General features: G+C 55.6%; 46 protein-coding genes and 2 pseudogenes (2 of these 48 running past the window's edge). 26 read left to right on the top strand and 22 right to left on the bottom strand.

Features of this window, described 5'->3' with window-relative positions; translation table 11 throughout:
• On the bottom strand, window positions 1–2072 hold the 5' portion of the coding sequence (locus tag CKROP_RS05310; protein ID WP_012731711.1) for a neocarzinostatin apoprotein domain-containing protein. Its footprint begins 370 nt before the window's first position; 2072 of the gene's 2442 nt are visible here — the first part of the coding sequence; its start codon is at window positions 2070–2072; its stop codon lies beyond the left edge, outside the window.
• Between the two features lie 635 nt (window positions 2073–2707).
• Here CKROP_RS05310 and galE point away from each other — a divergent pair.
• Window positions 2708–3700, top strand: coding sequence for a UDP-glucose 4-epimerase GalE (gene galE / locus CKROP_RS05315; protein ID WP_012731712.1), 993 nt, complete (start codon window positions 2708–2710; stop codon window positions 3698–3700).
• A 52-nt stretch (window positions 3701–3752) separates the two neighbouring features.
• On the opposite strand, the gene CKROP_RS05320 is transcribed toward galE, so the two are convergent.
• On the bottom strand, window positions 3753–5492 hold the full coding sequence (locus tag CKROP_RS05320; protein ID WP_012731713.1) for a hypothetical protein: 1740 nt from the start codon (window positions 5490–5492) through the stop codon (window positions 3753–3755).
• A gap of 347 nt (window positions 5493–5839) precedes the next feature.
• On the opposite strand from CKROP_RS05320, the gene CKROP_RS05325 reads away from it, so the two are divergent.
• Both CKROP_RS05325 and CKROP_RS05330 read left to right on the top strand, forming a co-directional pair.
• Window positions 5840–6925: a PAC2 family protein gene (locus CKROP_RS05325; RefSeq protein WP_012731714.1), complete on the top strand. Its 1086-nt coding sequence runs from the start codon at window positions 5840–5842 to the stop codon at window positions 6923–6925.
• 22 nt (window positions 6926–6947) lie between these two features.
• Window positions 6948–9500, top strand: a complete 2553-nt coding sequence (locus CKROP_RS05330; RefSeq protein WP_012731715.1) for a DEAD/DEAH box helicase — start codon at window positions 6948–6950, stop codon at window positions 9498–9500.
• Between the two features lie 41 nt (window positions 9501–9541).
• On the opposite strand, the gene CKROP_RS05335 is transcribed toward CKROP_RS05330, so the two are convergent.
• On the bottom strand, window positions 9542–10498 hold the full coding sequence (locus CKROP_RS05335; protein ID WP_012731716.1) for a hydrogen peroxide-inducible genes activator: 957 nt from the start codon (window positions 10496–10498) through the stop codon (window positions 9542–9544).
• 119 nt (window positions 10499–10617) lie between these two features.
• Between CKROP_RS05335 and CKROP_RS05340 the strand changes: the two genes are divergently transcribed.
• The 8 genes and pseudogenes from CKROP_RS05340 (at window position 10618) to hrpA (ending at window position 22590) form a co-directional block, all read left to right on the top strand.
• The gene (locus CKROP_RS05340; protein ID WP_012731717.1) at window positions 10618–11214 is read left to right on the top strand and encodes a peroxiredoxin; all 597 of its coding nucleotides are present in this window, start codon (window positions 10618–10620) and stop codon (window positions 11212–11214) included.
• 75 nt (window positions 11215–11289) lie between these two features.
• On the top strand, window positions 11290–11814 hold the full coding sequence (ahpD, locus tag CKROP_RS05345) for an alkylhydroperoxidase, AhpD family (RefSeq protein WP_012731718.1): 525 nt from the start codon (window positions 11290–11292) through the stop codon (window positions 11812–11814).
• Window positions 11815–12244: 430 nt separating this feature from the next.
• Window positions 12245–12829 (top strand): annotated as a pseudogene (locus tag CKROP_RS11105) (ATP-binding cassette domain-containing protein); the annotation flags it as partial.
• A complete protein-coding gene (locus CKROP_RS05350) occupies window positions 12820–13557 on the top strand; it encodes an ABC transporter ATP-binding protein (RefSeq protein ID WP_012731720.1) in 738 nt (245 codons plus the stop codon). The pseudogene CKROP_RS11105 and the gene CKROP_RS05350, both read left to right, overlap by 10 nt.
• A gap of 1 nt (window position 13558) precedes the next feature.
• Window positions 13559–14923 carry an MFS transporter gene (locus CKROP_RS05355; RefSeq protein WP_012731721.1) on the top strand — a complete coding sequence of 455 codons (1365 nt, stop codon included), beginning with the start codon at window positions 13559–13561 and terminating at the stop codon, window positions 14921–14923.
• Window positions 14920–16464, top strand: a complete 1545-nt coding sequence (locus CKROP_RS05360) for an ABC transporter substrate-binding protein (RefSeq protein ID WP_012731722.1) — start codon at window positions 14920–14922, stop codon at window positions 16462–16464. Before CKROP_RS05355 ends, CKROP_RS05360 begins: the two co-directional genes overlap by 4 nt.
• Window positions 16465–16528: 64 nt before the next feature.
• On the top strand, window positions 16529–18283 hold the full coding sequence (locus CKROP_RS05365) for an ABC transporter permease subunit (RefSeq protein WP_012731723.1): 1755 nt from the start codon (window positions 16529–16531) through the stop codon (window positions 18281–18283).
• A gap of 77 nt (window positions 18284–18360) precedes the next feature.
• Window positions 18361–22590, top strand: a complete 4230-nt coding sequence (gene hrpA, locus CKROP_RS05370) for an ATP-dependent RNA helicase HrpA (RefSeq protein ID WP_012731724.1) — start codon at window positions 18361–18363, stop codon at window positions 22588–22590.
• Window positions 22591–22620: 30 nt separating this feature from the next.
• On the opposite strand, the gene nrdR is transcribed toward hrpA, so the two are convergent.
• Entirely contained in the window at window positions 22621–23073 is a 453-nt protein-coding gene (gene nrdR, locus CKROP_RS05375; protein ID WP_012731725.1) for a transcriptional regulator NrdR, read from the bottom strand.
• Between the two features lie 790 nt (window positions 23074–23863).
• Here nrdR and lexA point away from each other — a divergent pair.
• On the top strand, window positions 23864–24598 hold the full coding sequence (lexA, locus tag CKROP_RS05380; RefSeq protein WP_012731727.1) for a transcriptional repressor LexA: 735 nt from the start codon (window positions 23864–23866) through the stop codon (window positions 24596–24598).
• A 121-nt stretch (window positions 24599–24719) separates the two neighbouring features.
• Here the strand turns inward: lexA and ptsP are convergent, their stop codons facing one another.
• Complete coding sequence (gene ptsP, locus CKROP_RS05385; protein ID WP_012731728.1) at window positions 24720–26402, bottom strand: phosphoenolpyruvate--protein phosphotransferase; 1683 nt, start codon at window positions 26400–26402, stop codon at window positions 24720–24722.
• A gap of 320 nt (window positions 26403–26722) precedes the next feature.
• Here ptsP and CKROP_RS05390 point away from each other — a divergent pair, with 320 nt between their 5' ends.
• The 4 genes from CKROP_RS05390 (at window position 26723) to CKROP_RS05405 (ending at window position 31550) form a co-directional block, all read left to right on the top strand.
• Window positions 26723–27502, top strand: a complete 780-nt coding sequence (locus CKROP_RS05390) for a DeoR/GlpR family DNA-binding transcription regulator (RefSeq protein WP_012731729.1) — start codon at window positions 26723–26725, stop codon at window positions 27500–27502.
• A 76-nt stretch (window positions 27503–27578) separates the two neighbouring features.
• Window positions 27579–28733 carry a 1-phosphofructokinase family hexose kinase gene (locus tag CKROP_RS05395; RefSeq protein ID WP_012731730.1) on the top strand — a complete coding sequence of 385 codons (1155 nt, stop codon included), beginning with the start codon at window positions 27579–27581 and terminating at the stop codon, window positions 28731–28733.
• Window positions 28730–30997 carry a PTS fructose transporter subunit IIABC gene (locus CKROP_RS05400; protein ID WP_012731731.1) on the top strand — a complete coding sequence of 756 codons (2268 nt, stop codon included), beginning with the start codon at window positions 28730–28732 and terminating at the stop codon, window positions 30995–30997. Before CKROP_RS05395 ends, CKROP_RS05400 begins: the two co-directional genes overlap by 4 nt.
• Before the next feature lie 283 nt (window positions 30998–31280).
• Window positions 31281–31550 (top strand): HPr family phosphocarrier protein, encoded by a 270-nt coding sequence (locus tag CKROP_RS05405; RefSeq protein WP_012731732.1) that lies wholly within the window; start codon window positions 31281–31283, stop codon window positions 31548–31550.
• 86 nt (window positions 31551–31636) lie between these two features.
• On the opposite strand, the gene CKROP_RS05410 is transcribed toward CKROP_RS05405, so the two are convergent.
• From CKROP_RS05410 to CKROP_RS05430, 5 genes are all read right to left on the bottom strand, one after another.
• Window positions 31637–32938 (bottom strand): uracil-xanthine permease family protein, encoded by a 1302-nt coding sequence (locus CKROP_RS05410; RefSeq protein ID WP_041628834.1) that lies wholly within the window; start codon window positions 32936–32938, stop codon window positions 31637–31639.
• A gap of 82 nt (window positions 32939–33020) precedes the next feature.
• The gene (gene hflX / locus CKROP_RS05415; protein WP_237698470.1) at window positions 33021–34427 is read right to left on the bottom strand and encodes a GTPase HflX; all 1407 of its coding nucleotides are present in this window, start codon (window positions 34425–34427) and stop codon (window positions 33021–33023) included.
• A 223-nt stretch (window positions 34428–34650) separates the two neighbouring features.
• Window positions 34651–35094, bottom strand: coding sequence for a FeoC-like transcriptional regulator (locus CKROP_RS05420; RefSeq protein WP_148209644.1), 444 nt, complete (start codon window positions 35092–35094; stop codon window positions 34651–34653).
• Window positions 35095–35116: 22 nt separating this feature from the next.
• Window positions 35117–37216, bottom strand: coding sequence for a ferrous iron transport protein B (feoB, locus tag CKROP_RS05425; RefSeq protein WP_148209734.1), 2100 nt, complete (start codon window positions 37214–37216; stop codon window positions 35117–35119).
• A gap of 177 nt (window positions 37217–37393) precedes the next feature.
• Window positions 37394–37678: a FeoA family protein gene (locus CKROP_RS05430; RefSeq protein WP_052292361.1), complete on the bottom strand. Its 285-nt coding sequence runs from the start codon at window positions 37676–37678 to the stop codon at window positions 37394–37396.
• A gap of 310 nt (window positions 37679–37988) precedes the next feature.
• Here CKROP_RS05430 and CKROP_RS05435 point away from each other — a divergent pair, with 310 nt between their 5' ends.
• Both CKROP_RS05435 and CKROP_RS05440 read left to right on the top strand, forming a co-directional pair.
• The gene (locus CKROP_RS05435; RefSeq protein WP_012731737.1) at window positions 37989–38804 is read left to right on the top strand and encodes a hypothetical protein; all 816 of its coding nucleotides are present in this window, start codon (window positions 37989–37991) and stop codon (window positions 38802–38804) included.
• A gap of 2 nt (window positions 38805–38806) precedes the next feature.
• The gene (locus tag CKROP_RS05440) at window positions 38807–39481 is read left to right on the top strand and encodes a hypothetical protein (RefSeq protein ID WP_041628835.1); all 675 of its coding nucleotides are present in this window, start codon (window positions 38807–38809) and stop codon (window positions 39479–39481) included.
• Here CKROP_RS05440 and dapF read toward each other — a convergent pair.
• Genes dapF through CKROP_RS10715 form a run of 3 tightly spaced genes read right to left on the bottom strand, consistent with a single transcriptional unit; the run spans window position 39445 to window position 42215 of the window.
• On the bottom strand, window positions 39445–40425 hold the full coding sequence (dapF, locus tag CKROP_RS05445) for a diaminopimelate epimerase (RefSeq protein WP_012731738.1): 981 nt from the start codon (window positions 40423–40425) through the stop codon (window positions 39445–39447). The two genes, CKROP_RS05440 and dapF, sit on opposite strands and share 37 nt — an antisense overlap.
• 9 nt (window positions 40426–40434) lie before the next feature.
• Window positions 40435–41394 (bottom strand): tRNA (adenosine(37)-N6)-dimethylallyltransferase MiaA, encoded by a 960-nt coding sequence (miaA, locus tag CKROP_RS05450; protein ID WP_052292362.1) that lies wholly within the window; start codon window positions 41392–41394, stop codon window positions 40435–40437.
• On the bottom strand, window positions 41370–42215 hold the full coding sequence (locus tag CKROP_RS10715) for a hypothetical protein (protein ID WP_012731740.1): 846 nt from the start codon (window positions 42213–42215) through the stop codon (window positions 41370–41372). Before CKROP_RS10715 ends, miaA begins: the two co-directional genes overlap by 25 nt.
• 113 nt (window positions 42216–42328) lie before the next feature.
• Between CKROP_RS10715 and CKROP_RS05460 the strand changes: the two genes are divergently transcribed.
• Complete coding sequence (locus tag CKROP_RS05460; protein ID WP_012731741.1) at window positions 42329–43651, top strand: DUF349 domain-containing protein; 1323 nt, start codon at window positions 42329–42331, stop codon at window positions 43649–43651.
• A 132-nt stretch (window positions 43652–43783) separates the two neighbouring features.
• On the opposite strand, the gene CKROP_RS05465 is transcribed toward CKROP_RS05460, so the two are convergent.
• Both CKROP_RS05465 and miaB read right to left on the bottom strand, forming a co-directional pair.
• Window positions 43784–44572 carry an Rv2732c family membrane protein gene (locus CKROP_RS05465; protein WP_012731742.1) on the bottom strand — a complete coding sequence of 263 codons (789 nt, stop codon included), beginning with the start codon at window positions 44570–44572 and terminating at the stop codon, window positions 43784–43786.
• A gap of 50 nt (window positions 44573–44622) precedes the next feature.
• A complete protein-coding gene (gene miaB / locus CKROP_RS05470; protein ID WP_041629359.1) occupies window positions 44623–46242 on the bottom strand; it encodes a tRNA (N6-isopentenyl adenosine(37)-C2)-methylthiotransferase MiaB in 1620 nt (539 codons plus the stop codon).
• 284 nt (window positions 46243–46526) lie between these two features.
• Here miaB and CKROP_RS05475 point away from each other — a divergent pair, with 284 nt between their 5' ends.
• The 4 genes and pseudogenes from CKROP_RS05475 (at window position 46527) to CKROP_RS05490 (ending at window position 49862) form a co-directional block, all read left to right on the top strand.
• Window positions 46527–47258, top strand: a complete 732-nt coding sequence (locus CKROP_RS05475) for an amino acid ABC transporter ATP-binding protein (RefSeq protein WP_041629360.1) — start codon at window positions 46527–46529, stop codon at window positions 47256–47258.
• Between the two features lie 15 nt (window positions 47259–47273).
• Window positions 47274–48227 (top strand): glutamate ABC transporter substrate-binding protein, encoded by a 954-nt coding sequence (locus CKROP_RS05480; protein ID WP_012731745.1) that lies wholly within the window; start codon window positions 47274–47276, stop codon window positions 48225–48227.
• A gap of 8 nt (window positions 48228–48235) precedes the next feature.
• Window positions 48236–48924, top strand: a pseudogene (locus tag CKROP_RS05485) (amino acid ABC transporter permease).
• Window positions 48924–49862 (top strand): amino acid ABC transporter permease, encoded by a 939-nt coding sequence (locus tag CKROP_RS05490; protein WP_012731746.1) that lies wholly within the window; start codon window positions 48924–48926, stop codon window positions 49860–49862. Before CKROP_RS05485 ends, CKROP_RS05490 begins: the two are co-directional and overlap by 1 nt.
• A gap of 30 nt (window positions 49863–49892) precedes the next feature.
• Here the strand turns inward: CKROP_RS05490 and CKROP_RS05495 are convergent, their stop codons facing one another.
• Window positions 49893–50516, bottom strand: coding sequence for a regulatory protein RecX (locus tag CKROP_RS05495; RefSeq protein WP_012731747.1), 624 nt, complete (start codon window positions 50514–50516; stop codon window positions 49893–49895).
• 23 nt (window positions 50517–50539) lie between these two features.
• The gene (recA, locus tag CKROP_RS05500; protein WP_012731748.1) at window positions 50540–51679 is read right to left on the bottom strand and encodes a recombinase RecA; all 1140 of its coding nucleotides are present in this window, start codon (window positions 51677–51679) and stop codon (window positions 50540–50542) included.
• A 481-nt stretch (window positions 51680–52160) separates the two neighbouring features.
• Between recA and CKROP_RS05505 the strand changes: the two genes are divergently transcribed.
• From CKROP_RS05505 to CKROP_RS05515, 3 genes are read left to right on the top strand one after another with little or no spacing between them, the layout of a single operon-like run.
• The gene (locus tag CKROP_RS05505; protein WP_237698471.1) at window positions 52161–52658 is read left to right on the top strand and encodes a biotin transporter BioY; all 498 of its coding nucleotides are present in this window, start codon (window positions 52161–52163) and stop codon (window positions 52656–52658) included.
• Window positions 52658–53386, top strand: coding sequence for an energy-coupling factor ABC transporter ATP-binding protein (locus CKROP_RS05510; RefSeq protein ID WP_012731750.1), 729 nt, complete (start codon window positions 52658–52660; stop codon window positions 53384–53386). The genes CKROP_RS05505 and CKROP_RS05510 overlap by 1 nt, the downstream gene beginning before the upstream one ends.
• A gap of 5 nt (window positions 53387–53391) precedes the next feature.
• Window positions 53392–54099 carry an energy-coupling factor transporter transmembrane component T family protein gene (locus tag CKROP_RS05515; protein WP_012731751.1) on the top strand — a complete coding sequence of 236 codons (708 nt, stop codon included), beginning with the start codon at window positions 53392–53394 and terminating at the stop codon, window positions 54097–54099.
• A 61-nt stretch (window positions 54100–54160) separates the two neighbouring features.
• On the opposite strand, the gene CKROP_RS05520 is transcribed toward CKROP_RS05515, so the two are convergent.
• The 5 genes from CKROP_RS05520 to CKROP_RS05540 form a co-directional block, all read right to left on the bottom strand.
• On the bottom strand, window positions 54161–55075 hold the full coding sequence (locus CKROP_RS05520) for a PspA/IM30 family protein (protein ID WP_041628836.1): 915 nt from the start codon (window positions 55073–55075) through the stop codon (window positions 54161–54163).
• A 102-nt stretch (window positions 55076–55177) separates the two neighbouring features.
• Window positions 55178–55588 carry a helix-turn-helix domain-containing protein gene (locus CKROP_RS05525; protein WP_081429484.1) on the bottom strand — a complete coding sequence of 137 codons (411 nt, stop codon included), beginning with the start codon at window positions 55586–55588 and terminating at the stop codon, window positions 55178–55180.
• 51 nt (window positions 55589–55639) lie between these two features.
• Window positions 55640–56248 carry a CinA family protein gene (locus CKROP_RS05530; protein ID WP_338078388.1) on the bottom strand — a complete coding sequence of 203 codons (609 nt, stop codon included), beginning with the start codon at window positions 56246–56248 and terminating at the stop codon, window positions 55640–55642.
• Window positions 56249–56298: 50 nt separating this feature from the next.
• Window positions 56299–56976 carry a CDP-diacylglycerol--glycerol-3-phosphate 3-phosphatidyltransferase gene (pgsA, locus tag CKROP_RS05535; RefSeq protein WP_012731755.1) on the bottom strand — a complete coding sequence of 226 codons (678 nt, stop codon included), beginning with the start codon at window positions 56974–56976 and terminating at the stop codon, window positions 56299–56301.
• Between the two features lie 84 nt (window positions 56977–57060).
• Window positions 57061–57671, bottom strand: partial view of a TerC/Alx family metal homeostasis membrane protein gene (locus CKROP_RS05540; protein WP_012731756.1) — the 3' portion only. Its footprint extends 412 nt past the window's final position; only the last 611 of its 1023 coding nucleotides appear in the window; its start codon lies beyond the right edge, outside the window — the gene reads right to left on this strand; its stop codon occupies window positions 57061–57063.

Consider the following 57671-nt stretch of genomic DNA (forward strand, 5'->3'; position numbering starts at 1 on the left):
CCGTGTGCTGCAAAGGTGAAGATAGCGCACTGGTTCTTAATGCAGTTACCACCATCAAAGATGGGCTCGATGTTCAGTGTGGTGCTAAAAGACCCGTTTGACGAAATTTGCTGTGGCCGCACCCAGTTGGTCGCTCCGAAGACAGAGGCATCCGTGAAGGAGAACTTCGACTTCTCGGCTACCCCAACATAAACGCCGTTGCCGCCAGTCTTGAAGCCTTGGCCGGTCACTGTGACAGGAGTTTTTCCGGTTGGCGAAATAGTGGTTCGCGATACCGAAACTCGCGCTCCGCTACGTGATTGACCAGACGTGCCGCTGGCACCAGAGGCTTGGCTGAGGCCATATCCACCACTCGAGCTGCCTGAACCCGAGCCACCGCTCCGGCTTACACCCGAGGCAACCGACTGTGCTGCTTGCTGTGCGCTGGATGCAGCAACTCCACCCGCAAAGCTAACCGGCGTGGCCGTGTCTTGGCTACGGTCGCTCGACCCATGTGCGGCAAAGGTGTACACCGCGCACGCGTTGGTCAGGCAATTCGCGCTTCCGAATGTGGCTGACACGGGAAGATCAACAGAGAATGATCCATCAGCATTGAGGTTGCCTTTTTGGTTGGAGACCCACACCGTGCCTGGACCGAAGACATCAGCATTGGTCGTACTGAATTGGTCCTGCTGCGCAATCCCGACATAGACGCCATTGCCGCTAGTCTTGAACCCTTGACCGCTAACCCGGATCGTGTCCCCACTCGGGTTAAGGTTCTGAGTCTTCGACAAGGTGACTACCGCACCACTCGAGGAATGTGCCCCGGTAGGTGCCGGTGCTGGCTGGGCAGGCGCTCCTCCCTGAGGAGCAGCAGAGCCCGAGTTTCCGTTGCTGGGCTGGCCGTTTCCACCCGGGTTCGCTGCGGGAGCGGCCTGGCCGTTGTCATTTCCGCCCGATCCTGCCCCGTCGCCGGAGGTAGCGGGGGGCGTCACAGCTCCGTCTTCCTTCTTGGCTACTCCACCTTTGAAGGAGACAGGCGTTGCTGTGTCCTGGCTCCTATCAGAAGATCCGTGTGCAGCAAGTGTAAAGATCGAGCAGTGGTTGTCTTTACAGTTCGCGCTACCGAAGGTCGAGCTGACGGGCAACTCGATGGAGAACGAACCATCTTCGTTCAGATTTCCCTTGCTCTTCGAGACCCACTTCGTATCGGGGCCGAAGGCGTCAGGATTAGTGGTGCTGAACTGGTCATCCTGGGCGATACCTACATAAATGCCAGGCCCATCCGTTTTAAACCCTTTACCTTCAACCCGAACAGTATCTCCGCTCGGATTGAGATCAGTGGTTTTATTTACTGTGACAGTTGCTCCACTGCTTGATGTGCTGCCCAGGGAGCCGGAGTTGTGCTGCGAATTGCCGCCATTATCCTGGCCAGAGTTGTTGTTGTCGCTGCCGCCATCTCCATAGTGGCCTCCCTCGGTGTCAACAGTGACCGGGCTTCCGTTACGGAAACTAATGGGTGTCCACGCGTCTTGGGAGCGGTCAAAGAGCTTCGGGAATGCGGTGAATGACGCAACATAGCACTGGGTTGTGGTGCAATCGACGTCCCTAAACTTGGTATCGACGGTCAAGTCAGTCGTGAAATTACCCTGGTCATCGGCTTTTACCTTGACCGCTTTGCCATAAGTCTTTGGATATCCGGACGCAGGCTTTTCAATTGTCTGAGTGACGTAAATAGATTCACCAGGCTTGTAGCCCTTACCCGTCGCTTTGAGGGTGTCCCCACCACTGATGTCTTTATCTTTATCCAAAGTCAGTGTCGGTGCTTGGGATTGTTCATCTCCCCCACCACTATTGAGAAATCGGCCAAGATCAGGCGATCCCGGGAATCCCAAGTCATTGATCGCGTCGCTCAACGAAGACAAATCAACTGCCGACGCAGCAGGGGCAGCAGCTGATCCTATCCCAATGAGAGACACCGTTGACAAGGAAGCAACGAGGGCACGAGCCGCGGTACGACCATGCGTTTTCTTACTCGTGTTGCGTGAGCCACTGGGTGTGTGGGTCTCGGAGTGATCTCCGGTGGGAAGCATGAACTCTCCAGGTAATCGAGGGAGCATTTCGAACTCGCCCGGCGCTGCGATCACGACGATGTCCCGTTAACCGATCCGGTGTAAGGGCGGGCGTCGTTAAGGAACGCTGGTGCATCAAGAGGTAGCGTTCCATGGCTATCACTTCCCATGCTCAGTCATGCAAATGACAGCCAAGGTTACGCATCTATCCTGATATGAAGGTAAAGCTTACTTGCTGCTAAGTCAATATTTTTCTGCCCTGTGCCTCCCCATTATTTCGCACTCGATCGGGCGGAAATGAAAATGATCACTTAACCACGCGATTAGTGGGGCACGTGTTAACAATGTGGCGTAAAAGGCTAGTTTTCGCGCCCCTTTCTCAGCCTTTTTAGGGGGTAAGTGTTTAAAGAGTTGTACTCCTCGTGTTGTGAGTAACATCAGCGACTTCTCAGTTTGTCGGAAGCATGTGCCATTCATACGAGGGCTAGACTGAGAACCCACACCACACGGCACCCGACGACGGCGATTGGCCCCGTTCCCCTGCAGTGAATGCACGCATGGACCTGACCAGTGGCACGTCGCGCGAACCTGGGTGTCCCGTAGATACAAATCAACAGGCCGAGAGTAACCACCACGTACGAAAGGTGAAAAACAGTATGAAGATTCTCGTAACAGGCGGCGCAGGATACGTTGGCGGCACCGTCGCCAAAGTGCTGCTTGAACAGGGCCATTCCGTCACCGTTATCGACGATCTCACGACGGGAAACACCGACCTTATTCCCGAGGGCGCAAACTTTGTCCGTGGAGATGTCCGCGATGTCGCCGCAGATGTCCTCGCTGACGAAAAGTTTGACGGCGTTGCACATTTCGCCGCCCGCTCGCTCGTCGGCGAATCTGTTGAGAGGCCTCAAGATTATTGGCACCACAATGTTGTGACCACATTGACGCTCCTGGACGCGATGCGCCATTCGCATGTAAACAACTTGGTTTTCTCGTCCACCGCGGCCACATATGGAGAGCCGGAGACAGTTCCCATTACTGAAGAGTTCCCCACGCGGCCGACGAACCCGTATGGTGCGACGAAGCTCGCTATCGATCACATGATCACGTCGTACGCCCACGCCTTCGGCTTGAGAGCAACATCGCTGCGCTACTTCAATGTCGCCGGGGCCTACCACGGTCAAGGCGAAAACCGCCCCGTCGAAACCCACATCATTCCCATCATTCTTCAAGTAGCTCTAGGCCACCGCGATGGAGTGAAGATTTTTGGCGACGACTGGCCGACGAAGGATGGCACGTGCGTCCGGGACTATATTCACGTCAAGGATCTTGCCGACGCTCACCTCCTGGCGCTTGAAACCAACAAGCCCGGTCAGCACAGGATGTACAATCTCGGGTCCGGCGACGGGTATTCGGTCCGTGAAGTCATCGAGATGTGTCGAAAAGTGACTGGCCATCCGATCCCGGCGGATATTGCTCCCCGACGAGCCGGTGACCCCGCGATTCTTATTGCGTCCAGCGACAAGGCTCGTCACGAACTCGGGTGGAACCCGACGCACACAGACCTCGAGACAATTGTGTCTACAGCGTGGGACTTCGCTCAATCGCTCGGAGATCGTGCACATTCTTTGCCCAAGGCGACGTCATAGAGAGCAGGCAGCTAGACGACGCCATACATAACGCGCACGCCATGCGGCCGCGTCACTCTCGTCTAGCCTTTGCATTGTCTTCGGCGGGACCGTGCCCCCACCGCTGTAAGCGCCGAGCTGCTTGTACGCCCTCGGACAGTGTTGATGCCCACGGCTCGAAGCGGAACTTACGGAATTCGTCGATGATGGCGTCGAAATCAGTCGCTCCGAGGAGCGTGCTTATCACTTTTCGTTCACTCGTGACATCGACACCTTGAGCGTCGAGGGCGTCGATGGTGGTCACGAGATCATCAAGCGATTCGACGCTCAACGCGGTCAACAGCGCGATACCAGAATCGGTTTTCTGCCCACGATGAAGAGCGAGGAGCGAATAAGGCAACGACGCTCCCTCGTCGAATTTCTGTTCCTGTAAAGCACGACGATAAGCAAGTCCTGCCAAGGATTCATGTTCATTCCGATCCATGATCCCCCACATACACAGGGCAAATGAACGCGACTGGGATGGGAAGGCTTGGGCTGCACTCAAGAAAACATCACGAAGGGTGTGGCGTAGTGGCGAATAGCGAAGACCATGGCTGATGTCTCGCAAACTGCCAGTATTGAGAGCTCGAATCCAACGTTGAGCCACAACGGGATCACTAAAGTCGGGTTGTTGTCCTTCTGATGATGCACTGGCAGCAATGTCGTCGGCTATCTCGCCGGTGAGCGTGATGAAATCTCGAAAGCTATCAAGGCGCAGTGACATCAGCGCACTACTGTCTAGACGCTCGTCGCTACCGAAAGCCGTGTTGAAACGACTTGCGGTCTCCCATGGACAAACGGTGTATTCGCCCCTGGGAGGTTCACTATCCATGTTCAGATCGCAGTCGACGTCGGCATCATCGGTGAAATGACTAATGAACTCGCGAATGTAGATATCGCTGAGCTGCGCCTCTTCAGCAATTTCATTACCCGCCTCGGGCGGAAAAGGCAGCACCGATTCGTCGGCGTCAAAAATGCTGGCCGCGTCGCTGTTCGGTAACGACGAATCCGTACTAGCACGGAGGTCAGAGAACCAGCTTTTCAAAGCTTCGCCATGGCCGACGCTTCCAGTGTCGAAATGGCCACCTGCGTCGAAAGACATGACGGCAAATGGCTGTCCTGCCCGGAGCGTGTCAACGCCAACGACTGCTGTGACCTCGATGCCTTTCGCCCACAAAGTCGACATAATCGTGTTGATGGCTCGGAGCGTGTCCGCAGATCCGTTTTCAGTGTGATCATCGATAGTCACCGTCGCGCTAAGACCATTGTCGCCGACGTGCTTTGTGACGTGGGCAGATGTGAATGTCGCGCCGGGCAGCTCGAGGTTCGCTGCTCCCGCGGTCGTCGCCCGTCGTCGATGATCGTCGTAGTGCATCCCGGTTTGGGCACCCTTCATCATCGACGCCACAAGATCGACAGCTCCAGGTTCGTCGATAATTAACCAACATGCTGACGAGAGAGGGATGTCAAGAGAGCCGAGCGCACGGTCGAAGCTATCTGCGTTATCAACTGGAGTGGCGAGTACACACACTCCGCTAGACATTCGTTCTGATGGACGTTCCGCCTGACCAGTGGATGTCTTGGGACCACCACAGTTTTCGCAGCAGGAGTCACCGATCAGGATCAGGTTTTTATTGGTTGAGTTCTCTCCGAGGATCCGTGGCAACGCTCCTAGAACCGCGCCGACGGTGTCAGAGGATGGGCGGGGACGGGCAAAAATGGAAAACACGTCGGACGTACCGGCGCTACACGAGGAATGGCAATCTGTCATGGCCGCTAGTTTGGCAATTAATGTCGCACCATCACCGCCGAGACGAGGGCAAAACTGCGCACGCTGTGGATAACTATTACCCTGTGGATAACTGGTAGAGCACCACCGGTCGCGACCTCACACAGAGCACTGGAAGATACCGTGCCCATCACTATTATTGTGAACTAGTGTCGATACGGGGTGATCGTGGCGGTACGTGGAGGTACACGGAAACAGGCACGACGGGGCTAAATTCGTGGAATACCACTACTTATCATGGTGTTGTGGGTAGTGTCGCGTTAATATCGATCCTTTTAAATAACGACCAATTAAACGACGAAATCAACAAATGATATCGAGGACTAATAATGACAATGGATAATGACGAAACGATGTACGAGCTTGAATATCCTGAGCCGGAAACACAATCCGACGCTAGTAACGGCCTATCGCTCGTCGTAGCGCTCCAGGGCTACGCTGACGCTGGCCAAGCTATTGATAACGCAGGGTCGCACATCAAAGCAGCCTTGGAACATGCACCATTAGCGACATTTAATAACGATCTCCTTATTGATTATCGCTCACGGCGGCCTGCCGTACATATCGTCGACAATGAGTTAGCGCCTGCCGAAAAGACAGAACTCTCTTTAGACGTTGTGCGTGATAATGCAGGAATTCCGTTCCTTCTTTTATCCGGGCCGGAACCCGATTTACGGTGGAGTGCGTTTACTGAGGCCGTCACCGACCTATCTAAACGTTTTAAGGTGACAAAAGCGGTGAGCCTTTATTCCGCTCCGATGCCGGTTCCCCATACCCGCCCTCTTATCGTGACCCAACACGGCTCGTACAAATCGGATCCGCTCCGGTATCCCCGCTTTGACGGGCGTATTACCGTACCGGGGTCTGCTCAGCTCGAGCTCGAAATGAAAATGGCCAAAGAAGGTATCGAGACGGCAGGGTTTACGGCTCATGTTCCGCACTACATTGCCGCCTCGGAATATCCCTCCGCGGTGGTCAAACTGCTCCGAGCTGTGGAAGAAACAGCAGGTGTTTCTATTCCCTTGCAAGCGTTGGAGCGGGAGTCAGAAAAAGTTGAGCGCGAACTCGAAGAGCAGGTTGAGGAGTCGGGTGAGATAGCTGCCGTCGTCCATGCTCTCGAAGCCCAGTATGACCAAGAAACCGCACGGTATAGGGAGCGTCATGACCGCGGACTACTCAGCTCTGATGGTGAAGTGCCCACTGGGGATGAAATCGGCGCAGAACTAGAAAAGTTCCTCGCGCAGGTGAACCGCGATAAAGATACTCAGGATATCGGTACTGGGGATGACGGTGTCGAGGATATTGGTGCCGAGTCGTGGGACGAGTCGGATAGTCCGCGTTCTGATGACGATGACGACAACAGTGGCGACCGTCGGCCACACTCCGATGGAGGCGATGACTCAGACGAAGACTAAACGAGACTATTAGGATAAAGCCGTGAACCTAGCTAGTTACCTTCCCGACCTTGCTGACGTCCCCGAATCCTTATACGACGAAGCAATATCTGATTCATTTCGAAGCTGGGTTCGCTCCCGAGGAATTACCCTCTTCCCTGCCCAAGAAGAAGCAATCCTCGGAACAGAAGCCGGTGATAATGTCATCGTCGCAACACCCACCGGTTCTGGGAAATCACTTGTCGCCTTATATGCGCACTTCTTCGCACTTGCGCATAACAGGCGAACATTCTATACAGCACCAATTAAAGCGCTGGTCAATGAAAAATTCTTTGCTCTGTGCGACGCCTTTGGTGCGAAAAATGTCGGGATGATGACAGGAGATGCCACTGTCAATGGCAAAGCTCCGATTATTTGTGCAACTGCCGAAATCGTAGCCAATATTGCTTTACGCGATGGTCCGGATGCTGAGATAGACCAGGTAGTGATGGATGAGTTCCATTACTATTCCGATCCTCAGCGAGGGTGGGCATGGCAAGTTCCACTTCTTGAACTTCCATCGACACAGTTTATTTTGATGTCTGCCACCTTGGGAGACACAACTTTCCTGCGCAAAGACTTAAGCGCCCGAACGGAACGGGATACAGATCTCGTTGATGGAACTGAACGGCCTGTTCCCCTATCGTTTTCTTACGTCTATACGCCTATTCATGAGACAATTGGGGAGCTTATTAAAGACGATAAGGCGCCCATTTACATTGTTCACTTCTCACAGCGGGAAGCGGCGGAACGTGCTCAAGCTCTCAAAGGGCATGTGAAAATTTCTGCAGAGACCAAGGAAAAGATTCGCGAAACAATCGGGGACTTTCGTTTTTCCTCGGCATTTGGGCGTCAATTATCCAGTCTCGTCCGTCAAGGCATTGGTGTTCATCACGCGGGAATGCTCCCGAAATACCGTCGTCTCGTCGAAAAGCTTGCCCAAGCTGGCTTACTAACAGTGATTTGTGGAACTGACACACTCGGTGTGGGTATTAACGTTCCTATCCGCACGGTGCTTTTTAGTGGGCTCGCGAAATACGATGGCCAGCGACACAGAGTTTTGCGTTCCAGGGAATTTCACCAGATTGCCGGGCGAGCTGGTCGCGCTGGTTTTGATACTGCCGGTTATGTCGTCATCGAAGCACCTGAACACGAAATTGAGAATTATCAGGCACGGCAGAAGGCCGGGAGTGATCCTAAAAAACTTAAGAAGCTGCGGAAGAAGTCAGCACCCGAAGGTCGCGCAACATGGGCCGAAAGCACCTATGAGCGCCTCATTAACGCTGAGCCAGAACAGATGACCAGCCAATTTGCGGTATCCAGTTCCATGTTGCTCAACGTTCTGTCCCGCCCGGGGAATGGCTTTGAGGCCATGAAACACCTACTGCGTGGTAATCACGAAAGCCGTGCGAAGCAAAACCGGCATATTCATATGGCTATTGATTTATTCAGGGGCCTTAAGCAAGCCGGAATAATCGAGCAATCTGACACACCCGACGATACTGGTCGTTATTGTCACGTGACCGACGAATTACAACGTGACTTTGCGTTGAACCAACCGTTATCGCCATTCGCCGTCGCCGCTTTGGAGATTCTCGATCCTGATAGCGAGACTTTCACGCTCGATATCATCAGCGTGATGGAGTCGATTCTCGACGATCCGTCGCCGCTACTCCGGGCGCAGGAAAAGAAAGAGCGGGGCGAAGAGATTGCCGCGCTCAAAGCGGAGGGCGTCGACTACACCGAGCGAATGGCGATTGTCGAGGACATTACGTGGCCAATGCCTCTTAAGGAGGAGCTTGACGAGGCGTTTGAGGCATATAGCGAAGGTCACCCGTGGGCGCGAGAATTCTCCCTCTCCCCCAAGTCTGTTGTGCGCCACATGATCGAGCGTGCAATGAACTTTTCTGATCTCATTGCAGCCTATGGTTTAGCCAGGTCAGAGGGTGTTATTCTTCGTTATCTCACCGACGCGTGGCGGACGTTGCTCAACACGGTCCCCGCGGAGTATCACACTGATGAGTTAGACGACATTATTGATTGGCTATCGGAACTCATTATCCAAGTTGACTCGTCATTATTGGATGAATGGAATCGTATGGCTGATCCAGATACTCCGATCACCGACAAGGAAGTTGAAGAACGAGCCTTCGGTGATGGTAGTGAACGTGCACTCACTGCCAATACGCGAGCATTTACGCGCATGGTTCGGAACGTCTTTTTCCGGTTTGTTGAGCTCTTTGCCTTCGAGAAAGAGGACGAACTCGATGAACTGACCGACCGCGTAGCAACCGAAGAGCTGACAAGCACGCCCGATTGGCCAGCAGCACTCGACGATTACTTCGACAATTTCGCTGATTTAGGCGTGGACGCATCTGCCCGTTCCGCAGACATGATCATCATCAAAGAAAACGGGCGTTCGTGGTCGGTTCGACAAATTATCGACGACCCCGACGGGAATCACGATTGGGCCATCACCGGGACCGTCGATCTCGATGCGTCCGATGAGGCCGGCGATGTTCGGCTCTCTGGGCTCAGCATCGTTGAGGGCGATTAGCTACAGGATCAGTAGCTCTCACCCTAATTACGACGCCTCAATCAGGACAGAGCATTGGCGTTCCGCGACACTTCTTCGAAAGCCCGCGTAATCTGTCGGCCAATGTGCTGGAACTGCTCTCCCCTACTTGGAGACGTACTGGAACGATAAGCCAGTCCGATTTCGCGATGGCAGGGCACAGACCCTTTCTTGAACTTCGCGATCGCGATATTTTCCTGGCGTCCTTCCACGGGCAAGGCAGAGGCAGGCACCAATGTAGAACCCAGGCCACCAGCCACACACTGCACAACCGTCGTCAAACTAGCGACTCGTGTGACAGCCTGGTTTGCTTTTGATCCCTTGCCGGTACGGCGGCACAGATCCAGAACTTGATCACGTAAGCAGTGGCCGTCGTCGAGAAGAAGAAGGTTGAGGTCCTCCAGCACCTTCGGATCAACGTTTGTCTTGCCAGCTAATTCATGCCCCTCTGGCACAACGAGGAAGAAGTCTTCGTCATAGAGGTGCTGCTCGATTAGTCCGCTCTCACCGGATGGGAGGGCAAACACGGCGACATCGATCGTTCCCTGCTTCAGGCTTTCAACTAAATGATGGGTTTGTTCTTCGACGATATTCGGCTGAACTTCCGGCATCTCGAGGTTGATGAGTTGAAGAAGGTGCGGAAGGATATACGGCGCGACGGTGGGGATAATTCCGATCGTGATCGGACCCGAGGGGGAATCGCTGACTCCTCGAGCATGAGCGACGAAATCGTCGGTAGTATCCAAAGCTGCGCGTGCGTAAGGAAGGAGAGCTTGTCCAGCCGAGGTGACAATGACTTTCCGTGTTGAGCGTTCAATAAGCTGTAGGTTCAGGCCGCTCTCGAGAGCAACGAGAGCCTGCGAGAGGGACGGTTGCGAAATCCCCAAACGCGCTGCTGAAGTACTAAAGTGACGGTGCTCCGCGATGGTCACGAAGGCACGAAGTTGAGCGATTGTAGGGCGATACTCTCTATTATTCATGGTTATAACTGTACACTAGATATTTAAGTTTTACCTCTTGACACACCCGATAAATCATGCCATGCTTTATAGCGTTAGATAATTAACCAATCGATGACACTTTCAAGTAGGAGGAAGCAATGGCATTGCTGACCATCGGTGACCAGTTCCCCGATTTCGAATTGACCGCGCTGAAGGGCGGAGACCTGCGCGAGGTCAACGCCAACCAGCCCGAAGACTACTTCGAGGAGATCAACAACCAGTCCTACGAGGGCAAGTGGCGTGTCATCTTCTTCTACCCGAAGGACTTCACCTTCGTATGCCCCACCGAAATCGCAGCATTCGGCAAGCTGAATGACGAGTTCGAGGATCGCGATACCCAGATCCTCGGTGGCTCCGTCGACAACGAGTTCTCCCACTTCAACTGGCGTGCAACCCACCCGGATCTGAAAACGATTCCGTTCCCGATGATTTCCGATATCAAGCACGACCTCATTAAGGCCCTCGGTGTTGAGAATGCCGACGGTGTTGCAGACCGCGCTACCTTCATCGTCGACCCTGACAACGTCATCCAGTTCGTGTCCGTCACCCCGGACGCTGTTGGACGTAACGTCGACGAGGTTCTGCGTGTTCTCGATGCACTTCAGTCCGAGGAAGTCTGCGCCTGCAACTGGCAGAAGAATGACCCCACCAAGAACATCGACAAGATGGATGTTCTCAACGAAGAGCTGAAGTAAGCACCTGCTTCCAGCTCCATTCGACTGTCTCAGTCGTCACCGAAACTATCTCGCCATCACTAAGGACGGTTCATAATGGCACTTGACAACCTTAAAGAGGGTCTCCCGGAGTACGCGAAAGACCTCAAACTGAACTTGGGCACCCTCTCGCGCTCGACCGAGCTGTCGGAGCAGCAGCTCTGGGGCACGTTCCTCGCGACTGCTGCAGCAACGCGGAATGACACTATCATCTCGGAAATCGCTGAGGAAGCATCGCAGCACCTTTCCGATGAGTATGTCAACGCCGCCTACGGCGCAGCGTCGATCATGGCCATGAATAACGTCGCGTACCGCGCGAAGTCGTTCCTCGGCTCCGACTATGCCCAGGTCCGCATGGGTCTGCGGATGAACATCATCAACAAGTCCGGGATCGACAAGGTTGATTTCGAGCTCATGGCTCTCGCCGTGTCGACCATCAACGGTTGCCACGACTGCACCAAGGCTCACGAGAAGACGGTGACGAGTGAAGGCCTAACCAAGGAACAGGTTTTCGAGGCCGTTAAGATTGCCGCAACCATTCAGGGTGTAGCGCAGGCAATTCAGATCGAGGCTGCTCGGTAGAGTTTTTGCCCCTTTGAGTTCAGTGTGGCTCTCTGAGTTTCTCTTCCCTGGCGTCCAGTACGCCAGGGATTTTTCTTACATACCCCTTATTTGTTCTCCTTGCGATACTTTATCGACAATTATTTGCGGTTGATTTAAGATCTTCTACGTCCGAATCTTTGCCCCCCTGTACTGAGGAGAACGTTAGCCTGTGGTCCGGCCCGCGCATCTCAGCACGACACGTCGCAGTCCTGGAGATTTAGACTCCTCAGAGGAGTCGACCTCTCCTAGTTCGCCCCACTCTCCTGGCTCGATTGTCTTCAGGGATTTCTCACTGGCCCCGCTGAACGCCGAATCGACTACTACCTCAACCGATCCTCACCCTTCCCACCCGCTATTGCACATCAGTGAGCTGCATATTAACCCCGGGGAATAGGTCGTCGTCTCGGGGCAATCCGGAGCCGGAAAAAGCCTCTTCCTCAACTCAATTATCGACGCCGGTACACGGCCATCAGTACATTCATCGCGACATCACAACCCCCACCACGTGGGAATACAGACCACTGGTTACTGTTCGATCTCAGGAACTCTTGGCTTTTGTGCTCAAAATTCGTCGACGTCACTTGATCCTCTTACCCCTGTGAGGACACAAGTTTCATACGCTCTACCAGGAGAATCCCGACGAGAAGCGATCGACCATGCAGATACCCTGCTCGATCGCGTAGGGCTGGATGGCTCCCGTTACCCCCTGGAATTATCCGGCGGCCAGCGGCAGAGGGCCTGTCTTATCCTCGCATTAATCCACCAACCCGACGTCCTTATCGCAGATGAAGTGACCAGCGCACTGGATCCCGTCACTTCATTAGCAATAAGGGACATGCTGCGCGAGTTTTACGACACCTATCATCCAACAATCGTAATGGCGACGCATGACGTCTCTGGCTTCGTTCCTCTAGCAACACGACATCTGCACATTGATGACGGTGTCCTCGTCGACCATACGGACAACGCAGCTAGAGGAGTCACATGCCAGTAGTTTCTCCCTCCAACCAGCCGTCGGAGCTCTCTGGATCTCATCTTGTTTCTTTACACGACGCCACGTGCGAAGGGCGTTTCCGCGCTTGTTCATGCGATCTCTACGCCGGCGAAAAAGTGGGGATCGTCGGCAAGTCGGGCTCCGGAAAGACCAGCCTCTTGCGAGCGATAATGGGCAGTCTTCCGTTAGACGACGGCACACGCACAGCTCCTGACCACCGTGGATGGTGCGCATTTGTTCCACAACAGCCAGATGCCACCTTGCATCCCCTGATGACGGTTCAGTCCATTATCCGGGAAGCGACGCTGATCGCAGGAGTGGAAGCGCCAGACTGTGAGGAACTTGTCGGCTCATTAGGGCTCCCGACGGATGTTTTAAATCGGCGGCCTCAACAGTTATCCGGAGGTCAGCGTCAACGTGTTGCTTTAGCTCGTGCACTAGCAACCCGCCCCTCTGTCGTCCTTGCCGACGAAATTGTCTCTGCCCTCGACGCGGAGAGCGCGACAACAACCATGACCGTTCTAAGTGCCTACCAGCAACAATCGTCATGTGCAGTGGCGGTAACGGGTCATGACGTGAGGTTTATGGTCTCGATGTGTGACCGCATCATCGTTCTTGACGATGGTCGCATTGTTGATGATCAAGCCGCAGCAGAGATTGGTAGCTCAGATGTTCCGCAGACCGCGGAATTGATTCACGCCGATCGAATTTTTCGGGGAGGTGTATGACGTGAAAGCTTTATCGCTATTCGGAGGTCGTCGGAACTCTAGACAACTGCTCCCCGCGTATATCTACCTGCTGTTGATCAGCCAATTACTGTTCAACATCGGTTTCTATATTGTTGTGCCCTTTCTAGGGGTCGTCCTGGCAGATGGTTTTGCTCAAGCCGGAACAATGATCGGCTTAGTCCTCGGTTTGCGGACATTTTCACAACAGGGGCTGTTCTTTCTCGGCGGAGGGCTCACCGATAAATATGGGGCGCGCCCTATCCTGTTGACGGGGATTTCTCTGCGCGTACTTGGATTCATCACAACCGGCGTGACCAGCCATTACGCCACGGTCAATGGAAAGAGCGACAATCTGGCCCACACATGGTCACTCGCCGGATTCATAGGCGGCGTCGTCATTATTGGCTTTGCTGCCGCATTGTTCTCTCCCGCCGTCGAAACGTCATTGGCCGATTCGGGCGCACGCCTCGAAGCCCAAGGAAGGAGCACGAGAGCCCACATCTTTGCCTTAGATTCCGCCTATTCAACTGTCGGCTCTGGACTAGGCCCGCTTATTGGAGCACTGTTCCTTCCTCTCGGGTTCGACATTTGCTGCTACGCGGCAGCCGCCATCTTTGTCTTTTTGGGCATCACTCACTTGATCATGCTCCCCACCTCGGTCCACCCGGCCCGGCGCGGACCGATCACACAAGACTGGAGGCATGTCCTCCGAGACCGCCGTTTCCTTATTCTCGCAGCGGCATATTCCATGAGTCTCGTCGCCTATAACCAGATGTATCTGTCCCTGCCTGTGGAATTGACGCGAGGAACGGGGTCGGATCAATCGATGGGGATTATGTTCCTCATTGCTGGGCTGTGGGTCATCATTCTTCAAGTTCCGCTGGCCCGGATAGCGGCTCGGTATAGCCCCACGCGGGCGGTAGCCGTTGGCTTTCTCATCATGGCTAGCTCATTCACGATCATCGCAGTGTGCGCACCGTGGTCCCGGAGTTTGGCTCCCGCCATCGCCTTCGTCGTCGTTCTCAATGTGGGCAGCATGATTGTCAGCCCGATCGCGCGCGACCTCGTTGGAGTACACGCGAAGAACATCAAGTTGGGGACGTACTACGGGGTCCTCAATTCGGTTGGTGGGGCGGCCGTTCTCATCACTTCGCCACTTCTCGGAAAGCTTTTAAACAATGCCTACCACCCCACGCAATCAGCAATGATTCCGTGGATCGTTCTTGCTGCCGGGATGGTGGTTGCTGCCATCACTATTTACGTGTGGGGCCGACGCACGGCGAGGCTTTCACAACAGCCACGTCAAGCCGACGCGCCTGACAACTCATCACAATTAACTGATCAGATAGAGGAGTTCTCATCATGAAACGACTGTCGCTATTACTTGCCGTCCCTGTGGCAGCGACTGTGCTCACCGGATGCTTCAATAATTCGGACTCAACCGGTAACGACGGGGCAACAATCGGATTGGCCTTTGCCCCGGTGGCAAGTATGTCGCCCTATTCCGACGACGCCGTTCTAGCCAGCCGGATGGGTGTCGGGGAAACGCTAGTCACGTTAGGAGAGAATGGCGATGTTATGCCGTCATTGGCTGAGTCGTGGTCGGATGATTCCCCACGGTCGGTAACCTTCCACCTCCGTAGCGCTAAGTTCCATGACGGAAAGCCGCTGACCGCTCAAGCTGCGGCCACCAGTCTCACCCACGCGTGGAACGCCACCAACCGGCCGAAAGCCCTTGGAAAAGCCAACCTTACGTTTGAAGCCACTGACGACCACACGTTGAAAGTTACGTCGGAAAAGGACGACCCCATCCTGATTCAACGATTCGCTGACCCGGGAACAATGATTCTGTCACCTGATGCTTTCACCGGCGACGCCAAGAAGGATGGGGAAAAGAACGACGGTAAGGACGCAGAAGCAAAAGAGGGTTCCTCTGATGCTGCACCGGACTTAGTGAAACACGGAACCGGGGCATTTTCGCTCGACAAAAAAGCTAGCTCGACCCAAGCGGATCTGAAGGCGAATGACGATTACTGGGGCGGCAAGCCGAAACTCAATTCAGTCACCGTCAAGTTCATGACCGATGCGAGTGCCCGTACTGCCGCTTTCCGTTCAGGAGAGGTGCAACTTGCGACGGCTATTCCCACCTCCCAGGTTTCCGAGATTGAAAAGTCGGCGGGCGAGATCAAGTCAACGCCGCTTTTCCGCGCCATCCTTCTCCACCTCAATACGAAGAAGGGTGTATTCACCGATCCCGGTTTACGGGCAGCAGCGCGGGAGGCCATCAACAGCAAAGCCATCACGGACTCTGTGTTTGAAGGAAAAGCAGATGCTGCAACCGACCACCTGTTCAATCCGGCTGAAGAATGGGCACGTACCCCGGATGACGCATCCAAGAGCGCTGTTCCTGCTACGCAACCATCACAACAGAAGATCAAGCTTGCCACCTGGACTGAACGTGGCGAACTGCCAGAAGTAGCATCGATTGTTGCTGACCAGCTACGCCACGCAGGCTTCGTCGTAGATGTGACGACGAAGGATTACGATTCACTCGAAAGTAGCCTTCTTGACGGCCAGTTTGATGCTGTTATTGGAAGTCGTAACTACCTCATCGGTGCAGCCGACCCCGTTTCCTACCTGCAGTCCGACTACACGTGCGACGGCACATACAACTTGTCGCAGCTGTGCGATCCGGAGATTGATGAACAAATCTCGCGGGCAGATGCTACCTCTGACCTCAATGAGCGACGCACACTCGCGGCCGAAGCGGGAGCGCGCATCGTGGCTGACAATGCGGTTGTCCCTGTCGCCTACCCGCGGGGCTACATTGCGATGAAGGGAATGAAAGACGTCAGCGTGGATTCGTTTGAGCGACAATTACTCACTGCTAAGAGTCAGCGTGACTAATTCATCGACGCGCCCGCACCAATCCCCCTTGTCATTCCTACGGATCCCCTAGTTACCCCTCATCATGCCTTCACGACACCGTACTGCGCGCTCGTACCGCTCCATCCTGGGCCTTCTTACAGGAACAACTGTTCTTATAGTGCTCGGAGGACTTCTGTTTGCTGCCGTCCTTCCATGGCTTTCCGGGCGCGATATTGCGGTGTCTGTCTTTCGAGCACGTGAATCAGAACGGACTCCAGATCCGGAAGTCATAGAAAACATTCGGAATGAACTGGATTTGCCGTCGAACCCTATCGAAGGTATTCAGCGATTCTTTGTCGGCTTCGTCCATCTCGACTTCGGTGTCTCATGGGTAAATCCATCCAACTCTGCATGGAACACTGTCTTGGCAGGGTTTGGCCCATCCGTCTTCTTAGCAGGAACGGCCACTCTACTAGGCACTATGATCGCGTGCGCTTTGATCTGGCCACGGATTTACGCCTATTCACAGGGGCGCAGATCCCACGCAGGTCTATTATCGAGCGCGGTTTTATCCTCCGTCCCCGAATTTGTCCTCGCTAGTCTGCTGATCAGCCTCATTGCCATTCAGCTGGGATACTTGCCCGCGACCGGGTGGGATGGCCTCCGCTACGCAATTCTTCCGGTCATCTCCCTCACCATCCCCATCTCAGGAATGCTCTCACGCATTCTGCTCATCGCCGTGGATACAGCAGCGACCGAGCCTTGGGTCAGAACCTGGTTGGTAAACGGGATACCCGGTTACCGAATTCGCAGAAGCCTCATCCGACGAGGTTTTGCGACATTAACGCCACAAATCTTCCTCTTTTTCGCTGGAACCTTAGCGTCAACAGCCCTCGTGGAAAACATCTTTTCCATTCCCGGAATCGGACGGATCGCTGTCCAAGCGGCAACTCACCAAGACGTGCCCGTCATGCAAGCACTGCTGACCTTAGTTCTCTTCATCGGTGTAGCGTGCGGGTTTCTCTCGAGATGCATCCATTACTTCATGATGCGTCCAATTGCTCAGTCGCACGAAGCCGGGCTCTCCCATGGACAAGCACATATCGATGTCGGGTGGGTGCCGCCACTCATGGCGATCATCCCTCTCGTATTCGCGCTCGTCGTCGGTAGTTTTCGGTCCTCGGCCATCACGCCCACCGCTCGCTTGGAGTCTCCCTCATTGACGCATCCGCTGGGCACTGATCAGGTGGGACGAGATGTACTCGCCAGAATGGCTGACGGAGCAATACCTACTGTCGGAATCGCTCTCATTACGACGGCAGTCTGCGTAGTGATTGGTGTCATCATCGGCCTGAGTGGGGACTGGGCACGTGTCCTCGGTGACACGTTAAACGCTCTCCCCGCCGTTTTTATCGGGCTGGTCATTGCCTCCGTGTTTGGAACCTCTGTATGGACTGCAGCTGTCGCCGTCATGGCTGTCGGCTGGATTCCGATCGCAGCACATTGCAGCGCCTTAGCCTTGGACGTACGACATCAGGGGCACTACAAATGGGCCCGAGATAGTGGGGCCGGACGATGGAGATTACTTATCGTCCACACCATCCCATTCGTCGTACCCGCCGCACTTCGCCACGGCGCGACTCGTCTGGGGCACAATATCCTGGCTCTCGCCGGACTAGCGTTTCTTGGTATCGGCGCCGGGCACGATTCTCCACAGTGGGGCACGATGCTCAGCGAAGCAGCTCCTTACGCCGACCGGGCCCTATGGTTTGCCCTTTCTCCCACATGTGCCCTCATCCTGGTCGGTCTGTCGATGACTCTCCTTGCTGACCATATCGTTAGCCGACGTCGTTCTTAGGTATCGGATGCGTCGTTGCCGGCCGAGCAGCCAGCAGCCGAAGCAAGCGTCGTCGTCCAGGTAGACTGTGGGAAGTCATGACGAACAAATCCAACCGCCACGCCGCCGATGCCCGGACGACAACTACGTCGACACCCGACACAGCCTCCAATGCCCCATCGCGCAAAGAACTCTATGCTCAGCTCACCGAGGTTAGCGCCGCTGATGAGCACCGGTTTCGTCGTCGTCTGAAAAAAGCCCGATCTGACCGAGCACGGCACGCCATCGCTCGTGACTTAGCGGCGGCACGGACCCAATTCGCCGCAAAAATCGCAACGCTTCCGACGATCACGTATCCCCCTGACCTGCCCGTATCCCAGCGGGTAGACGACATTGCCGACACTATCCGAACACACCAGGTCACTATCGTCGCTGGTGAAACCGGGTCGGGGAAAACAACGCAGATACCCAAGATCTGTTTAGCCTTAGGGCGTGGCCGGAAAGGCATGATCGGGCATACCCAGCCGAGGCGGTTGGCTGCGCGGACGGTGGCCGAACGAATCGCCAGTGAGGTTGGCCAAGATATCGGCCAAAGCGTTGGGTACGCCATTCGTTTTGATGACCGCGTCGGCCCCTCAACAGCTATCAAGCTCATGACCGACGGCATTCTCCTGGCGGAAATGCAACGTGACCGGCTTTTGCGGGCTTATGACACGATCATTATTGATGAGGCTCACGAACGAAGCCTCAACATCGATTTCATTTTGGGCTATATCAAACGGCTATTGCCACGACGCCCAGATCTTAAGGTCATCATCACCTCCGCGACGATCGACCCTGAAAAATTTGCGCGTCACTTCGCGGATGAGGAGGGAAATCCGGCGCCCATTATCGAGGTCTCGGGACGAACCTACCCTGTTGAAATCCGGTACCGGCCCCCGTATATCGAACGCGAACGCAAGGACGGCTCCGTCGAGCGGATCGAAAAAGATCCGCAGGATACTGTGTGTGAAGCATGTGAGGAGCTCATGGCAGCCGGGCCTGGGGATATCCTCTGTTTCTTCCCCAGTGAACGCGATATCCGCGAAGCTCATGACGCCATCGAGGCAAAGAAATGGCCTAATGTCGAGGTCACACCACTTTTCGGGCGCCTATCCAACGCGGAACAGCACCGCGTTTTTAGCCCGCACCGCGGCCGTCGGATCGTACTTGCAACCAACATCGCTGAGACGTCGTTAACCGTTCCCGGTATTCATTATGTTGTCGATACAGGTACAGCACGCATTTCTCGCTACTCGACTCGGACGAAAGTCCAACGGTTACCTATCGAACCAATCAGTCAGGCGAGCGCGAATCAGCGATCAGGCCGTTCCGGGCGTATAGCGAAAGGAATTGCTATACGGCTGTATTCCGAAGAAGACTTCGACTCGAGGCCAGAATTCACCGACCCCGAGGTTTTGCGCACCAATCTCGCCAGCGTGATCATCACGATGGCCTCGTTGAAACTGGGCGATATCAACGAGTTCCCATTCATCGATCCGCCAGAACCCCGAGCAATTCGCGACGGCATGATGGTGCTTCACGAGCTGGGCGCTTTAGGCGAGGGCGAGCGCGATGGCTCCCCGGTGCTGTCCTCCATCGGTCGCGAAATCTCCCGTATCCCCGTCGATCCCCGGCTAGCTCGAATGCTGGTTGAAGCTCATCATCGAGATGTCGTGGAAGCCACTTCTGTCGTGATCGCCGCATTATCTATTCAAGATGTCCGCGAGCGCCCGACTGATCATGAGCCCCAGGCGGATCAGGCTCACGCGCGGTTCAAGGACACGGATAGCGACTTTATGTCGTACCTCCGTCTATGGGCATATCTCACGAGTATCAAAAAAGAATTGTCGGGGAATGCGTTCCGGAAGCGATGTCGCGCAGAATACCTTCACTACATGCGGGTGCGCGAATGGATGGACTTTGTTCGACAACTGCGTCGAGTGACCGAAGACCTGTCGTGGTCGTGGGACCAGAATCGTCTTACTGCTGTCATACCCAACGACAACGACGAATCGACGACGCCTTCCACGAAAAAGCGCTCGCGGCCGAACAAAAAGGCGAAATCGCAGAACAATAACGCGCATCCCGATATGCCGATGCTCACCGTCGATCACGATGGGCTCCACCGATCTATTCTCTCCGGGCTTCTCTCGCAAATTGGACTACGCAGCGATGTGAGAAAGGAATACCAAGGCACTCGGGGGACGCGATTCTTCATCTTCCCAGGGTCATCGCTGCATAAAAAGCAGCCTCAGTGGCTGATGGCTGCGGAAATCGTCGAGACATCACGAATGTTCGCGCGTGATGCTGCCGCAATCCAACCACGCTGGGTTGAAGAGCAGGCATCGGATTTACTGCGCCATCAGTATTCAGAACCTCACTGGTCACGCAGGCGATCTGCGGCAATGGCGTACCAACGGTCAACTCTCTGGGGTTTACCGGTTGTCACTGATCGGCCGATCTCCTACCACCGCATCAACCCACGCGAAGCCAGAGAGATCTTCATCCGCAGTGCCCTCGTCGAAGGTGATTGGGTCACTCGACACAAGTTCTTTCACCTCAATCGCGACAAGCTAGCCACTGCCGGAGAGCTTGAGGAAAAGACGCGTCGCCGTGACCTACTTATCGACGACGACACTCTGTACGATTTCTATGATTCGCGGATCCCGGCCTCAGTAACGACGGGACGCCACTTCGATGCGTGGTGGAAGAAGGAATCGAAAAAAGATCCGCATCTCCTTGATTTCGATCCGGATAAGCTTCTCCACCCCGAAGCGCACACCATTAGCGAGGACGATTTTCCGGACCGGTGGCGAGCTCATTCCACCGACCTCGAGCTGACGTACAAGTTCGAGCCAGGAGAGGACGACGATGGGGTCAGTGTGCGGATTCCGCTCCCCATTATTGGGTCGTTATCGTGGGATGACCGTTTCGACTGGAACGTTCCTGGTTTACGACGTGAACTAGTGACGGCACTTATCCGCACTCTGCCGAAGCCGTTGAGAACCACCGTTGTTCCTGCTCCCGACTTTGCACGTCGGGCCATCGAGATGATGCATCCGTACGAGCAGCCGCTTACGGATTCGCTCGCCGACGCTCTCAGAGCAGTCGGAGGCTCGGGCATGACGTCCTCCGACTTCGACGTCGCTAAGCTTCCTCTTCACTTGAGGATGAATTTCCAAGCTATCGATAGACACGGGAGGGTCATCGATCAAGATCGAGATCTGGATGCGTTGAAGAAGCGGCAAAGTTCGGCGGCAACGCAGGCAATGTCTGCCGCGTTCAAGCGAAGTAAAGTCGGTTCGGCTCTTTCTCGAGGCCATTCCCACGACGACGGATCAGCCCAAGACTTGCCGCAGACACAGCCCGATTCCCAAAGCAGCACCGCCCGCCGTTCCGGGGAGGACGCGACGACTGTTCCTGACCTCGGGAAGGTGTATGCAGAATGGACTGACGAGGGCATCGGCACTCTCCCCGAAAGCGTCCAAACTACGATCGACGGGCAACCGACAACAGCGTATCCGGCGCTTAAGGTCACGTCGAAGGGAATTGAGGTGGTAACCTCCGCATCTCAATCCACTGCCAATTCCATGATGTTCACTGCAGTACTTACTTTGTTAGTGCAGTCCATCAAGATCAATGAGAATCAAGCAGTGAAGGGGCTACCGCTACAGCAGCGAGTGGCGGTGGAGCACTATCCCCATGGGGGTCTGAGCGGACTGGTTAACGACTGCCGAGTTGCGGCGATCAAGGATGCGCTGGTGGATCACGGTGTCATCGAGCGATCTCCCGAAGCCTTTGAGGCACTGAAAAAAGAAATGTCGCACACTATTCCTGCAGCAACGCGGCGCATGGTTGTTGCCATGGCACCAGGGCTCGTGGCTTATGAGTCCATGGCCGAAGAGATCAAGAAGTGGGATGGGCAAGCGATCGAGGATATTAAACGTCAGCTGAATATCCTCCTTCCTCCTAATGCGGTGACACGATATGGCACCGGTCATCTCAAGCACCTTCAGCGGTATATGAAAGCGGTTGAGATTCGTCTGGAAAACATGGAGCGTGACCCCGACCGAGACGCCGACGGCCAGGAGGAAATTAACAACCTTGAACGCGCTTTCCGCTCAAAGCTCAAAGGGCTTCCTCAACAGCGCGCAAACTCCCCCGCAGCACGAGCCATCATTTTCTCCCTACAAGAACTACGCGTTCAAGTGTTCGCAGAGCGGTTAGGCACTGCGCAGAAAGTGTCCCCCCAAAGAATTACTAAAGCCATCAACAAGCTCCGTTAAGTCTGGGCCGATCTGATGACTACCTACTCCCTACTGTGAACGCCGTGCCTTGAATTCTGTGATCTCTCGTTCGAAGTCCTCCATGCTGCTAAATGACTTGTACACGGAGGCGAAACGCATGTAGGCAACTTCGTCGAGTTTCCGTAGAGGCTCTAGTACTGCAAGACCTACATCGTTTGAGTTAACCCGTGAACCTCCTTGAGCACGCAAATCGATTTCCACTTCTTGGGCAAGGAGTTTTAACGCGTCGTCAGAGACATTTCGCCCTTGACAAGCACGTCGTACACCACGGATTAACTTGTCTTTACTAAAGTCCTCTGTCACGCCGTTTCGTTTTTCAACCAACAACACAGATTTCTCAACAGTGGTGAAACGACCGTGGCACTTAGTGCACTGCCGCCGCCGACGAGTGACAAAACCATTTTCCACGGTCCGCGAATCAATCACCCGAGACTGTGGGTGGTGACAAAACGGGCAAAACACGACGATGATCTCCTATCTAAACGGATAACGCCGGAAAACACCGCCAGTATATTAACCCTCGCCAGAGGGCGTGACGATCACTGATTGACTATATGGTGTTTCCTGATTCATGTCCGCATCCCGCGGTTCTTCCCAGGCGTAATACAGGCTCGCACCCATGAGCAAACCGATTACGACACTGTACGCTGCGATTCTACGTCGCTCAGGAAAAATTGACCGTCTACACGGTTGGGCATATCTTCTCGCCGGGTAGGCCCTCACGGCAGGACCTCCCCGATGAGCTCTGGGGTGAGGTCGGTTCTTCTGCACTACTCTACGGTTGGTGGCAGGCTCTGCATGCCCATTCTTATGTGATACGTGGCGTTGGACGGGGTGAGCTGAATAACGGCGGGTCAATGTCGGGGTTTGTGTAGGCATGGGACATCCTTTCGGCAATGTCGAGAATGAAAATAATCGAACATCTCATCCCTCATTGAGGGACATGGCTATGACATCATGCGGGCCGGACATAAAGGCACAACGCAGCTCGTTATTCGAACATTAAATCCTATTTACCGAGTGTAAAAGCGTTTTTTATTCGAACATGTGCGATCTGATAGAGGTTCATGCGTGTTCTATATTCGCCAGTGTTAGCGCCAATCTTTGCCTAACAACGGCCCGTGTCATCGAACGCACGTCCACGTGCTGTGAGTTGATGTAAACTGATCTCAACATCGCCTACCAGGCGCACAGTACGGCCAAAACTCCAGCCATAACGACCTCAAACCTAGAACTGGGAGAGACCAGCCCCATGCCTGCAAAGAAATCCCGGAAGTCAACGAAGCCTGACATGGATTCATTGACGGACCGGCAACATCGCATCATCGACGTAATTCATGATGCAATTGTGCTGCGTGGCTACCCGCCGAGCATTCGAGAAATCGGCCAAGCCGCTGGCCTGACCTCGACGTCATCGGTGGCATACCAACTCAAAGAGCTCGAGCGTAAAGGATTTCTCCGGCGGGACCCGAATAAACCTCGAGCAGTGGGGCTGAAGATCGCGGATCCGACGAAACCTACTGGGTCCTCATCGCTGCACCACGCGGATGAAGAATCCACGCCATCTGCATCAGAGAACGTTGCGGACAGCGATATTGAGTCCAACCACCCCACCCCCGTCTTTATTCCGACGATCGGTCGGATTGCTGCAGGTACACCGATCCTGGCAGAACAAGAAGTTACCGACGAGTTTCCTCTCCCCCGAGAACTTACTGGCGAAGGAGACCTATACATCCTGTCAGTTGTCGGTGAATCCATGAGGGACGCCGGAATCCTAGACGGTGATTATGTCGTCGTGCGCTCACAAAATGTGGCCGAGATTGGTGATTTCGTCGTCGCCATGATTGATGGAAATGCGACGGTCAAGGAATTCCACCGGGACCGAACCGGAGTGTGGCTACTGCCCCACAACGATGCGTTTGATCCGATCCCCGGTGATGAGGCCACTATTCTCGGCAAGGTCGTCACAGTTCTTCGATCACTGTGACGCGCGCCAAATAGGTCTACGCCTAATTAGATAACGCCTATTATCTGCCGACGATCCCCCCCACCCGGAGCAGGAAAGCAATCCTGCTCCGGGCGCTGTGCTTCTACACAGCTTCTGGCTTTTAGCCAGCGTCAGCAGCCGCTTTCTTCGCGTCGACGGGGGAGGTAGCGGCAACCGCAGCGGCCGCCATCTTCTGGCATTCCTCGAGAGTACGGTCGCCAACCTGAGCCCCAACCCCTGCAGCAGAAGGAGCGGCAACGGACAAGGAGTTCACGCCCAAGCCCGTCAAGACGCAGGCAAGAAGCGGATCGGAAGCTGCCTCGCCACAAACTCCGACCGGAGTTTTCGTCTCCGCGCCGGCCTCACAGACCATCTTGATGAGCCGCAAAACAGCAGGCTGCCACGGGTCATTGAGGTGAGCCAATGGGGAGGACAAGCGGTCAGCCGCCATCGTGTACTGAGTAAGGTCATTCGTTCCGATCGAAACGAAATCAATTTCCTGCATGATTTCCCGAGCACACAGCGCAACCGCAGGAACCTCAACCATGATCCCGGGCGTCAAGCCACGCTCGTGGCACATACCCGCAAACCACCGAGCTTCGTCGGCAGTTGCCACCATTGGTGCCATAACCCAGGTCGGAGCGTCGCCGCGATCGTTATCTTCGACCGCCTTAGCAATAGCATCCAACTGGCGCTCCAGAATATCCTGACGGTCCCACGCAATGCGCACGCCACGAACACCCAGAGCCGGGTTGTCCTCTTCCTCCGCCTCGACGAAGGGAACGGGCTTATCCGACCCTGCATCAAGAGTACGAACAACAACCTTCCCCTTCGGGAACGCATTCAGCACACGGCCATACGCCGCGGCCTGGTCATTGACCGACGGCTCCTTCGTCGACGATAAGAAGAGAAGCTCAGTGCGGAACAGGCCAACTCCCTCAACTGCAGTCGACGCTGCCGAGGCAGCCTGAGGGCCATCCTGAACATTGGCTAATAACTGAACGCGGTGGCCATCTTTGGTCTGAGCAGGGCCTTCCCAGTTTGCGATCTTCTCTGCAAGCTGCTGCCACTCATGAACTGCCTGCTTCGCAACATCCTCATCCGGGTTGACCGTGAGCTCTCCGGCAGCGCCACTAATCATGCCTTCAGTTTCGCCTGAGGAAATCTCAACATCAGTCGGTCCAGTTGCAACAACGCAAGGAATATTGAGCTGACGGGCAATAATTGCCGTGTGCGACGTCGGTCCACCACGACGCGTGACGATGCCGATGACTAAGTCCGGATTCAGCGTTGCCGTATCCGCGGGTGCAAGGTCGTCGGCCCACAAGATAGATGGCGTCGTGAGGACCGGAAGTCCAGGCTCCGGAAGGCCCTGGAGGTGGGCAAGAACACGGTCGCGGACATCTTCAAGGTCGGCGACGCGCTCCGCAAAGACTCCCCCGTTGGCCGTAAACATTTCGACGAATGACGCTGTAGCAGTGACTGTTGCGTCGATCGCATTCCGTCCCTGTTTGGTGGTTTTCTTAACTTTCCGACGCCATCCGCGGTCAGATGCAAGCCCCGCAGTTGCATTAACAACATCTGCAGCGTGCCCCTCGAGGCTCTTGGCGCGTTCCTTGAGAGCCTCGGTGACTGCGTTAGCCGCTTGTTCAAAACGTTCGTATTCAGCCTCGCGCTGACCTTCGTCAACCTCAGCCCCAGCTTCCGGAACAGCGGGACGCGGGGCCACCACTGCGATTGGACCAAGGGCGACACCAGGTACTACGGCCTTACCTTTGATCACGGCAGTTTCTTGGGTGTCCATTAAAGTCGCTCCTCATGTCGGATTTCTTTAATCCAAGTCTAACGGGTGATTCCAGAAATATACCATCATTCAGAGTGGGAAAAGTCACAAAACTATGCCCAAATGCTCACGTTCACAGTAAAGTAAACGTAAAACCACAGAAAAGCCACTGATTGGATGCTCTCTTTATGTCCGATCGGGGGCATTCAGACACGGTCTGATGACCGTTTGAAAACGAAACGCGTACTCTTAGGAGCGAAGAAACATGAAGACAACGTAAAACCAACGAATCAAGCGCAGACTCAGCGTGAACCAGACGTGAAAGGACAAGTGACACAGACATGTATGCAGAGGAACGACGGAGACAAATCGCTTCTCTCACCGCCGTTGAAGGCCGCGTCAGTGTCACAGACTTGTCCGAACGATTCTCAGTAACAGCAGAAACGGTTCGTCGAGACCTTGCTCAACTCGATCGGGAAGGCGCTATCCATCGCGTGCACGGCGGTGCTGTGGCGTCCACTAATTTCCAGACTTTAGAGCTACCCATCGACAGTCGCGCAAGGGCCGCCTCCGGCGCTAAGGCCGCCATCGGCCGAACCGCAATGGATTACCTCCCACCACAAGGTGCAGGCATTTTTCTTGACGCGGGGACAACAACAGCGGTCTTGGCTAATCACATCGCGGATTTGTCGTCGGGACGCGGATGGCCCATCGTCACGAACTGCCTTCCCATTGCGATGAATCTGGCAAGCCGGAACTTAACCGATCTTCAGCTACTCGGTGGCCAAATTCGTGCGATTACCCAAGCTGTTGTGGGTGATACTGCGCTGCGTACGCTCGCGCTTATGCGTGCTGACGTGGCGTTTATCGGCACAAATGCGTTGACGATTGACCATGGCTTATCGACGGCTGACCCCCAGGAAGCAGCCGTCAAGAGAGCCATGATTACTAATGCCAATCGCGTCATCGCCATGTGCGATTCGTCGAAATTTGGCCGTGATTACCTGGTCAGCTTTGCTGCACTGAGTGATATTGACGTTCTCATCACTGACTCTGCCGCCCCGGAAAGTTTTCTTTCCCAACTTCGCGAACATGAGATCGATGTCGTCGTTGCACAGTAAGCGCGTGTAAAAGAGCTCGACGCTCTTACGAACACAACAACGATGTCGATCCACCGCCACCACGTCTAGAGGAATAATGTCTTCACACTCATCATCGCCGACTCCACAAGAAGGCGAAACACACGAGGGCTCTAGTCCATCCGGCATTGAAGCATTAGATAGTCAGTCCTTGCGAATTCCCGACAATGCTGTCGTTACAGTGACCCCTAATCCCTGCATGGATCGTACGGCTGCAATATCCACCCCACTTGATCGAGGTGGAGTAAACAGGATCACTGACGTTACCGATGTACCAGCCGGCAAAGGCATCAACGTAGCGATGGCTACTTACAGGGCCGACGAACCAACCGTCGCCATTGCACCGGCATCCGCAGGCGATCCCTTTACTTCTTTAGTTCATAAAACAGGTCTCAGCTTCGTACCGACGCCAGCTGACCATCCCGTCCGCGTCAACCTCACTGTCACGGAACCCGATGGCACGACGACGAAACTCAATGAGCCAGGCAACCCTCTTGAGCAAGATCACGTCGACACACTGACCCGAGTGATTTCGCAGGCCGCGCAGCGTGCATCGTGGATCGTTCTCTCCGGTTCACTGCCACCCGGACTGCCTACATCGTGGTACGCCGACATGGTCGGAGCGATTCGTAAGAGCGCCGACGGGCACGACGTCAAAATAGCGGTCGACACGTCAGATAAACCGCTTGAGGAACTCGGTGCCCGCATGCTGAAGGATCCGGCTGTGGCTCCCGATCTCCTGAAGCCAAACGGTTTCGAAATCGGCCAGATCCTCGGCCTCGACGGGAAAAACATCGAACACGAGGCATCGCAGGGAAATCTCAAGCCCGCGACAGAAGCCGCAAAGCTCTTGGTTGACCACGGCGTGCGTTATGTCCTGCTCACACTCGGTGCGTCGGGCGCGGTCTTAGCTACCCAACAAGGGACCTGGTATGCCTCTCCGCCTCCTATCACTCCGGTGAGTACTGTCGGAGCGGGTGATTCAAGCCTGGCTGGCTTCATTATTGGTACCCAAAGAAGCGGTCACAGTAACGGAACGAGCTCAGCTACAGACAGTTCAGTTGAGAAAACTGCACTTCGATACGCTGTAGCCTACGGCTCTGCGGCAACGTCGCTGCCCGGAACGACAATCCCCTTCCCCTCCCAAACGCAACCTGAATCCGTCACCGTCATGGCTGGCGCTGAAGCAACAGCCTTGAAAGGAGTGTCATGACATCATCGAGCGGTTCCGGATCTACTCCGAACAAACCGACACAAAAAGAAACAGCACCAGCGGAGGGAACGCAGGCGAACTCCTCGGAGCCTCCCGTAATCACCCCGGACCTCATCATGCTCGACGTGGCTCCCGGTGATACCAAGGAAGCTGTTATTAAAGCTTTGGCTTCACATGCGGCGGTGGCCGGTCGCGCTGATGACGCCGAGGGGCTTACCTCTGACGCCTTGACTCGCGAATCGAAGTCAGCCACTGGTGTGCCTGGTGGCGTGGCAATTCCGCACTGCCGCACCAGCCATGTGGAAGTTCCGACGCTGACCTTCGCGCGTCTCTCGAAGCCTGTTGATTTTGGCTCCGCCGATGGCCCTGCCGACCTGGTTTTCCTTATTTCCGCTCCGATGGGCGGAGGGAAAGCACACCTGCGGATCCTGTCGAAATTAGCCCGTAGCTTGGTAAAAGCCTCCTTCCGGGACTCGCTACGCGAAGCATCCGATGAGAAGGACGCAGCCCAGCGCATCCTTGACACCTTGGCTGCCAAGCCAAAGAAGAAGTCCGCCTCGACGGCGTCGGCAAGTAAGGGTGCAGACGCAGCCGCGGCGGGTAGCGCTGCGGGGTCGACGCCCGTCGGAGCAGCGGGAGCATCAGCTCAGAGCACCGACGGCGGCAACCAGGCTAGTGGATCCGGACAGGCTGTTACCCACCTTGTCGCGATTACCGCGTGCCCCACCGGCATCGCGCACACGTACATGGCTGCGGATTCCCTGTCGCAGACAGCCGATGCACGTGACGATGTCGAGATCACGGTTGAGACTCAGGGATCATCCGGAGTCACTCCCCTTCCCTCCGACGTCATTAAGAATGCCGATGCCGTCATCTTCGCCACCGATGTTGGGGTGAAGGACCGTGAGCGCTTCGCTGGCAAACCAGTCATCGAATCTGGCGTGAAGCGGGCTATTGATGAACCCGCGGTCATGATCGATGAAGCCATCGCGGCAGCAAAAGATCCTCATGCACGTCGCGTCAAAGGGAAGGCATCATCGTCGTCTGAGAGCTCTCAGGAAGAGGGCGAGGGACTCGGCTGGGGCAAGCGTATTCAGCAAGCCCTGATGACCGGTGTGTCGTACATGATTCCGTTCGTGGCGGCAGGCGGCCTCCTTATGGCGCTGGCCTTCGTGCTGTCTGGTGCGGATATCGCCAAGGTCTACGAAACCGTCGTCAACCACAATGCTCTGTGGAACCTTCCCGGGCAGCACATTACTGTCGACGGCGAAACGTACAACTTCAGCCAGGCTCCTCTGCTGATCTACCTTGGCGCTGTATCGGCTTATGTCGGCACGCTGGGGATGAACTTCCTCGTGAGTGCCCTGTCGGGGTATATCGCCTACGCTCTCGGTGGCCGTCCAGGTATCGCTCCAGGATTCATTGGTGGTGCCGTCTCCGTCGCTGTGGGGGCAGGGTTCATTGGCGGCCTGTTCACGGGCCTCATCGCAGGTCTCATCGCAATGTGGTTCAACACGCTTAATCCGCCACGGTGGCTAGCTGGGTTGATGCCTGTTGTGATCATTCCTTTGGTGGACTCGCTCATCACCGGCTTCGCCATGTTTATCCTGCTGGGACGCCCGATCGCCTCGCTGATGGACGCCCTGCAGAATGGCCTGAACTCGATGTCCGGCTCCTCCGCGGTTCTCCTCGGCATCATCCTGGGTCTCATGATGTGCTTCGACCTCGGTGGTCCCATCAACAAGGCAGCGTACTTGTTCGCCACGGCTGGACTGAATGTCGACGATCCTGCGTCGCTGAAGATCATGGCTGCTGTCATGATTACCGGTATGGTTCCGCCGCTGGCCTTGGCTCTTGCGACGACCTTGCGGCCTAAGCTCTTCAATAAAGCGGAGCAGGAAAACGGAAAAGCGGCTTGGTTGCTAGGCCTATCCTTCATCTCTGAAGGCGCTATCCCGTTCGCCGCTGCGGACCCGCTGCGCGTCATTCCGGCTACGATGCTCGGCGGCGCGGTCTCCGGTGCTATCTCGATGGCAGCTGGCGTCGAACTGATGGCTCCTCACGGCGGCGTGTTCGTGATTCTGGCCGTCACCCACGTTCTTATGTTCTTCGTCTCACTGGTGGTTGGCGTAGTCATCGCTGCGGCTGGTGTCGTCGCCCTGAAGACATGGTGGCCAGTCAAGACACGCGATGCCGCGAAATCGCCAGCGTCGACAGCGCCGTCGTCGACGAACAAAGAAGCTTCTGCCAAGACCACAGCGTAAAGCCGAAGCTCGGCCATTACACTGACATTGGCTTAAAGATTGGGCGGGTACCCACTGAACAACAAACCAGCGGTACTCCCCGATCAAGAGATACGGAAAAGGCTGTGGCACATAGCACTTTCCGTATCTGAACTACCACACTTGCAGCAACTTATCCGCTACGATAAGTACCGCTGTAGAAATAAATAAAATGCTTTGTGCAGGAGGACTTTAAGTCCGTTATTCTGGCACAAGAGGATCCCGATGATCCGCACCTTGTTTTGATTAACAGAAAGGTTCACTTATGGCTTCCACAACCGTGACTGTCGGTTCTACCGTTGGTCTTCACGCTCGTCCCGCAGCTGTTATCGCCGAGGAAGCATCTAACTATGATGACGAGATCTTGATCTCGCTTCCCGACGATGATGATGCAGAACCTGCCGACGCCGCTTCTTCCCTCATGATTATGGCCTTGGGCGCTGAGCACGGTGACACCGTGGAAGTTTCGTCTGAGAACGCCGAAGCTGTCGAGAAGATTGCGGCTCTGGTCTCGCAGAACCTCGATAACGAATAATCCACTAGTTGTCGGGACCGCCACCGTGCGGTGACCAACGGCACTATTGATGGGGATGACGAAGTATTTCTGATCATCCCCATTTTTTAATACTGACGCTGGCTGGCGTCCTGCCCTTCCCCAACGTGCTCGAAAAGATAGCGCAAGAGCGGGTAACCAACGATGATCCCCACCGATCCCCACGCGATGCCTTCAATATCAACTGATCCCACCCGCAATGTGAGATTTCCTATCCCCGCTATTAACGCCACTGCAGCCGCGGTCAAATTAACGGGATTGGTAAATCGAACATTGTTATCTTGCCAAATACGAATTCCAAGCATTCCGATCATGCCGTATAGGACCATGGTCGCGCCGCCCAAAACTCCAGTGGGAATAGTGAATACCAATGCGCCGAACTTAGGAATAAACGCAAGAATTATTGCGGTCGCAGCAGCAACCCAGTACGCAGCCGTGGAATAGACTCGCGTAGCCGCCATGACACCAATGTTTTCGGCATAACTGGTTGTACCCGATCCGCCGCAGAATCCTGCCACTGTCGTCGCGATACCGTCAGAAAATAAAGCTTTCCCCGCTAAGTCATCCATATTTCTTCCCGTCATGGCAGAGACAGCCTTTACATGGCCGACATTTTCTGCGATTAACACAACGACGACGGGGATCGTCGAAATAACAATTTCTGTGTGGAAGACGGGAGAATGGAATTGTGGGAAACCAATCCATGCGGCATTCTCTATCGTCTCTGAGGTACCTGGGGCTAAACTACCTGTTAGCGACGCGAAAACCCACCCGACGACGACACCAAAAAGAATTCCTAGCCGCGCGATCATCCCCCGGCCCGCCACGGTGAAGAGCAGAATTGCCGCCAGAGTAACGCCGGCTACTAATGGCTGTTTTTGCACGTTGGATGTGGCGGCAGGAGCAAGATTCAAACCGATGAGTGCGACGATTGCTCCCGTGACGGGCGGAGGCATCACGGCGCCAAGGGCGTGTTGTCCCACTGCCATCACAACGAGCCCCACAACCGCGAGCGCTAATCCTGCGGCAAGGACGCCACCCAGCTGGGCAGACAGCCCCGCACTATGCGCAGCGGTTAAAGGGGCGATAAACGCAAATGAGGAACCTAAATATGATGGAAGGCGATTCCTCGTGATGAGGAGAAACGCCATCGTCCCCAGACCAGAGAACAATAGGGTGGTATTGACGGGGAACCCGGTGAGGGTGGGGACAAGAAGCGTCGCCCCGAACATGGCAATGACGTACTGCATTCCCACGCCGATAGTTCGAAGCCAACTTAATCGCTCATCTGGGGCCACCACAGCACCAGGCCGGGGTGTTTTTCCGTCACCATGCACGGACCACGGTAAAAGACTCTTTTTTGCGCTCACGCTTTCTTATTATTCAATCTGAGCAGTTAGATCCTTACCACGACCCCTATCAACACGGTCACGCCCCTGTAAGCAAAGAAAATTATGAGTATTCGTCCGCCTGAATAAACTCTTTCACCTCTTGAGCAACACGAGCAGGAACGCGCACATCAAGGACCGTGCCGTCGGAATCGTATTGTTCGTCGATAACGGTTCCATACTCATGGACTTTCGCCACAATGTCACCACGGGTGTACGGGACATGAAGCCTTACATGGGTATCCAGAGTGTTTAAGAACAGTTCGATTCGGGATGCGAGTTCATCAATATTCTCGCCAGTTTTCGCCGACACGAAAACAACGTCGTCAAGCTCGTGGCGAAGCTGCGCAAGAACAATGGGGTCAGCCTGGTCTATCTTGTTCACAACAATGATTTCAGGCGGCATGGTCTCCGCTCTACTGTTGCGAACGTCGGCAAGAACCTCATGAACAGCAGCTATCTGTTTCAGTGGGAAGGGATCGGAACCATCCACAACATGTAGCACCAAGTCTGCCGACGCAACTTCCTCCAGGGACGATCGGAACGCCTCCACCAGCTGTGTGGGCAGGTGCCGAACGAACCCAACCGTGTCCGAAAAGATGACGGCTCGCCCGTCGGCTAGTTCTGCACGACGTGTCGTGGGGTCCAAGGTAGCGAAGAGGGCATCCTCCACCAGCACCCCTGCTCCGGTGATGGCATTGATTAACGACGACTTCCCCGCGTTCGTGTACCCAGCAATCGCGATTTGCGGAGTGGTAGAGCTATCTCGCCGATCTCGCTTAATTTCACGAGCGGTCGTCATGCTCCGCAATTCCGCTCGCAAACGAGCCATATCTTTACGCAACCGTCGGCGGTCGGCCTCAATCTTCGTTTCACCAGGGCCACGAAGGCCAACACCGCCATTAGAGCCGGCTCGTCCACCCGCCTGCCGGGACATCATGTCGCCCCAGCCGCGGACTCGCGTATAAAGATATTCCATCTGAGCGAGGGAAACCTGCGCCTTTCCCTCTTTGGACTTCGCATGCTGAGCGAAAATATCGAGGATCAGCATCGTGCGGTCAATAACTTTGACATCGAGCTGCTTTTCTAAAGCGATCAGCTGGCCGGGGCTCAGCTCACCGTCGCAAATCACTGTATCTGCGCCTAATGATCGGACCGCGTCACGGAGCTCAGCGACCTTGCCGGATCCGATGTACGTGCCCGCGTCGGGCTTCTCGCGGCGCTGGTAAAAAGACTCGAGGACCTCAGACCCGGCTGTCTCCGCGAGAGCACGGAGCTCTTCCAGATTTGCTTCGAATTCAGCGGTTGTCCCCGACGTCCATACGCCGACCAGAATGACTCTTTCTAGCCGCAGCTTTCGATATTCGACGTCATAGCCATCGGATTGCTCCGTGGTGTGAGCTTGACTACCGCGCGACAGCGCACGGAGTTCGTCACGCTCGCTAAGGTCAAGTTCGCCCGCGGTGGGCATGTCCGCATGGCGAACTCTTGTGTCGTTATGTAGGCCTCCCCCGCGTCGGCCATGGTCATCGGTGAGGTGAGTGTCGTTGTCCGAATAAGACGGATAATTATGTGAACGTTCAGTCATTGCTCACAAGTGTCTCACGACTAGCCCTCACGCGGTAGTGCGTTCGCTATAGGCTGATGAACCGTGACGTGCATGCGCTATGCCCACACAGGTCACGGCTCTATACCTAGTGCCGGCCGGCGGAGCTAACAGCTTCAGGCACAGCCGACGTGGACGCAGCCGGCCAGCACTGGGGGCGACGGGTTAAAACCAGCGCAACCGGTCCCGTTCCGCCGATGTGCGATCCGCATCCGGCCCCTCCGTCGGCCTTACCCAATGGGCAGGATGAGCATCCCCCGCCGGGGCAGGATGTTCCCAGTGGCTTCTTAGTCAACCAGCCCATGCGTTCGAGGTGCTCGATGGAGGCATCGACGGTGGTTCGGGCAAGGCCCGTGTTTTCAGCGATCCGTGACCGGTCAACGGCCCCAGAGGCAATGGCGTCACGAACCATGGCAAGCGGACCTTGTGAAGCCGACGATGCCGATGCACGCCCGGAGGAGTCACCCCGCGAAGGAACGCGTCGCGATAAATCTCGTTCTCGACGAAACAGCATTGCTATCACTGCTTTCACGAATCAAAGTAGAAGAAATGATCTAGAAGAAAAGACGTAGTGCCTGGAACGTGATGACGGCCAAAGCCCAGGCCGCTGTCAGCTGTATGGCTATCCCCACCAACGTCCATTTCAATCCGATTTCTCTCTTTTGGGCAGCCAGTGTAGCCACGCATGGAGTGTACGCCAACAGGAAGACCATGAAAGCCCACACTGCCGGATACGTGTGACCACCTGAGGAGTGGTTAAAGTCTTCGCGGATGGCCTGAGCCAGCGCAGAGTGACCCTGGTCCACAGCATCTTCATCCGACGGGTCCTGCAGGGCGTACGTCTGAGCCCACGACGAAATCACGGCTTCCTTGGCGACGAAGCCCGTGATCAACGGACCCGACAGTGACCAGGAATCGAAGCCAGCCGGGGCGAACACAGGTGCCACTGTTTGCGATACCGCGCCGTAGACCGAATCCTGCGGATCAAGGTCGTCGTCACCCCAGCTGTGGCCGCCGACGACGGGAGTCGACTGCAGCAGCCACACAACGATGACCGTCGCGACGATGATCCCGCCGGCTGTGTGCAGGAACCCTTTCAGACGCATCCACATGGCGGATAGTGCCAACCGAGGCACTGGCAACTGGTACACCGGCAAGTCGATGACGAGCGGTTCCGACCCCATACGCCGCCACAAGGTGTTTTTGATCAGCAATCCTGTGAGCACAACCAACGCGATAGAGATGACGTACATGGCGAACACAACGGAACCACTGTTGTGGGGGAAGAAGGTCGCGGCCAGCATGACGTACACGGTCAACCGGGCGGAGCACGACGTAAAGGGCACGAGCAATGCAGTCAAAATACGTTGACGAGCGTTGCCCAAAACCCGTGTTGCGGAAATGGCCGGAACGTTGCATCCAAATCCCACGATGAGCGGGATGAAGGCTTTACCCGGCAGGCCAATCGCTCGCATGAGCCGGTCCGCAACCACTGCGGCACGAGCCATGTAGCCCGAGTCCTCCAGCACAGCCAGGCATAAGAACATTAACGCCATCAGTGGCGCGAAGGTCAGAACCATTCCCACGCCGCCGATCAGGCCGTCGACAATCAACCCGTGAACGAACGGATAGTCAAGTCCCAAGGCCTGAAGTAACGATGTCGCCCCATCACTGACGGGACCGCTGAAGAAACTATCGAGCCAATCCTGCAGAGGCGCGGCCACCATCGTCGTAATTTCGAAGACACACCACATAGCCGCAAGGAAGATAAGCGGACCTGCGATGGGGTTAAGAACAACGCGGTCGATTTTTTCCGAGACGGACCGAGTGTGATCGTTGTGGATCGTTGCCTTCGAGACGGCTTTGTCAATCCAGCTGAAACGTGCGTCGGAGACAGCCAGTTCGCGGTCCGGCCCCTCTAATTCATCGGGAATGTGCTGGCAGCACATCGGCCGGACGGTGTCGGCCGGCATCTGTAACTGCTTTTCAACGGCAGATGCCAGCTCACCGACGCGACGTTTACGCGGATCGACCGCAACAACGGGAACCTGAAGCTTCCGCGACAGCACATCGGGGTCAATTTCAAACCCCTGGTTTAGCGCAACATCGCCCTTGGTGAGGACGACAACCATACGATACGGGTGCTCAGCTACTTGCGCCGCAAGATAGAGGCCACGCGAAATTGTGGCGGTATCTGCAACGACGATGACCAGATCCGGCCGCTCCTCCACGTCACGTTCCAAAAGGAGTTCACGGGTGAGAGCTTCATCAGGGCTCATCGGGTCGAGCGAGTAAGCGCCCGGAAAATCGATCACGTCATAGACTGTTTCGCCCGAGCCGTGTGAGGTCTCGGAGTGGTGTCCACCCTTTGTCGATTCTTCTGCCTTCGGCTCCTTGTGCTCGCTGGAGCAGTGAGGGCATGCATCCGCCGAATCGATCTGAACGGAACCTGCGTGCTCGTCGCACGTGTCTGCGTGATCGACAGCGCTGTGCTTGTCCTTCTTAACTTTCCATGCGCCGCGAGACACCGAGACGGTCGTGCCCGGCCAGTTGCCCATTTTGGCTTTTGCGCCGGTGAGTGCGTTGAACAGGGTCGACTTACCGGCATTCGGCGCGCCGACGAGCGCGATGACTGGTGAGCCCTTCGGCGCCATGGCCGTTCCGTGGCTTTCGCAGTGACAGGATGGTGCGTCGGCGAATTGTGTTGTGAGGTCCTTGGTAGATGTGGCCGTCGCCGTGTTGGACGTTGCGACACCGCCCTCCGTCTGAGGACCTAAAGAGTCATTCATTTTTCCTCCGAGAATCCCCTACCGTCATGGGGGAAATGACCTCTATGATGAGGTCGAGATGGCAATATGCTTGAGAGTAAAAGCATCGAGCGCGTATCGAGCGTCAAGAACCTTCACGATGCGGCCGCCGCCTGCGGCGTTTTGAGCCACATGAACGGTAGTGCCTTCGCGCAACCCCAGTTCACGGAGTCGACGAGCAAAAAGGGCATCGACGTCGGAACCCACGATTGTTGCGGAATGTCCTGGTGGCACGTCGTAAAGAGTGCTCATGGCGGGCGAAGAAGTAGTTGCGTGACGGTCCGAGCGACTCATGGAAACCTTTCCCATTCCAGGTCTCCTCATCGGCGTGCACCTTGCACTACCTTTCACAGTGCACGGTGACCGCGTTTCCATACTTGCCAGAGAGAGGGAGCCATCTGGAAGGCTCACCGAGGGGTGGTCTGCGGGTGGTTGGCCTCGGTCTGGTTTTCCTTAACTTATTTCCAGGTCTTTCAGAATTGTGGTTCTGTTCGGCCTATAACAGTTTTCATGGTAGCACGACACAAACGGGCATAAACAAAAAAATGAGGGAAACAAACAAACACTGTGAGCAAACCCGTGAACGACTGAATTCATAAGAGAGCTAGAATCGACTTCTATGAGCACACCTACCGAAACCCCCGCTGACTCCCAGACTGCGGGAGCACGTACCACGACGGGGCTCACAGCACTTGGAATGGGGGGCGTCCCCTGGCAAGAGCTTTTAGAAAAAGCCTACTCAACCGGCACTTTGTCTGTCACCGGTGAACTATCAGGTGGACAATTGCTCGCGTTTAATGACGCCAGTGGAGCACAGTTATTCATCCTTGCCGCCCCACCGTATGCCGCGTATGCCGGCTTCGATGCATTGACCGAATGCGAAGCGGAAATTTCGATGTTATCCGACGTCTTGGCGCTGCTCAGTGTTCATGATGACGAGGGCAACGTTGTGTGTGACATTGCTGCCAACCTCGCCCAAGGTCCGCTTCTGGTTGATGAACCCACCCAATTGGGAACGGTCAATCTTTCTGCTCTTGGTGTTGATACCCACGTCTACTCCGACGAAAAAGCGTTCTCCGACGCCGGCGGAGCAACGACCGGTTTTGTTATCTCGCACGGTGCAGCCGTGGTCAATGCGGGATCAGGCGATACCGAGCCATCAGCCGCAGGTGACGTATCACTCGTCGTGACATCCGCAGAAAAACGGACGAATGGCCTCACGGGCGAATCGTTCTGGCACGTCAATGTCGACGCCCCATTCCCCGTCGATCTGTGCCTTCCTGAATCTGCCGCCGAGAGCATCACTAAGGGGAACATTGTCGCCGGTCGGGTGCTGTTCACAGCGTCCGTCGCAGCCGATACCAGCGCTGGCGGGTGCTGCGGTGGTGGAGGCGGCGGCTGTGGCTGCGGTGGCTGCGGATGTGGTGGCCATTAAAAGTGACCAGCTCCCCTACCGATAAGGATGGTGTTCCGGCGCTGACGTCACCTCACCGTAATGTCCGGGTATGGCGTCTTATCTCTCTGAGCGCCATCCTCACCGTTATCGCCCTGTGTCTGATCATCATTTTCCACTGGCTCGGCTTTGGGCTTGTTCTCGCGTGCGCTGTCGTCGCCATCGTTATCGCACGAACGTCAACATTCTCCGCCGAACAAGAACAAGTTCGTCAGTCCATTGAGTTGTCAGCTGCGGACATCACTGCAGTTCTGGACCAGTGGGAATCATTTCAGAACGGCACGTCAGCCCAGGCTGTTACCGATCGATCCACGCATTCCGTGCTCTTGGGTGAATCTCACCAGGAGAATCCGATCATTAGTCGGTTCCACAAAGCCAGAGTGTCGAGCGAATTGTTTATCGACGATCTTGAGGGTGTCGTTACTCACGCACGCACCATTCACATGCTGGAGCACATCCTCTCAGCAACAGATGAGATGGCGCGCGAACTACAAGAAGCGTGGGTTGAGGCTCGGCAGTACACGAGCCAAGTCGACAGCCCGGTGGTACGGCTTCCTGAAAGCCAGACACGTACTAGCCCGACTAGCCCGTCCACATATGGATGGACTCCTGGGGCTTCTAGCTATAGGTCGTCTTTTCCACGCAATGCGGGCGCATAATGCGACGAGGCGTATTCACGCAATTGGTCGAAATTAATTGTTCCTGACGCAACAATTACCGACGGACCTTCCAAGGTGGCCTGCTCGTCCTTGATAGTCACCGTGACCTCACCACCGGGAACGACGACGTGGACCGTGCCGTCGACCTGACCTCGGTCAGCCAAGGCCGCTACTGCTGCCGCGACCGTTCCCGTCCCGCATGATCGGGTCTCCCCCGACCCGCGCTCATGGACGCGCATCGACACAGTGCCATCACCATCACGGCTGTCATCCGCGCGAAGAGGGGTGAGAACCTCGACGTTAGCTCCGTGCGGGAAGAACTCCTCGTCGAGAACAGGCTTGAGGTGAAGAGGAAGCTCGCGGAGACCCGCGTCGTCAAGATCGGGAATAACACATGCTAAATGGGGGTTACCTACATCAATCCCCACACCGGCAAACCTCTGTCGATCAAATGCGGCTACCGACTGACCGATAATGCCTACCTGGCCCATATCGACGGCGATCCGTGCTGATGAGTCAGTCGTTTGTGCCGGATTGACGACGGTCAAGCGCTTTATTCCCGCTCGCGTGCCAATCGAAAACTTCGGCGAATCACTCACGAGGTTGTGCGCGAATAGATAGTGCCCAAATACGCGAGAGCCATTTCCACACATTTCAGCGATCGACCCATCGGCATTGCGGTAATCCATAAACCACTCGGGTGTATTTTCTGGTGCCCCATCGCCGGACTCCCCAACAGCCTCTCGTGCAATGATGCCTTTATCGATCAAGGCTTCGGTGCGAGCAATGCGGATCACGCCGTCGGCACCCAACCCGGCGCGCCGATCACTTAAAACCCGGACGAGTGCTGGGTCGAGGTCGATATCAGCGTCGAAGTCTGGCAGGAGGATGAAATCATTCTCTGTGCCGTGGCCTTTACTGAAGGGGGTTGTCTGTTCGGGCATGGGGCCATTCTAGACGTGGTTGTCGATGATCGACGTCGCTTCGCTGACGGTGTCCCCTGCCGCGTCGATCCAGTGTGTTCGTGGGTCGCGACGGAACCACGAACGCTGGCGTCTGACATAGCGACGGGTTCCTGTGATGGTGGACGATATGGCATCGTCGGTTGTGATGTCGCCGGCGAGCATGGCAAGTACTTGGGAGTATCCGATCGCTCGCCCGGCGGTGGATTGTGCAATGAGCCCTTGTTGGGTGAGGCCGTCGACTTCCTCAATGAGGCCCCGGTCAAACATGGTGTGGGTGCGTAATTCTATTCGCGGGTTCAGCCACTCTGATGATGTTTGCAATCCGATGATGAGTGTCCCCCATCGTGCTGGTGCATTGATGGGTGGCTGTGATGCCGCGAAAGGCTTCCCCGTTAATTCGATGACTTCCAGGGCGCGGACAGTCCGGCGCGGATCATTGACTTCGATAATGCCGGCAGCCGCTGGGTCAATAGCAGCAAGTTCCTTGTGCAACTGCTGAACACCTATCTCGTCGAGGCGCTGTTGCCATTTAGCCCTAACCCCAGGGTCGGTGGGTGGGAACTGCCAATCATCGACGAGCGACTGGACATACAGCATGGAACCACCCACCAAAATTGGTGTTTTCCCTCGTGACCGGATGTTTTCAACATCGTCGACGGCGGATTGTTGATATTTCGCGACGCTCGTCCGCTGGGTGACATCAAGTTTGTCGAGCTGATGATGCAGGATGCCCTCGCGCTCTTCAGGCGTCAACTTTGCCGTACCGATATCCATCCCCCGATAAAGCTGCATGGAATCGACGTTGACGATCTCTCCGTCATAGCGGTGCGCGAGTGCGAGCCCCAATGCCGACTTGCCCGACGCGGTGGGACCGACGACGGCCACGGGGAAAGGCAAAGATGCGGGCACGTTATCATCCTGTTCTATATCACGGTGGTGAGCTGCCATACGCCACAATGGAAACCTATTCCTCCATAGGCCAGCGGGCCATCCTGGGCGAGTGGATCATCCTGCGCGGGCGGCCCACCCTGTTGCTCGGCGGTGGTATCGGCGCGGTCATCAATGGAGGACCAGTGATACAGGGTACTCACACTGGAAGGGTGTGATCGACAAAAGTTAGCCCAGGCGATCCACGGTTTTGGGTCAATCCCACAGTGTGCTGCAGCAGCCACGTCAAACAATGGTGTCGACGCCTGAGCCGCGGGATCGATAACAAGACGCCGAAGTTTCTCCTCGACAGCCCATGCTCCGGGCACGTCACCTAGAGGAGCGTCGGGATGAAGTCCCGCTCCCCCGTCGGCGGCAATTAGAAGTGGCCCATCCAGGAGCGGCCCATCGTCGGCGAGAAACTGCACGTCGTGAATGTCGACGCTGACGACCTCACCGTCGTATCCCCACCGTCGAAGAAGGGCCCGCAGAACGAGATCGGGCAAGTACATTCCCGCTCCCACGTTCACGTCAATGCCCCATGCCTTGAGAGACCCGACGTGACGTGTCGCCATGGAGTCGTCGGGGTGGAAGGCAATAGTGATGGGCCCGTCGGTAGGGAGTATCCACTGCTGAGCACGGTCAATCTCTGTACGGAGTTGTGCCGGATACTGGGCGTGACCAGTCGCTTCGGGAAGAAGCAGAGGAGTTGGCGGTAGAAGCGCGACAATGCGTCCCTGGCGCGTCCCATACTTGACGTCGGAGCTATCGGTTGGATCCGGTCGTCGATGCGACGTGGGTGTGGTCGACGAAGCCGGTGAAGCCGTGTGGGAATGGGTCACATCACTACCCTAACGGGTAGACTCTCGGCGGGAAGTCGTGCAGTCTAAACAGTGGATTGTGTTTGGCAGCCGTGCCGCGCGGCAAAGAAAGAAAGAGTGAGGAACACCGGCCCATGACTACTTCTTCGGTCCCTTCAGCGCCTATCCCTGGACCCCGAGGCGCTCATCCCACACCGGCATCCATGTCTGGCCATGCAGCAACGACGACACCACCACGTCGGACAAACAACCCCGAAGACCACGGGCGTATCGACGATGATGGAACAGTCTGGTTAATCACTCGTGACGGCGAGCGCGCTATCGGTGAGTGGAAAGCAGGCTCGAAGAGCGAAGGGTTCGCTTTCTTCGGCAAGCACTTCGATAGCCTGCAGACTGAGGCAGATATCCTCCGCGTGCGTCTCCACACCCACCCCGAGGAAGCTGCCAATACTCGCAAGTCTGCCGAGGAACTGCAGACCAAAGTCGCCGAATCAGCTGCTCTCGGTGATGTCGATGGTCTTAATGACCAGCTCAGTTCAATTATCGACGACAGTTACACCGTCGCTGAACAAGCCGAAACTGAAAAGGCTCAGCGCCGGGAGAACGCGATTGCCCAACGTGAAAAGCTTATCGACGAGGCCGAGCGCATTGGTGCGGATTCGACGGAGTGGAAAGAATCGGGCGATCGCCTGCGCGAGATGCTGAACGAGTGGAAGAGCACCCACGGTATCGACCGGAAAACCGATGATGCGCTGTGGAAGCGTTTCTCTGCTGCTCGTGAGCAGTTTTCACAGCGCCGCGGTGCACATTTTGCCGAGTTGGATCGGAAACGCGATGAAGCTCGTCGTCTCAAGGAAGATATCTGCGAGAGAGCGGAGAAGATCCAGGATTCGACGGAGTGGAGAGAGACCGCGCGTCAGTTCCGCGACCTCATGACGGAGTGGAAAGCTGCTGGCCGCGCGCCACGGGGTATCGATGACAAGCTGTGGAAGCGCTTCCGCCACGCCCAAGACACGTTCTTCTCGGCACGGAAGTCCGTTAATGAGGCTAAAGACCGTGAGTATGAATCCAACGCTGAGAAGAAAAACCAGCTCATAGAGCAGTACAGCGACAAGATTAACCCTGACGAGAACTTGGACGCTGCTAAGAAAGCTCTCCGCGACTTGCAATCGCAGTGGGAAAGCATCGGATACGTGCCGCGGGGTCGTGTCCGCGAATTCGAGGATAAGATCCGTGCGCTCGAGAATCGGGTCAGTGACGTCGAGAATGAGCAATGGCGGAAGACTGATCCCGAACGGCAGGCTCGCGTCGCCCAATTTGAGGCTAAAGTCAATGAGCTTTCAGCGGCAGCGGACAGTGCTGAAAAAGCTGGGAATAGCAAGAAAGCTGCCGATCTCCGGGCTCAAGCCGAACAGTGGGCGCAATGGGCTCAGACTGCTCAGCAGGCAGTGGACTAAGTAGCGACGGGCGACAGGCGGACCGAGCAGCACACAGACAACTGAAAAGCCCCACGAGTAACCGGGCCTGATGCCCGATATTGATTCGTGGGGCTTTAGTTCTGGGGTTGTGGGAGTGCTGAATCTGGGGTCCTATTTATCCGCGGGCGGTTGTTTCCGCTTACGTTGGTTTTCCGCCACTTGGTGTGCGCGCTCTCTTGCACGTGCACGGCGGTTATCCACCGGCTCCCTGTACTCCTGAACGGTCAATCCCGTCCGAAGATGCTGCTGGGCGGCCCGCGCTTCATCATCGCGGTCGGCTTCTTCACGCCGGATTTCTGCCAAAACGCGCTGGAGAACTGATCGGCGGAAAACGACGGTAGAGATGGTTGCGAAAATAACGATGATCGCAGCGAACCCAACGATAAGCCCGAACGAGGGACCAGATCCCGGCTCTGTCGGTGGGCGTGACTGCCGCATCCAGATCGCGAAAATACCGAATACCCAACCAACTCCGGACACGACCCACGTCACCCAGGCCACAAGAGTTGAGCGTGAAACAATCACGCCGATGGGTAAGAAGATTCCCCCGACCAGCGCCAACCACACGTAGATACGCTCGGGCCACGTCGTGACCATCTCTTGAGCGCGGTCGGAGTAAAACAGGACGTCAAAGCCATACACGCTCCCCGAGTGCGGGAGGAAGATGGCGAACAACGTCCCCAGCATCCCGAGCAAGAAAAAAGGAAGCTGACGGTTGATTACCACGGTTCTCGACGCCAAGCGTTCTTCCACATTGATGTTGGCGCGTTTGCTTTCGCCGAAAGCTCGGAGCGCTTCTCTGCGCTCCTCAGCCGTCATCTCTTGGGGCTTTTTCGCAGGTTGATGCCGCTGAGCCGAGCCGTCGCAATCACTACGTCCAGACCTCTTCTTCGTTGCCATGCCTCTTACCCTAATCCGTAAACCTCATTCGTGATGCTTACCAAGCTTGGCTACCTTTTCATCGTCTTGATCGTCGGCATTCCCAGACCCACACCGCGTGGCGTCGGAGCGGAAGCAGCCTCAGTCCGGTCCCCCGCCGGCATACGACGATGACCAAGAACGCCCGAGTCAGACAACAGGAAGTGAGAGCGTGAATCAGTGATACGCACCCACACCACGTCTCCTGCGCGGATCGCCTGATCAACACCTGGTTTCACGCACTCTTCAACGGAGTTTCTGCCGGGGCTTGTCGGATGCGCCATAGGAGTTGCTCCGATGGAATCCCAGGCTCGGGCTGTTTCTTCCATCGACGCAGCATCAGGGGCAAAGTGCACCAGGCGACCATCGCGCGTTCTTCCCGACAAACGATGTGTTTGAGCCGAGCGTCGACCGTCGTCAGCCTGAACAAGGACCTCGACGACGTCCCCCACCATCTCGGCATTGAGCTCGGCGCTGATTCGCTCTTGAAGTTCAACCAGTCGCTCATACCGATCCTGCACCACGGCCTTCGGTACCTGATCCTCCATCGCCGCTGCGGGCGTCCCTGGACGCGGCGAGTACTGGAACGTATATGCGCTCGTAAACCGTGCTTTTTCAACGAGATCAAGCGTCTGCTGAAAATCTTCCTCAGTTTCTCCAGGGAACCCAACAATAATGTCGGTCGTAATCGAGGCCTGAGGGAGCTTCTCACGTACTTCATCCAGGATTCTCATAAAACGCTTCGTCCGATAGGAGCGACGCATCTCTTTGAGCACCTTGTCTGAACCCGACTGCAAAGGCATATGCAGCTGCGGGCACACGTTGTGAGTCTCCGCCATCGCATCGATGACGTCGGAGGTGAACTCGGCAGGGTGTGGGCTGGTGAAACGGACGCGCTCCAGGCCCTCGATATCGCCACATGCGCGCAGCAGTTTTGAAAATGCGCTGCGGTCACGCTCTAGCGTCGGGTCCTCAAAGTGAACTCCGTAGGCGTTGACATTCTGGCCGAGCAGCGTCACTTCGCTCACGCCGTCGTCGACAAGAGTTTGTACTTCCGCCAAAATATCACCTGGTCGGCGGTCTTTTTCTTTCCCGCGGAGGCTCGGCACAATGCAGAATGTGCAGGTGTTGTTGCACCCGACAGACACGCTCACCCAGCCGGAATACGCGGAGTCACGTTTCGCGGGAAGGACCGAGGGGAACTGCTCTAGCGCGTCGGCAATTTCCACCTGGGCTTCATGGTTGTGGGCAGCACGCGCCAGAAGAGTCGGGAGCTTCCCAATGTTGTGGGTACCGAACACGACGTCGACCCAGGGGGCGCGCTTAACAACGACATCCTTGTCCTTCTGCGCCATGCACCCCCCGACCGCGATTTGCATGTCAGGCTTCGCATCTTTGACCGATTTCAGTTGGCCCAAGGTTCCGTACAGCCGGTTATCCGCATTCTCACGTACTGCACACGTGTTGAACACGACAACATCGGCAGGATCGTCACTACCAACGGGCACGTAGCCGGCTTCCTCCAAAAGTCCGGCCAGCCGCTCCGAGTCATGCACATTCATCTGGCACCCGAAAGTACGCACCTCATAGGTGCGCGGGCGGGTGGTCGTCGTCGAAACCGAGGAATGCGGAGCAGCAGTGAAATGATTCATGGTCTGTAAATGATTAATTGACATATCAGGGGTTGTGCCGTTCATCGCGGACTATCGTACTGGTCACCCCCGACAGACGGGGAATTGGTTACGGTGTTGTTAAGTTTTTGTTTCCCACACAGCTTTGGCTAAAGAAACCCTTTAAGTTTTTCCGTATGCCAGAAGTTTCCGGATCCGACGTCACAGCGCCGTCGACACACTCCATTCCCGCACACGCTGCAGACAGCTCTGCACCTCATCCCGACGCTGAAACGGCTGCCAAAGATCCTGGGCATCGCCCGCCGATGATCTCAATGTCCCATGTCAACAAGTATTTCGGCGACTATCACGCACTCCGCGATATCAATCTGACAATTCCTGCAGGACAGGTCGTGGTTATTCTCGGCCCCTCAGGCTCAGGGAAATCAACTTTATGCCGAACGCTTAACCGGCTCGAGACTATCGACGATGGCGAGATCGTGATCGATGGAGAGGCACTTCCCGAGGAAGGGAAGAGCCTGACCCGGCTGAGGGCGGAAGTCGGCATGGTTTTCCAACAGTTCAATCTGTTTTCGCACAAGACCATCCTCGACAATGTCACTCTTGGCCCTATCAAAGTGCGGAAACGGAGTAAGGCCCAAGCTAAGGATCGGGCTATGGCTCTGCTCCGACGGGTCGATATTGATAGCCAGGCTCACAAGTATCCCGCCCAGTTATCCGGTGGCCAACAGCAGCGTGTCGCCATTGCCCGAGCCCTCGCCATGGACCCCAAAATCATGCTTTTCGACGAGCCGACGTCTGCTCTCGACCCGGAGATGGTGAACGAGGTTCTCGACGTCATGGTCGGACTACTCGCTAGAGAGGGTATGACGATGGTCTGCGTGACCCACGAGATGGGTTTCGCCCGCCGCGCCGCTGATCGTGTGTTGTTTATGGCCGACGGCGCCATCGTCGAAGACTCCGATCCGGAATCATTCTTTACGAATCCCCAGACGGACCGGGCCAAAGATTTTCTCTCCAAGATCCTCGGTCATTAAAAAGGGGCGTGAATAATGACACGAATTCAGTTCGCCGGCCGTCATTTCGGCCAGTTTGTTACTTACTTCCGACGGGGCACGTGCCGACGCCACACCCGCGTGCGCGCGATGATGGCCGCGGTGACCGCCCTTGTTTTCGTCACCCCAACGCTCACCGCGTGTGGGTCGTCGGAGCCCGTGAGTGTCCTCGACGAAATTAAAGCCGGGCATATCGTCGTCGGCACGAAATATGACCAGCCGGGTATGGGAATGCGCACGCCGGATAAGAAATTCGTCGGTGTGGATCCGGATGTCTCGCGGTATGTCATTGACCATATCGCAGAGAAAAACGGTTGGGATAAGCCGAAGATAACGTGGCGTGAAACACCATCTGCGCAGCGGGAAACGCTGATTAAGAATGGCGAAGTGGGCATGATTACGGCCACGTATTCCATCAACAAAGGGCGCGCGAATGCGGTCGCTTTTGGTGGGCCATACCTGGTCACCCATCAGGCGCTACTGGTAAGGGATAAGGACACGGGGATCAAGTCTCTGACAGACCTGAATAAGGGAAAACGTTTGTGCTCTGTGAGTGGGTCCACTCCTGCTCAGAAGGTCAAAGAGGCGCTTCCCGAGGTCCAATTACAGGAGTTCGATTCCTACTCGTCATGTGTGGAAGCGCTCCACCAAAAGAAGGTTGACGCCCTGACCACCGACGCCACCATCTTGTATGGGTTCGCAACTCAGTATCCGGGCGAATTCCGCGTCGTCGACATGAAACAGGATGACGGATCGTGGTGGACCGATGAGCACTACGGAATCGGCCATGCGAAGGGCGACACCAAGTCGACCGAGGCAATCAACGATGCCCTGAAAGACATGTGGGCGTCCGGAGCTTACGCGTCCATTGTTCACAAGAATCTTGGCAACGACTTCCCCGTGGGCGATGAACCCGCCATCGGCGATCTCAGCTTTTTGCAGAAGGGATAGGGGGATCAATGGAGACAACGACTTTATGGGGTGACCTCAGCGACACGCTATGGCCTGCATTCTGGGTCACCATCAAACTCACGGTGTACTCAGGGATCGGTTCACTGATCCTGGGCATCATTCTGACCGCCATGCGGGTGTGCCCCGTCGGGATACTGCGCACCTTATCGTCACTGTTCATTACTGTGTCGAGGAACACTCCCCTGACGCTGATTGTGCTGTTCTCGTCGATCGGGCTCTACCAGAACTTGGGCCTGACACTTGCCCCCGAGAACGACAACTTCATTAAAAACAACAACTTCTGGCTCGCTGTCCTGGCCTTTATCATCTACACCTCGGCTTTTGTCGCGGAATCCTTGCGGGCGGGCATCAACACAGTGCCCTTTGGACAAGCGGAGGCCGGCCGATCACTGGGGCTGTCCTTTGGACAAAACTTCTCTGCCATCGTTTTCCCCAGGCGTTTCGCGCGTCGATCGTTCCGTTGGGCAACACCTTGATTGCGTTGTCCAAGAACACAACCATCGCGTCCGTCATCGGTGTGGGCGAGGCATCTCTGTTGATGAAGTCGACGATCGAGAACCACGCCGACCAGTTGTTCTTGGTGTTCGGCATCTTTGCCCTCGGCTTTATCATCTTGACCCTGCCGATGGGGCTTTTCTTCGGCTGGGCTGGTAAACGATTGGCGGTGAAACGATAGTGAGTACTCGCGCAACTGTCCTTTATGACAACCCTGGCCCACGCGGGCGTCAGATCAACCGCATTCTCACGGCCATTACTGTCGTGGTTGCTGCCGTTGTCATCGGGTGGACGATCTCGGTGCTGGCCAAAAACGGCCAGTTGGAGGCATCCAAGTGGGATCCTTTTATTAAGTCGACCACCTGGACGACGTATATTCTCCCCGGTCTGTGGGGAACGCTGAAAGCCGCCTTTGTTTCCATCATTTTGGCTATGCTTCTTGGGGCAGTGCTGGGAACTGGGCGTTTGCACCATCGGTGGATCGTTCGCCGGATCTGCGGGGTAATCGTCGAGTTCTTCCGCGCTATTCCCGTGTTGATCTTGATGATCTTCGCCTACCAGCTTTTCGCTGAATATGCGGTGTTCCCCTCAGAGCAGTTGGCTTTCGCTGCCGTTGTTTTTGGGTTGACCTTGTATAACGGAGCGGTCATTGCCGAGGTTCTTCGTTCGGGGATCGAGGCGCTCCCGAGTGGGCAATCGGAAGCCGCTTTGGCGCTGGGATTGACTCACCGCCAGACGATGCGAATCATCCTTCTTCCTCAGGCTGTGGCCTCGATGCTCCCCGCCTTGATTGCGCAGATGGTGATTGCGCTCAAGGACTCCGCATTGGGTTATCAGATCGGGTACGTGGAAGTGGTGAGGTCTGGCATTCAGTCGGCTTCGTATTACCGAAACTTCCTTGCTGCGCTCGTTGTTGTTGCAGTGATCATGATTATCGTCAACATTGGGCTGGCGAAGTTCGCGGAGCGAATCGAGCTTCAACTGCGGGCTGGGCGTGCTCGGCGCAATATTGTGGCCCATGTTCCCCACCAGAAAGAACAGGGCGTGGAGACCAAGGATGAAGCCGTAGTCGACTGGCATGACCCGGCCCACCGCGATCTACGCAGCACGTTCGAATAATTCCCGGCGGTGTGAGGGTTCCCGGAGGTGTTATTCCCCGTCGGGATCGCTGCTCAGTTCGGTGATTCTCTCCTCCACGACGTCATGAGCGATCCGCTGTGACATTCCCGCCGGAAAGCCTCGCCGTGCCAACGCTGCGGCAATCCGTCGGAGATGGGCATATTTTTCTTTCCGGTCGGCGGGAGCCGTCCGAATCCGCTGTGCACGGTCTTCGGCAACGCGACGAGCTAATTCCTGTTCATCGTCGTCACTGACCTCGGCTAGTGCATGATCGCAGTCAGCGGAGGAGACCCCTTTTCTTCGGAGTTCTTCGCGCAGGACACGGCGAGATTTTCCCCGACGCGTTCTACGTTGCCTCACCCATTCTTCGGCAAATCGGCGGTCATCAATCAGTCCGCTTTCGACAAGGTCGGCAATGACTGTGTCCACGCTAGCCTGGGGAAACTCGGCATCGAGGAGGCGATCCCTCAGTTCCTGTTCTGATCTTGCCCGGTGATCCAACAGGCGCAATGCTCGCGATCTAACAGGTCGTACAGTGTTTTCTTCTTGCGCAATAGATCTGCTGGTGTCCACGCGAGAGATGGCTTCACTGAGATGCCCGATAATGTCAGCGGTGGACTCAGCAGAGTTATCACTGTCACGGGACTTAGGCATCGCCTAATTTAGCCCTTTCACATTTATTCGTCGTCGTCATCGAAGTCCACATTGGGGACAACATCGATCGGATCGTCATCAGAGCTATTGCTCTCTGATTCCGCCGCATCATCATCAGTGACATTCGCGTACGGCCCGACCTTGGCGGCCCTCATGATTTTATCTTCGATAGTCCCGGCGAGGTCACTATTATTCTTGAGATAATCGCGGACCTTCTCTTTACCCTGGCCGAGCTGTTCGCCTTCATAGGTGTACCAGGAGCCTGATTTCTTGATAATGCCGTAGTCCACGCCCAGGTCGATGATCGAGCCCTCCCGCGAAATTCCTTCGCCATAAAGGATGTCGAACTCAGAAACCTTGAACGGCGGCGACACCTTGTTCTTGACAACTTTTAGTCGTGTCCGGTTGCCAATGACGTCTTGGCCGTCTTTCAGTGCCTGAATACGGCGAATATCGCAGCGAACGGAAGCGTAGAACTTGAGCGCTTTACCACCGGTGGTGGTTTCGGGCGACCCAAACATCACACCGATCTTTTCTCGCAGCTGGTTGATGAAAATGGCGGTTGTGCCCGACTGAGACAGCGCACCTGTCATCTTTCGAAGAGCCTGGCTCATCAAACGAGCCTGAAGTCCCACATGGCTATCGCCCATCTCGCCATCAATTTCTGCCTTCGGGGTTAGTGCAGCCACCGAGTCGATGACGATGATGGCTAAAGCACCCGACCGGATGAGCATGTCGGCAATCTCCAAAGCCTGCTCACCTGTGTCCGGCTGCGCAACAAGCAGCGCGTCGGTATCGACCCCGAGCTTGCGGGCATATTCAGGGTCCAAGGCGTGCTCAGCGTCGATAAAAGCAGCAATGCCACCGTCTTTTTGAGCTTCAGCAATCGCGTGAAGAGCGACCGTGGTCTTACCTGACGATTCTGGACCGTAAATTTCTACAACTCGGCCGCGGGGGAATCCGCCAATCCCTAACGCAACGTTAATCGCAATGTTGCCTGATGAGATCGAGCTAATCGGAGGACGCTTATCATCCCCCAAACGCATGACCGCGCCTTTACCAAAATCCTTCTCGATCTTCGCTAAAGCCGTGTCGAGGGCTTTCAGGCGTCCGTCGCCACTACTCTGATTTGTTTTCTTTTTCGTTGCAGTTTTACCTGCCATTGTCCACCAATCCTTCATCGAAGTCAGAGCACTACTGCTGGTATCTAGCAACCTGACCTAACAACACAACATGTACCTGATGACAGCCACTCGCCCGGTCACAGCACAATACGTTCTCAAACCAGCACGACTGCCCTCATCACACGGAATAGACGATGTTACTCCGGTTCTGGTTCCAAGATAGAGAATATTCTGGCGTCGGACACGGCAACACCACTCTTCATCATACGCAAACGTATGTTCGATTCAAAACGCCGCCACCCAGCGCCTAACTCTCAGCCGTGAGCCACTATCAACGTTCATTCCTTAAGCAATACTAGTGTTAGCCATACTTTTTATTACGATGTCAGCTATGGGTGATAAAACACATAACGCTGGTTCTACCTCCACCTATGCTCCCCACCAGCAATCATCACGCCGATCTTCATGGTCGAGCCGGGACGTCGCATATGTAGCAGCCTTTGCCGCACTCTTCATTGCCATGGCCTTCGTCTCTATCCCGATAGGAGTGGCCGGCGTTCCTATTGTCATGCAGAACGCAATCGCGATTATGGCCGGAATGATTCTCGGACGACGCCGCGGAACAGCTGCCATCGGACTTGTGCTTATTCTCGGCCTTATCGGTCTGCCAGTACTTGCAGGTGGACGATCTGCGCTGTCGGCTTTCGCTGGCGTTAGCGGCGGATATGTTATTGGTTACCTGATTTCGGCATGGGTATGTGGGGCGATCGCAGAAATAACTCCGCGTCGTCGGCCACTCCAGACGGTTCTCTTCGTCATTGTCAGCGTGCTCGGAATTTTCGTCCAATACTTTTTCGGCGCCATATGGATGGTTGTCATCAAAGGCTTTAGCCTGAAGGCAGCATTGACAAGCCAACTCGCCTTTATTGGCCCCGACCTAGTGAAGATGATTGTTGTCGGTCTCATTGCTTCAGGAGTCGCGGCTGCTTTCCCTCGTTTACTACCCGAACCTCGCTAATGAATTCATCCGTCACCCCACCCATTATTCAGTTCGACAATGCCACAGTGGCTTTTGATGAACGCACAATTCTCAATGACATTTCCGTTAAGCTTTCGGAACGACGAATAGCCATTATTGGAGCAAATGGATCCGGAAAATCCACCTTCGTACGCATGATTAACGGGTTGGGAACGCCGGACCGCGGAACAGTCACCGTTAATGGTCTCAATCCCCAGACCGACGGCCGCGATGTCAGAAAAAAGGTGGGGTTTGTTTTCTCCGACGCTGAAAATCAAATACTGATGCCGACGGTGTACGAAGATATCGAGTTTTCTCTACGCAACATTCGCGTAGATGGCCATCGCCTTTCTCGTCGTGAGAAGAACGCTCGTGTCATGGCGATACTGAGCCGGTTTGGGTTAGATAAACGTGCACAGGCATCGCCGTATCGTTTATCCGGTGGCGAAAAGCAAATGCTGGCACTGGCCGCGGTGCTCATTGGGCAACCAATGACAATTATTGCCGACGAACCAACAACGCTTCTTGATCTATCCAACAGGCTCAAACTTGGACGCTTGTTCGATAGCCTCCCCCAACAGTTAATTGTCGCTACCCACGACTTAGATTTTGTGTCCGACTACGACCGGGCACTCTGGATCGACGGTGGGCGTATCCGGGCGGATGGGCCCGCGAATGATGTGTGTCGAACATACGAGGAATCAATGCGCGCTAGGGACCAAGCCTGACAAAAATGAGGAACAAGAGTAATTCTCGTACTCCCCGACAGTGGTTGATTATGCCTCTCGGCCACTATGTTGATAAAAATACCGTCGTCCACCGGCTTAAATCCACCACGAAGATTGTGTTCATCATGGTGATGGTGGTGGTTATCACAGTCCTGTCACGGACGATAGGGGGCCACGTCACCACACTCGGCCTAGCGATTCTCGGGATTGAAATCCTCGTGACCGTCGGTGTTTTTACCCTCGCCCGCATACCGCTCAGCGTCGCAGCATCGCAGCTATTGCCCGTGATCCCTGTCCTTGCGTTTATCACCGTATTTCAGGCTTGGAGCGCGGGATGCTGGTCGGCTCTGTCACTGGCCACATCATTGTTGGTCAGCGTAGCTCTGGCATTAATTTTGACTCTGACAACGCGCATCGGCGACATGATCGAGTCGCTTGACCGCGCTCTCCGCCCCCTTGCGCGTTTTCACGTCCCTGTGAACGCAATCAGCGTGGCCGTTGCCATCACTATCCGCCTAATCCCCCTTCAAATGGAAAACATCCGCATGGTCATTGAAGCTCGCCGCGCTCGATCCTCACGAGGACTACGTGCCTTCGCTTTGCCCGTCATTATCCATTCGATTCGACGTGCCGAAGCAATGGGAGAAGCCCTAGAAAGCCGCGGATTTGATGACTGGGATCCGACGGCGCCCGAGTATGACTCTCAGGAGTAGGCACTAACAAAGCGCGGTAGCGACCCCTCACTACCGCGCCTATCAACCTAGCTATGGCAGGCTAGTTTCCTTCGCGCAACTGCCGTAGCTTCTCAGCCACTGCATCCTGCGAGACATCGTCGCCGCCCTGAGAAGAGCGAGTAAATTCACCATGAACGGAATTATCAATATCGCTACCGTTTTGGGGCGACTGCTCCAGTGACCGCTGGGAGGAACCGGCAATGCTGCGGTCAGCGTTAGCCCCAGAGCGCCCACCACCGTTCATCGACGAACGAATTTCTTCCAAGCGCGAGTGCCCTGCCATCTGCACGCTGGCCTGCTGCACCTCTACCATGCGGTTTTCAACTGAATTCTCCGCCAGTTCAGCCCGTCCCAAAGCATTCGAATAACGCTTCTCGATCTTGTCCCGCACCTGGCCCAGGTTCGGCGAGTCATCGTTGGCGGTGAGCTTGTTCATCGAGGAGATCGAATCGGCAACCTTCTCCTGCATCTTGGCCTGCTCTAGCTGGCTCAAGAGCTTTGTGCGCTCCTCAGTCTTTTGCTTCAAGGCCATCGCATTGCGTTCAACCGCGGCTTTCGCCTGTTGGGCTTGCTGTAAAGCCTGGTCATGGAGCTGTTTGAGATCTTCTACCGACTGCTCTGTCGTCACTAATTGCGCGGCAAAAGCCTCCGCTGCGTTTTCGTATTCGACGGCCTTCGATGAATTACCTTCACTCCGGGCTTTATCCGCTAATGACAGAGCCTGACGGGTATTGCCCTGCAGCTTTTCCACCTCTGCCAGCTGTCGGTTAAGTTTCATTTCCAGTTGACGCTGGTTGCCAATGACAGCTGCGGCCTGTTTCGACAGTTCCTGATGTTGTTCCTTCGCAGCCTGAATGGACTGCTCAATTTGTACTTTCGGATCAGCCTTCTCTTCGATCTTGTTGTCGAAGAGAGCCATCAAGTACTTCCACCCTTTTGAAAACGGGTTCGCCATCGTGAAAACCGGGACCTTTCTACACAGAGCTGCTCAGCAACCGATGCTGACAATAACAACGTGGATGAACAACAAGGATGGCACAGAGCACGTGGGTGACTACTACACGGTGGCGTCGAGCTCGTGCCTGAAATCAACTGCTTCCGCCTCCAGGGCCATAATGCTAATGCACTCCAGAAGAACATCTGAAACGCGGACTCCAAGAGCATGACAGACAGAGGCTAAGAGTTCAGACGACACTTCTTTACGGCCACGTTCGATCTCTGACAGGTAACCGGGGCTCACCGACGCAACATCCGATAGCTCTCTGAGCGTCATCGACGCACGAACACGGAAAGCTCGGAGCGCCTCACCCAGCGTCTCACGCAGGAGAGGTTCAGGTGTTCCTGCCGACGAACCGATAGTGCCGTCAAGCGAGGTCTCACGGTCGTGGTTGAGTACGGGGCTATTGCCCTGTGATTGATGGTGCGGAAAAAGAGCAGGGTTATCTAGAACGGTGGTCTGAGTTCTCATCACTGTGTGTAACGAATCTTTGCCCACTTTTGTTCCCATCATTGCTATTTTCTATCGACGCTGTTTTCCGTCGACAACGAATTCCGCTAACCAATCGCTGCACGAAGATAGCGCCGCGGATACAGACAAGCGTCGAATCGTCTCGCGATCTCCACCGATAAGGATATCCGACGTAGCTTGTTTATCTGCATAATTGTGGCGAAAAAGCACATTACCAGCAAGCTGTGCCGTGGCTTTCGTGCCATCAGCGATGCCAATGAATACTTGTCCTACCGGCTTGCCCTCTTGAGGCTCTGGCCCAGCGACGCCAGTCAGGGCGACACCAAGCGTGGCCCCGCATGCCTCGCGGACATGAGCGGCTAAGTACCGCGCGGTGGTTGGTGCCACTGCCCCATCGGCGTCGAGGACGTCACGGGGAACCCCGCCAAGGCTCGCTTTAAGTTCCGTCGCGTACACGACGACGCCACCACGTAAGACGGCTGAAGCGCCGGGCACAGTAGCCACCGTCGCACTCAACAAACCTGCGGTTAACGATTCTGCACACGCAATACTTACTCCCGCCGACGAAAAACCGTGGACGACGCGTCGGGCGGCCTCAGACAGCTCGTCATCGGTAGGACGAGCGAACTCAATAGCGCTATGAGGCGCAGAATTTGGCACCTGGACCACTTCTTTCCATCCACTAGTGGATGACTATGAACATCGCGCGACTACGCCGACGTCGTTGCAGATGATGCTGCTCGTGATTGCCGCGAATCGAGCAAATATTGAATACCGGTCACCACGGTGACAATGACGGCAGCGGCCATGACGATACCTGTGAGCCAGTCGGTCCATCCCGGCAGAGGCATGAGGAACAAACTGACAGCTAGCGACTGTAGCGCTGTCTTCAGCTTTCCGCCCTTAGAAGCAGGAACCACGAGCCCGCGGTGCAGCATCGCCATTCGCCACAGGGTGATACCAATTTCTCGGATCACGATCAGACAGGTCACCCACCACCACAGATGGCCGATGATATTTAGCCCCACCAGTGCAGAGATCATGAGAGCCTTGTCGGCAATGGGATCCGCAATCTTTCCAAAGTCGGTGATGAGGTTGCGCGACCTAGCAAGTCGTCCGTCGACAAAGTCGGTGACCATGAGCGCGATAAACATGAGCAAGGCCAGCCAACGCGACCCAGCAGATTCCCCCCCGTTCCGGAGAAGAAGCCACACGAAAACGGGAATAAAGACGATGCGGATGACCGTGAGAACGTTGGCAATGTTCAGCAGCTTTGCGCTTTCTTGCGTGTGACGTGGAGCTGGCTGCGTATAGTCACTCACCTCGTGGTTTTCACTCGCAGCTTCCGAAACCGTCGGCCCATGAGCCTTGTCGTCTGACGCGTTCACACTTAAACCTTACCGCTTACTACAACGATGAAACCGTTTTATCACCAAAATTGGTTAGCAGCCACCCGTATTATTCGACGGACCTCACATGCGATTACGGACGGAGATACCTCCGGCCTCACGATCCCGGCGATCCTTAATAACGCTCGCTACCACGGTCACGGTCAGCGTAACGACGATGACACCCAATGACAAAACTGTCGAGATTTCTGGAACGTGGACATCCTCACCGCCATTGATAAAGAGCAGATTGTTCTCTTCCAGGGCGTGGAACAGGAGTTTCACACCGATGAAGCCGAGGATGACACCCAGTCCATAGGGAAGATAGACCAGACGCTCCAAGAGGCCGTCGAGCAAGAAGTACATCTGACGAAGCCCCATGAGTGCAAAGACGTTGGTCGTGAACACGATGTAGGGTTCCTGGGTCAAGCCATAGATCGCGGGAATGGAGTCCAGGGCAAAGAGAAGGTCGATAGCACCGAGGGTCACCAGCGCCAGCAGCATCGGTGTGACCATGCGCTTGCCGTCCACTTTTGCCACCATTTTGTGGCCAACGAACTCGGATGACACCGGGACAAAGCGTCGGAGCGTCCGAACCACGAACATGTCATCAACATCGGTTTCTGGAGCGTCGCGGACTTCGTCGACCACCAGTTTGATGGCCGTGTACAGCATGAAGATACCAAATAAATAGA

Source organism: Corynebacterium kroppenstedtii DSM 44385 (assembly GCF_000023145.1).
GTDB lineage: Bacteria > Actinomycetota > Actinomycetes > Mycobacteriales > Mycobacteriaceae > Corynebacterium > Corynebacterium kroppenstedtii.

Excerpts from the sequence above, each read along its gene's own strand:
- galE (WP_012731712.1), top strand. The coding sequence starts at position 2,708 with ATGAAGATTCTCGTAACAGGCGGCGCAGGATACGTTGGCGGCACCGTC.
- CKROP_RS05320 (WP_012731713.1), bottom strand. The coding sequence starts at position 5,492 with ATGACAGATTGCCATTCCTCGTGTAGCGCCGGTACGTCCGACGTGTTT.
- CKROP_RS05325 (WP_012731714.1), top strand. The coding sequence starts at position 5,840 with ATGACAATGGATAATGACGAAACGATGTACGAGCTTGAATATCCTGAG.
- CKROP_RS05335 (WP_012731716.1), bottom strand. The coding sequence starts at position 10,498 with ATGAATAATAGAGAGTATCGCCCTACAATCGCTCAACTTCGTGCCTTC.
- CKROP_RS05340 (WP_012731717.1), top strand. The coding sequence starts at position 10,618 with ATGGCATTGCTGACCATCGGTGACCAGTTCCCCGATTTCGAATTGACC.
- ahpD (WP_012731718.1), top strand. The coding sequence starts at position 11,290 with ATGGCACTTGACAACCTTAAAGAGGGTCTCCCGGAGTACGCGAAAGAC.
- CKROP_RS05350 (WP_012731720.1), top strand. The coding sequence starts at position 12,820 with ATGCCAGTAGTTTCTCCCTCCAACCAGCCGTCGGAGCTCTCTGGATCT.
- CKROP_RS05360 (WP_012731722.1), top strand. The coding sequence starts at position 14,920 with ATGAAACGACTGTCGCTATTACTTGCCGTCCCTGTGGCAGCGACTGTG.
- CKROP_RS05365 (WP_012731723.1), top strand. The coding sequence starts at position 16,529 with ATGCCTTCACGACACCGTACTGCGCGCTCGTACCGCTCCATCCTGGGC.
- hrpA (WP_012731724.1), top strand. The coding sequence starts at position 18,361 with ATGACGAACAAATCCAACCGCCACGCCGCCGATGCCCGGACGACAACT.
- lexA (WP_012731727.1), top strand. The coding sequence starts at position 23,864 with ATGCCTGCAAAGAAATCCCGGAAGTCAACGAAGCCTGACATGGATTCA.
- ptsP (WP_012731728.1), bottom strand. The coding sequence starts at position 26,402 with ATGGACACCCAAGAAACTGCCGTGATCAAAGGTAAGGCCGTAGTACCT.
- CKROP_RS05390 (WP_012731729.1), top strand. The coding sequence starts at position 26,723 with ATGTATGCAGAGGAACGACGGAGACAAATCGCTTCTCTCACCGCCGTT.
- CKROP_RS05395 (WP_012731730.1), top strand. The coding sequence starts at position 27,579 with ATGTCTTCACACTCATCATCGCCGACTCCACAAGAAGGCGAAACACAC.
- CKROP_RS05400 (WP_012731731.1), top strand. The coding sequence starts at position 28,730 with ATGACATCATCGAGCGGTTCCGGATCTACTCCGAACAAACCGACACAA.
- CKROP_RS05405 (WP_012731732.1), top strand. The coding sequence starts at position 31,281 with ATGGCTTCCACAACCGTGACTGTCGGTTCTACCGTTGGTCTTCACGCT.
- hflX (WP_237698470.1), bottom strand. The coding sequence starts at position 34,427 with ATGCCCACCGCGGGCGAACTTGACCTTAGCGAGCGTGACGAACTCCGT.
- feoB (WP_148209734.1), bottom strand. The coding sequence starts at position 37,216 with ATGGCGCCGAAGGGCTCACCAGTCATCGCGCTCGTCGGCGCGCCGAAT.
- CKROP_RS05430 (WP_052292361.1), bottom strand. The coding sequence starts at position 37,678 with ATGGGAAAGGTTTCCATGAGTCGCTCGGACCGTCACGCAACTACTTCT.
- CKROP_RS05435 (WP_012731737.1), top strand. The coding sequence starts at position 37,989 with ATGAGCACACCTACCGAAACCCCCGCTGACTCCCAGACTGCGGGAGCA.
- dapF (WP_012731738.1), bottom strand. The coding sequence starts at position 40,425 with ATGCCCGAACAGACAACCCCCTTCAGTAAAGGCCACGGCACAGAGAAT.
- miaA (WP_052292362.1), bottom strand. The coding sequence starts at position 41,394 with ATGGCAGCTCACCACCGTGATATAGAACAGGATGATAACGTGCCCGCA.
- CKROP_RS05460 (WP_012731741.1), top strand. The coding sequence starts at position 42,329 with ATGACTACTTCTTCGGTCCCTTCAGCGCCTATCCCTGGACCCCGAGGC.
- CKROP_RS05465 (WP_012731742.1), bottom strand. The coding sequence starts at position 44,572 with ATGGCAACGAAGAAGAGGTCTGGACGTAGTGATTGCGACGGCTCGGCT.
- miaB (WP_041629359.1), bottom strand. The coding sequence starts at position 46,242 with ATGAATCATTTCACTGCTGCTCCGCATTCCTCGGTTTCGACGACGACC.
- CKROP_RS05475 (WP_041629360.1), top strand. The coding sequence starts at position 46,527 with ATGATCTCAATGTCCCATGTCAACAAGTATTTCGGCGACTATCACGCA.
- CKROP_RS05480 (WP_012731745.1), top strand. The coding sequence starts at position 47,274 with ATGACACGAATTCAGTTCGCCGGCCGTCATTTCGGCCAGTTTGTTACT.
- CKROP_RS05495 (WP_012731747.1), bottom strand. The coding sequence starts at position 50,516 with ATGCCTAAGTCCCGTGACAGTGATAACTCTGCTGAGTCCACCGCTGAC.
- recA (WP_012731748.1), bottom strand. The coding sequence starts at position 51,679 with ATGGCAGGTAAAACTGCAACGAAAAAGAAAACAAATCAGAGTAGTGGC.
- CKROP_RS05505 (WP_237698471.1), top strand. The coding sequence starts at position 52,161 with ATGGCCTTCGTCTCTATCCCGATAGGAGTGGCCGGCGTTCCTATTGTC.
- CKROP_RS05510 (WP_012731750.1), top strand. The coding sequence starts at position 52,658 with ATGAATTCATCCGTCACCCCACCCATTATTCAGTTCGACAATGCCACA.
- CKROP_RS05515 (WP_012731751.1), top strand. The coding sequence starts at position 53,392 with ATGAGGAACAAGAGTAATTCTCGTACTCCCCGACAGTGGTTGATTATG.
- CKROP_RS05520 (WP_041628836.1), bottom strand. The coding sequence starts at position 55,075 with ATGGCGAACCCGTTTTCAAAAGGGTGGAAGTACTTGATGGCTCTCTTC.
- CKROP_RS05525 (WP_081429484.1), bottom strand. The coding sequence starts at position 55,588 with ATGAGAACTCAGACCACCGTTCTAGATAACCCTGCTCTTTTTCCGCAC.